Raw genomic sequence first — 57,671 nt, 5'->3', positions numbered from 1 at the left:
CTGAAAGAGCTAACCCGTGGAAAACGTGTTGATGCGGCGGGCATGCAGACGTTTATCGATTCTTTGGAATTACCGGAAGAAGAGAAAGTGCGCCTTAAAGCTATGACGCCGGGTAACTACATTGGACGTGCGACCAAAATGGTTGATGAGCTGAAGTAAGCATTGCCCTTCACAGACGCGCCTCCAAAAGATAGCGCGTCTGTGTACTCTTCACTCAAATGACTAACTCTGCGTCTGGAATTTACTCTGACGCAAATCGCCTATGATGTCGTTCATGCGATCTTCGGTTAAACGATAATATCGGATAGAGAAAGCTGTAATCAGATAGAAAATCGCTGGCAGAACAGTAAACAGAATCAGTACGCCGCGAACCGCTTCGGCTGATTGTTGTTCCACACCAGCCTGATAACCAAACCACGCCAGCCCCCATCCGGTCAGTGCGCCACCAATGGCTACGCCGAGTTTAATCACAAAAATATTCGCTGCTATATTCATGCCCGTAATTCGGCGCTGGGTTTTCCATTCACCATAATTATTGGCATCCGTAATCATCGACCACTGTAGCGGTGCATTAATGCCTTGCAAGAGATTAAGAACAATATGCACGATAAACGCTGGGATCCAATATTCTGTTGGAAGGATAAAGAATAACAGTCCGATCAGCGCACTTAATACGTGACCCATACGGAAGCACGAATTTTACACATCCATGAACCCAGGGACTTGGCGAATAAGCTGCCAATGACGGCGGCTACCGTGGTCGCCAGCATAAAGATGGAAATAATGCCGCTTCCTTGATGCAAAACATATTGCACGAAATAGACCAGCAGACTGCCACGCACCACCACACCACAAAGCATGGCCAGGTTATACACGGACAGAATACGCCACTGATCGTTTTTCATCAGAATTCGGACATCCCGCAGGATGTTCATATTCTCTTCTTTGACCGGAGTAATACGCTCGCGGGTCGTCAGGAAGCAGGTCAGAAACATCAGGCAACCAATCACCCCGAAAATCCCCATCGCCCATTGCATACCAGAGGCCCGGTCGCCCGGTGCGATAAAATCAGCCAGTGGCAGGATTAATGCCGTCCCCATAGCACCACCGATTGGCGCAATGGCAAAGCGCCACGACTGCAACGACAGGTTATCCTGCGGATCGGCCGTAATCGCTGCACCTAAAGAGCAGTAAGGAATATTAATGGCCGTATACATGATGGTCATAAAAATATATGCCAGTACTGCATACACGATTTTTGCCGTTTGCCCGAAATCTGGTGTGGAATACACCAGTACGCAGCTCACGGCAAACGGGACACAAATAATCAGTAACCATGGACGGAAACGACCCCAGCGGCTTTTCGTTTGATCGGCGATCGCCCCCATAATCGGATCAGTAATGGCATCTAAAATTCGTACCACTAAAAATAACGTCCCCATTACCGCAGGAGAAAGACCATAAATATTGGTATAGAAGTAAGCCAGAATGGCAACGGAGGAATCAAAAACGATATGACTTGCTGCATCGCCTAATCCAAAACCCAGTTTTTCTTTGTTGGTGATCCTTTCAGTTAACGCCGACATGTATTCACCTTTATTTTTAAATTTGAACTCCGCTGTCTTTATAATTGTTGACGTGGATACGGGGTATTCTGATTTTTCATTTATGTCTTATGCTTTTAATCAAATGTGACGCAGATACGGCTTATTCCAGCCTCTTGCTAGGTGCGATATGCATATATTCGAACCACATCACATTTATGCAATAAAACAAAAAAACATAAAGTGCGTGGGGAATACGGCAATTGTTGTATTGGCTAATCACTACCAGTATTGAAGATCAGAAAACACGTCCGCGCCCTGACGCGGATGGTCAAACTTAAAAGGGGAAAAAATGTCTGCCATTTATAAGGATGCCCACCGCCCGACGCACGAGCGTGTTACCGATTTACTGGCGCAGATGACGCCGGAAGAAAAATTCGCCCAGATGCACGCTTTCTGGCTTATTTTGTCTGCCGATGGCCATCATCGCGAACGCACCGATCTGAGCGATGAATTCGCCGGAGTCACCGAACAGGCAGCGCTGAGCGAACGAATAAAACTAGGCATCGGGCAGATCACGCGCCCCCTGGGGACACACATTGTCGAAGCGAAAGAAGGCGTCCGCGCGCTTAATCGTCTGCAAAAAACCTTAATGGAAGAGACACGGCTGGGTATTCCGGCACTGTTTCACGAGGAGTGTCTTGTCGGCCTGCTGTGCAAAGACGCCACGCTATTTCCCTCGTCGCTGAACTATGCCTCCACATGGGATCCGGATTTAATGCAGCACATCGCTGCGGCGATTGGCAATGAAGCGCGCAGCACCGGTTGCCGTCAGGGCTTAGCGCCAGTGCTGGATGTCTCGCGCGATGTGCGCTGGGGACGAACAGAAGAAACCTTTGGTGAAGATCCTTATCTGGTGGGCATCATGGCCACCCGGTTCGTGCGGGGTTTACAGGGTGAAAAACGTGATGTTCTGGCGACGTTGAAACACTATGTCGGCCATTCATTTAGCGAAGGCGCCCGTAACCATGCGCCGGTACATCTGGGCTTTAGCGAACTGAACGATACTTTCCTGCTGCCATTCGAAATGGCGGTCAAACTGGCAAACGCCGGTTCCGTGATGCCTGCTTATCACGACATTGATAACCAGCCCGGCCACTCCGATACCTTCCTGATGACTACGCTTTTACGCGAACAATGGGGCTTTGATGGCCTGATTGTGGCTGACTACGGCGGCATCAGCCTGTTACATCAGCATCACGGTGTCAGCCGTAATGCAATGGAATCTGCCGCGCAGGCTTTTAATGCCGGGCTGGATATCGAATTACCCAAGGATGATTGCGCCCGCCATCTGGCAAAAGCCGTTGAACAGGGTTTGATTCCAATGGCAAAAATCGACGAAATCGTCGAGCGTGTCCTACTGGAGAAATTCCGTCTCGGGCTATTTGAACACCCTTATACCGATGAAAACACCATCGCGCTGCAGACTCCGGAAACCCGCGAACTGGCGTATGAGGCGGCTGTTAACTCCATTACGATGCTAGAAAATAACGGCCTGCTGCCGCTACAAGGTCAGCCGCGCCTGGCGGTAATCGGGCCAACGGCAGACGATCCACTCGCCCTGTTGAGCGGCTACAGTTTTCCGGTACATCTGATTATCAGCGATATGCAAGACAGCGCATCTCAGGTGGTCACGCCGTTGCAAGCATTACAACAACGGTTTGGAGCACAATCTCTGCGCTACGCCAAAGGCTGTCACATTATTGAGAAACGCGTCGCAGGCGCGCCGGTCTTCCCAGGGGATGCGGGAAAAGCGATGCAAACCTCACCTGTGTCTTCGGATACCAGCCTGATTGCTGAGGCCGTTGACGTAGCAAAACAAAGTGATGTCGCGTTGGTATTTGTCGGCGATCTCGCCGGACTCTTCCAAAGTGGCACAGTCGGGGAAGGTTCTGACACCGATAGCCTGCAACTCCCCGGCGTCCAACAACAACTGCTGGAGGCAGTAGTAGAAACGGGCAAACCGGTGGTAGTGGTGATGACCGGTGGACGCCCGTATAACCTGGGTGGTCTGGAAGATCGGGTTGCGGCGCTGGTTATGGCATGGGCACCAGGTCAGGAAGGCGGAAATGCTATTGCTGATGTATTGACCGGCGTGCGTGAACCCGCAGGCCGTTTAGTGATCTCCGTCCCCCACAGCGCGGGCGCGATGCCTTATTACTACAATCACAAACTCAAGAGCGGTGGTACGCCCTATGCCTTCCACTTTGGCTCACGTTATCCATTTGGGTACGGCAAAACGTGGACGACTTTCGGTTACGGCGAACTGACCTTTGAGCAGACGAAGGTGCCGTCGCTCAATGGAAACGTGGTGGCAAAAATTACCGTCACCAATACCGGCCGTCGGGAAGGAAGCGAAGTGGTACAGGTTTACATCCGCGATCGCGTAGCCTCACAGGTTCGTCCCGTTCAGGAGCTGAAAGCCTTCCAGCGTGTACATCTGGCAGCTGGTCAAAGCGCTGAACTGACATTCACCATCCCTACTGATATGCTTAACTTCACCCAACGCAGCGGGCAGCGCGTGGTCGAACCCGGCGAGTTTGACATTCGCATTGGCGCGTCCAGCGGCGATATTCGCAGTCAGGGTATGGTCGAAGTCACGGGCGAAGTGCGCGAATTGGAGAAAAAATGGCGTATGGAAAGCCATTGCGACGTCAGATACTAGTCCGGCGGGACGTTTAAGACAGCCTTAAGCGTTTCCCTTTCTGCTCATTGGCGCAGGTTAAACCCTGCGCGTAAATGAAATTCCTCTATCATTCCTTGATGATACCTTTGGCTTTAATCAATGTTCGAACTCACTTTTTGTGCCTCTGACCATAAACGCCGTTTATAATTGGTTTAGGTTTTGTTTAGGTTTGCGGTGATGACGTTGATGTGAGGTTGATTAAAATGTTTCTGAATCATTTACAATTACATTCAGAAAATTTCTGTTGTCTGCCGCGCCATAAGGATAAGGAATTACCATGCGAATTTTAGTCATTGAAGATAACGCTCTGCTGCGCCATCACCTCTCCGTTCAGATGAGAGAAATGGGCCATCAGGTGGATGCCGCTGAAGATGCCAAAGAAGCCGATTATTTTTTGCATGAGCACGCTCCGGATATCGCGATTGTCGATCTCGGCTTACCGGGTGAAGACGGCCTGAGCCTGATCCGTCGCTGGCGCAGTCATCAGGCTAATCTGCCGATTCTGGTTCTGACCGCCCGCGAAAGCTGGCAGGATAAAGTTGCCGTGCTTGAAGCCGGTGCCGATGATTACGTGACCAAACCTTTCCATTTGGAAGAAGTGCTGGCGCGCATGCAGGCACTGATGCGTCGTAACAGCGGTCTGGCATCGCAGGTCATTACCCTGCATCCGTTCCAGATCGATTTATCCCGCCGTGAACTGACCGTAAACGAAAATCCGATCAAACTGACCGCATTTGAATACACCATCATCGAGACACTGATCCGCAACGCCGGAAAAGTGGTCAGTAAAGATTCGCTGATGCTTCAGCTTTATCCTGACGCCGAACTGCGCGAAAGCCATACTGTGGATGTGCTGATGGGGCGTCTGCGCAAGAAGCTGCAAGCCGAGCACCCGGAAGATGTCATCACCACGGTGCGCGGACAGGGATATCGTTTCGACATTCGTGCACAATGACACGCTTTACCCTCGCCTGAAGCCTCAACATCAAAGGACGCGCCATGAAAGGACGCACTAAAAAACCCTTCTCACTTCGCGTCCGCTTTATGATGGCGACCGCCGCCGTTGTTCTCGCGTTGTCGCTGGCCTACGGGCTGGTGGCGGTGGTCGGCTACATGGTGAGTTTCGATAAAACCGCCTATCGCCTGTTACGCGGCGAAAGCAATCTGTTCTTCAGCCTCGCGCAATGGCGTGACGGTAAGCTTTCCATTAACGTTCCGCCGGATCTCGACCTCAATACACCCACGCTGGTGTTTATCTACGATGCCGACGGCAAATTGTTGTGGGCTGAACGCAGGATCCCTGAGCTGGAAGCGCATATCAACAAGGCGTGGATGAATAAACCAGGCTTCTATGAGCTGGATACCGACACCCAGATCAGCAGCGAAGTATTGGGCAATAATCCCCAGGCGCAGGACAAGCTGAAAGATTACGACGACAGCGATGCAAACGCCATGACGCACTCCATCGCGGTGAATACCTACAACGCCACGGCGCGATTACCTGCGCTGAACATTGTGGTGGTCGATACAATTCCGCAGGAACTCCAGCGTTCCGACCTGGTGTGGGAATGGTTCAGTTACGTGCTGCTCGCTAACCTGTTACTGGTCGTGCCGCTGCTGTGGCTGGCGGCTTACTGGAGCCTGCGCCCTATCAAACAACTGATTCATCAGGTCGCTGAGCTTGAAAGCCACGAACGCGAATCGCTGGATGAAAACCCGCCCCGAGAGCTGCGCGGCCTGGTACGTAATCTGAATATTTTGCTGCAAGGCGAGCGTGGGCGTTATGACCGCTATCGCACCACCTTGGCAGACCTGACCCATAGCCTGAAAACGCCGTTGGCGGTGTTACAGTCTACGCTGCGCGCCCTGCGTAACAGTAAGCAGATGACCATCGAAGAAGCAGAACCGGTAATGCTCGAGCAGATCAGCCGTATTTCTCAGCAGATCGGTTATTACCTCCATCGTGCCACACTGCGTTCCGAACAAAATTTACTGATCCGCGAAGTCCATTCTGTCCCCGCCATTCTCGACGGATTATGTTCAGCTCTCAACAAGGTTTATCAGCGCAAAGGCGTGGTGATCACCGTGGATATTTCGCCCGAGCTGACATTTGTCGGAGAGAAAAATGACTTCATGGAAGTAATGGGTAACGTTATCGATAACGCCTGCAAATACTGCCTGGAGTTCGTCGAAATCAGCGCAGTACATACCGAAAATCAGCTGGTGATACTGATTGAAGATGACGGCCCCGGCATTCCTGAAAGCAAACGTGAAGTGATTTTCCAGCGCGGTCAGCGTGCCGATACGTTGCGTCCGGGACAGGGTCTGGGACTTTCTCTGGCCAATGACATCATTGAGCAGTACGACGGTAAAATTATCATCGGTGACAGCCCGCTTGGCGGCGCCAGCATGCGCGTATGCTTTGGTTTGCAGCAGGGAATCGAACTCGAATAACGGCTCAGCGGTGTAAACTCCGGCAAGTTTCGGTGCTTTCTTCACCGGCATTTGAAATTTGCTGGCAATTGCCCAACGCAGCCGCAACACCTTCCGTTATAATCCTTTACAGACCCACCTTCTTTTGGAAAAAAAATGGATTACAAACTAGACCTGGACTGGAACGAGTTCCTGCAGCGTTACTGGCAAAAGCGTCCTGTCGTATTAAAGCGCGGCTTCAAAAATTTCGTCGATCCAATTTCTCCGGATGAGCTTGCCGGTCTGGCAATGGAAAGTGAAGTCGACAGCCGTCTGGTCAGCAATCAGGACGGGCGCTGGAACGTCAGCCACGGTCCGTTTGAAAGCTACGATCATCTGGGGGAAAACGGCTGGTCGGTACTGGTTCAGGCGGTCGATCACTGGCACGAACCCTCCTCGCATCTGATGACTCCTTTCCGCCATATTCCTGACTGGCGCATGGATGACCTGATGATTTCCTTCTCAGTGCCCGGCGGTGGTGTTGGCCCGCACCTGGATCAGTACGACGTATTTATCATTCAGGGCACCGGGCGCCGTCGCTGGCGCGTGGGCGAGAAAATCGCCATGAAGCAACATTGCCCGCACCCGGATTTGCTTCAGGTGGAGCCGTTCGAAGCGATTATCGACGAAGAGCTTGAACCGGGCGATATCGTCTACATTCCACCAGGCTTCCCGCACGACGGTTACTCGCTGGAGAACTCGCTGAACTATTCAGTCGGTTTCCGCGCACCGAACACTCGGGAAATGATCAGCGGCTTCGCAGACTACGTTCTTTCCCGTGAACTGGGCAGCCACCGTTATACCGATCCGGAACTGGTGGAACGTGAACATCCGGCTGAAGTGCAGCCTGCCGAACTGGATAAACTGCGTGGCATGATGCTTGATCTTATCGGCAATCCGGAGCACTTCAACAGCTGGTTTGGCGAATTCATTTCCCAGTCGCGTCATGAACTGGATCTGGCACCGCCGGAGCCACCGTATCAGGCAGGTGAAATCTATGAGCTGATGGAGTCCGGCGAAACGCTGGAACGCGTTGGCGGTTTACGCGTATTGCGCGTGGGTGATCTTTGCTACGTCAACGGTGAAGCAATGACCTCAGAACAGACCGCCGCGGTGGATGCTATGGCCCGCCACAAAACGGTCACCCGTGAAATGCTCGGTGATGCGCTGGACGATCCGTCATTCCTCGCCCTGCTCTCTGCGCTGGTGAACAGCGGTTACTGGTATTTCAACGACTAAAAATTTTACTATTAAAGGCACGTTTGTGCCTTTAATTTTCAACTCTCCGGTTACAATTCCCCCTCTCTAAAAAAAATTAATCATCTCCTTTAACTTTCAAGGTAAATATTTTAACCCCAGATTTATTAGGAAGATTAATATATAAATGATTAGGAATATTAATATTTTTCATGCAGATTTATAGGTAACCATGTATAAAAAAACGACATTAGACGCCTGAAATAATTTCACCTACTCTTACGCCACTTTTTTAGTAAGAGAGATAAAAATGAAATTCGGTAACATATTTTCACGCAGTCATAACACTCCACCATCAAACCCACAACCCCCATACATTCCAGATGACTATACATCTGAGTATAGGTTTGATTTTGATATTTCACCTGGTATGAAAGCCAGATTAATGAGTGCTATTAACAATCAGATCTCTAAACATATTTTACAGTTCAGTCGTTCAGTGATGAGTCCAAGTATGTTTGCCGACTTGCCACGTTTGAATTACTACATAAACGGCAATCTAATAACTGCTCGCGGATCTGAAGAACAATCTGTAATAAATTATTCCAATCACATCATGGAACCTCAAAACCACTGGATACAAGAAAATATTGGTACACTTTCTTCGTTTTTACATCAGGGTATATTTGCCGACTTCTTTATTGTTGCCGACCCGTGGATAACGCTCACAGGGCAACGATGGCCAATAAGACTGGTGTCATTAGATAGTCGTACTAGTGAAGTTGATTTTCATATTTCTAGTGCAGGCATTATTAAAGTAATATGTCAGTCCAAGGTACGAAATGTCGTGCTACATGGAGAAAAGTACGTTATAGCTGATTCCGAAAAAAGTAATTTTTCTTTACAACTTTCTTTTCGTGCCTTTAATTTGGGAGGTGTATGTAAGGTAGGTTCGCTGGGACATGGTGTCGATCATTGCAGACTTCATGTATGTGGTGAAGGTTTAATGTAGTCGGTCATAAATACTAAATAATATGACTGGTCAAGAAGCATTCTACACTTATCCATATGTCTTATTTATAAGATAATACTCAGTTATCCGAAGATCACGGATAACTGCAGTAATTAACGCAACCGAAGCGCTATCTTGAACGGATTTAAATTTCTCTTTTTTGGTGAGAGTCTTATTTTCACCGCCATATTATTATCACGCAGAGTATTACACACGACCGCGATACGTTTTGGCGTGGGAATATAAAAATCGCCATCCATCAATCCGAATAATCTATGTCTCAGCGGTGAATTAACTAAACCCGCTTTCAACACCCTGCTCAAGATATTTGCACAGTTCTTAGATAATGTTCGAAATGAGGGTGTTTCTTTCGAATGACAGATATCATACCACGCTTGTGTCATCGATAATTCATTCAGAGATTTAATACCATAAATTACATCTGGCTCACTTCCCTCTTTCTCGCAGTCGCTTTCATAACCTTCAGAGATTGCAGCCGGGTAACGCCTGAATAAAATTTTGTTATCTTCAAACTGAGGCCACCAACTCACATAAGCACCTTCATGAACAATTTTACCGATGAACATTGATGCATGCCCCACATTATCCGCGGTTGGATACCAGATAAATACCCAGGCATTGATTCTCACATTAAAATCGTCCACAGTCGTCATGCGCTTTACAAACTCTCTGAGCCCGTCTATTTTTTCCAGGTTTGACAAAATATTCACTCCATAATTTTGGTATAAAAATTATTACACTTCTTGAGGAATAAATATAATGTCATAAATCCATAGAGCACTTGAAATATATTCATGAGAATAATAATTGAACATTCATAAAATAAATGAGGTTGTCAGGTGGTAGAACCCCTGATGAACCGCAGGTATTTTCAGGCGTTTCATCAGCCGTTAATTCGCTATGGAAACGGGTAGCCAGTGACAAAGCGTTGACCATCAACCTTTCGGATGCACGTTGTTGACGGCGAGATTACCTGGAACTAGTCCGGGCATCTGCAAGAATAAAGTGCGAAGTACAATTACATTTCAACTATGACTATCTGATTCTTACTAACGTTTTTATAAATGTTTTTTTGCTTTCTCTTCCTGGAATTTTTATTTTTAAGGCGTAATTATTATCCCTTAAAATATTGCAAATTACTGCAATTCTTTTCGGAGTCCAAATGAATTGGTTGCCATCAAAGATGCCGAAAACTTTGTGTCGAAATTGTGATTGTTTCAGCCCAGCCTTTAGCATCCGCGAGACTATATCCGCACAATTCTTTGAAAGAGGAGAAAATGATGCTCCGCCTTTAGAGACGATATTCCGCCAGGCTGTCTCCATCTCCCTTACATCCAACCCACGTAAACCATAAACTACATGAGGAGCACTTTCTTCAGACTTACAATCGCTCTCGTAATTGCTGGTAGTAAATTCATGCTGATGAGTAAACGGATTGAATATCATTTTTCTAGCTGCAGGACTTTTCCTGTAGAAACTTGAAAAATCACCTCTATGCTTACCAGGCCACCAACTAACATAGGTACTTTCCCTACGAAGATCACCAATCATCATTGCCACATGCCCCAAATGATCACCTTCAGGATACCAAACAAATACCCATGCATTTATTTCAGAAGAAAACATACGGCTCTGGGATTGTGTTGTGACAAATCCCTTAAGACTTGTAAAATCCTTGAACATAAAACCTCCTTTTAATCTCAAGAAAAACATTAAGTTATTTAATATAATTAATTTGAATAATAAATATAAAAAATACCTGGTGACTAAAATATAAAATATTTATATTAAAAACCCCACTCATTTATTATAATACTTATTTCATCATATCATTAATAGTTATTTTTATCTGATATATAAAAAACCAGATAATACATTGAATATTATCTGGTTTTTTTGAGGGTATTAAATGTGTTTTATTTACAGCTTTTTAGCCGTCAGCTCTGCTATGCGCATAATCACAGAAACTGCTTTCTCCATCCCTTCGAGCGTCACAAATTCGTGTTTGCCGTGGAAGTTATAGCCGCCGGTGAAAATGTTTGGACAAGGCAAGCCGCGGAATGAAAGCTGCGCCCCATCGGTGCCGCCGCGAATAGGCTTCATAACAGGCTCAATATCGCAGTCCTTCATCGCCTGCTGCGCCAGCGCGATAATGTGCGGGTGCTGAGCCACTTTGTCACGCATGTTGTAATAGTGATCGTCCAGCGTCACTTCGATATAGCAGTCACGATGCAGACCTTTACCGACCAGATGTGCGATATCAATAATCTTTTGCTTGCGGGCTTCGAACTGCACTTTCTCGAAATCACGAATAATGTAATGCATCTCCGCTCGCTCGACGTTGCCTTTGATGGTTGTCAGGTGGTAGAACCCCTGATAACCGTCTGTATGCTCGGGCGTCTCGTCAGCGGGTAATTCACTATGGAAACGGGTCGCAAGTGACAATGCGTTGACCATCACCCCTTTCGCACTGCCAGGATGCACGTTGTTACCGACGATTTTAATGGTCGCTGACGCCGCATTGAAGTTCTCAAACTCCAGCTCTCCTACGCCCCCGCCGTCCACGGTGTACGCCCATTCAGCGCCAAAAGCGGGAATATCAAAACTCTGCGCACCTTTACCGATTTCTTCATCCGGCGTAAACGCGATGCGGATCGAACCGTGCGGCACATTACTGTCTTTCAGCCGCACCATAGCGGTGATGATCTCTGCGATACCCGACTTGTCGTCCGAACCGAGCAACGTTTTACCGTCGGTGGTGATCAGTGTATGACCAAGCAACTGATGCAGAACCGGGAACATCACCGGCGAGAGCACTTCGTCACCGTTGCCCAGCGCAATATCGCCGCCACGGTAGTTCTCAACAATCTGCGGATTGACATGTTTTGCAGTGAAATCAGGGGCAGTATCAAGGTGAGAAATAAAGCCAATGACCGGCACTTTCCAGGCAACGTTGCCTGGTAACGTCGCCATTACGCAGCCTTTGTCACTGAGAGTTACCTGTGAAAAACCCAGCTCAATCAGTTCGTTACGCAGTGCCTGCGCCAGCCTGAGCTGTCCGTCAGTGCTGGGCGTATGTTTAACATTGGGCTTAGATTGGGTATCGAAAGAAACGTAGTGAAGAAAACGGTCAAGCAACTTATCCATTTGGGTATCCTCTGGCGGCTGGGTTTTATTATGCGCAGCATGAATACCGTGAATATTGCGTCAGGTCATTTTTCACCAAGTTTACGCAAAGAACTCTTAGGATCGGGCGCAATTTTTGGGATGTATGGCTAAAAAAGCCCGGTTACGACCAGGCTTCGTCTTTTTTAGTCAGGAACTTATGCACAAACTCAGGGACGACTTCGCTTGCCAGCCCGTAGTGTTTCATATCGAACTCACTTTCCACCTGGCTTGGCTCGAGGTTCAGCTCAACAGCACAGGCTCCGCCGATGCGCGCCTCGTGAACAAATCCGGCAGCCGGATAAACATGCCCGGACGTGCCAATCGCCACGAAGAAATCTGCTTTTGCCAGCGCATCGTAGATGTTATCCATACCCAGCGGCATTTCGCCAAACCAGACAATGTGCGGGCGCAGCGGTGCCGGGAACTGGCAGCAGTGACAACGATCGTCAACGCTCAGATCGCCCGGCCAGTCGAGAATCTGCCCGGACTGGGTGCAGCGTACTTTCAGCAATTCGCCGTGCATATGCAGCACACGCGAACTGCCCGCGCGTTCATGCAAATTGTCGATATTCTGCGTGACCAGCAGGAAGTTATCTCCGAGTGCCTCCTCCAGCGTCGCCAGCGCGTAATGCGCTGCATTCGGTTTGAGATCGTCCTGTAGCAGCTGGCGGCGTCGTTCGTTGTAAAAACGCTGCACCAGCTCGGGATCGCGGCGATACCCTTCCGGGGTCGCCACATCTTCCACGCGGTGCTCTTCCCACAGGCCATCGGCGGCCCGGAAAGTACGGATACCTGATTCTGCGGAAATCCCCGCGCCGGTCAGTACCACCACAAACGGTTTCTTCAAGGACGCGGCGGCCATAGAATCACGGTGGAAAATGTTCGACCGGAACCGCTGGTGGCGAATACGTTTATTTTTGCGAAACCGACACAGACGATGACGTGTGCGCATGACGTGCTCCTTACTCTCTGTGTCTGAATATAAATACTGTTGTTGAAGATTTGATTACTGACCGCCACTGAGAACCCGGGCCGGATCGATGCGGCTTGCACGACGCGCCGGATACCAGCTTGCCAGCAAGCTCAGCACCAGTGCGGTGAATAATACGCCCGCAACGTCAATCCAGTGAACTTCAGATGGCAGGAAGTCGATGAAATAAATGTCACCCGACAGGAACTGATGCCCGGTCAGCTTTTGCAATCCGTTAATGATGTTGGTCAGCTGGAAAGCAGCAATTACACCGATGACCACTCCGGTTACGCTGCCGACCAGCCCCGCCAGTAAACCGTACCAGATGAAGACCGCGCGGATAAGCCCGTCTTTCGCGCCCAGTGTGCGCAGAATCGCAATATCGCTGCTTTTATCTTTCACGGCCATGACCAGCGTCGACACGATGTTGAAACAGGCGACGCCGATCACCAGCACCATCGCCATATACATAATCGCGCGTACCATCTGAATATCGCGGTACATATAGCCGTAAGTGCCAATCCAGCTGCTGATATAGACATAAGCCTGCGTCACTTCACCGGCATCGTGCACCAGTTTCTGCGCGGCAAATACATCGTTCACTTTGATGTCGATACCGGTGACGCTCTTACCCATATCCTGATACTGCTGCGCATCCGCCAGCGGTACCATGCCAAGACTGTGATCAAGCTGACCGCTGAGCTGTAAAATACCGGTAACCTGCAGACGGATCCGCTTCGGCTGTAGCAATTTCATTTCCGGGTCGCTGTTGGGGATCATCACCGTCACCCAGTCGCCCTGCTTCACACCAACGGCGTCCGCTACGCCTTTGCCGAGGATCAACTGTTGCTCACCGGCCTTAAAATTCTGCCATGCGTTATTCTGCACAAACTTCGGTGCGGCGCTGACGCGGGGCTCGCTCTGCGGATCCACACCTTTAAGCTGGATGGCACGCAGTTTCGCGCCGTGCTCAATCAGGCCGTTGAATTGGATGTAAGGCGCAGCGGCCACAATACCTGGCACTTTTTCGACGCGATCCAACACACCCTGCCAGTCGTTGAACGGCTGATTTACCGGGCGAATTTCACCGTGAGGCACCACCGCCAGCACGCGGTCTTTCAGTTCTCGCTCGAAGCCGTTCATGGCGCTCAGGCCGACGATCAGTACCGCCACGCCGAGCGCAATGCCCAGCGTTGAGATCACCGAAATCAGTGACACCATGCCGCTGCGACGGCGGCCACGGCTGAACCGCAGGCCGATCAATAAAGAGAAAGGAATGCCTGACATTACTTCGCTCCCAGCAACATCGAGTCCGGCTGCAATCTGCCGTCACGCATTTCCAGCTGACGGGTCAGGCGGCTTGCCAGTTTGAGGTCATGTGTCACCACCAGAAATGCCGTGCCCTGACGCACATTCAGTTCGCCGAGCAATTCAAAAATGCTGTCGGCATTACGCTGATCCAGGTTACCGGTTGGTTCATCCGCCAGTACCAGCGAAGGATTATTGACCAGTGCGCGCGCAATCGCCACACGCTGGCGCTCACCACCCGAAAGCTCGGAAGGACGGTGATTACTGCGGTGTTGCAGACCTACCGCTTCGAGCATCGCCAGCGCGCGCTCCTGTACTTCGGCAGATTTCTTTTTACCGATCAGCAGTGGCATCGCGACGTTTTCCAGCGCGGTAAAATCAGGCAGCAGGTGGTGGAACTGATAGATGAAGCCCAGCTCACGGTTGCGCAGTTCTGATTTCGCAGAAGAAGACATCGCGTTCAGCGACTGACCTTTAAAAATAACTTCGCCAGAGGTCGGAGAATCCAGACCTCCCAGCAAATGCAGCAACGTACTTTTACCGGAACCTGACGTCCCGACGATCGCCATCATCTCACCCGGCTGCATGTCGAAAGTCACATCCCGCAACACGTCGGTGTGCATCTTCCCTTCCTGATAAGTCTTACAGAGGTTGTCACACTGCAATAATAACGAATTACTCATAACGTAAAGCCTCTGCGGGGTGGGTGGCAGCAGCGCGCCAGGAAGGATACAGTGTTGATAATAAGGCAATGACCATCGCGACCAGCGCGATAACCACTACCTGAACCGGTTCAATATCGACCGGCAGCGACGCGCCATCAAGCATCAGCCCGATAGCCGGCATAATAGTATTAAGTTGAGTGGCGAGCACTACGCCGAGTACGGCACCGAGTAACGCGCCGATGACGCCTGCGCTCGCACCCTGCACCATAAACACCGCCATAATCTGACGGCGGCTAAGTCCCTGGGTTTGCAGGATGGCGACTTCGCCCTGTTTCTCCATCACCAGCAGACCCAGCGACGTAATAATGTTAAACGCGGCTACTGCGACAATCAGACTCAGCAGCAGCCCCATCATATTTTTCTCCATACGCACCGCCTGGAACAGCTCGCCGCGACGCTCGCGCCAGTCTTTCCAGCTGGTACCTTCCGGCAGCTTTTGCGCGCTCAGGCTGTCGACGTCCAGCGGTTGGTCGAGGAACAGACGCCAGCCGGTCACGTTGCCTTTCGGATAGAGCATCAGACGTGACGCATCCTGAATATTCACCAGCATCTGGTAACCATCGACTTCGCTGTTGGCTGAAAAAGTGCCGATCACGTTAAACAGACGCTGGCTCGGTACACGTCCTACAGGCGTGAACTGGCTGACGCTGGTGACCATCAGACGCAGCTGATCGCCACGGCGCACCTTCAGCTGTTGTGCCAGCTGATCGCCAAGAATGACGTTATATTTGCCCGGTTGCAGTTCTTGTTGGGCCACGCCAATCATGTATTTCGCCAGTGGATCGTGGTCTGCGGGATCAACGCCGAGCATCACACCTACCGCCACGCTGCCAGGGCTTTGCAGCACCACGTCACCGGTGGTCACCGGCACGGCGCGGTTCACGCTTTTCAGCGCGGTGATTTGCTCGTGAGTAATTTTTTGAGGGTCCAGCGATCCGGCCGGTGTGGTGATTAACGCCTGAGGCATCAGACCCAGAATGTTACCTTCCAGATCCTTCTCAAAGCCGTTCATGACCGACAGCACAGTAACCAGCGCCATCACCCCGAGGGTGATACCAATGGTGGATAACCAGGAGACAAACCGCCCAAAGCGGTCCGAACCACGCCCGCGCATGTAGCGCAGGCCTATGAATAACGCGACAGGTTGATACATGACTTCCGTTTTAAGTGCTTGGCCGCAAATAAGTGCATGGCGCAGACTAAAGTGATCAAGGATAATAAAGGCTAGCACCGCTTTATGGAACCATTAACCCAAAGTAATCGGTTTAACCCCGGGGCTCTTTTGTCCTTTTTTATTGCAAAGCCGGGTTGACCCCGATTGTCTGCGCATCGCAAGATACGGTCTGCTAATTGGCCACCTGCTGCCGCCAAACGAGAACGCAAAACAGCCTATGTCTCAAGATTATCGTTATTCATTGCCTGAACGCCCCGGCGACACCCGTCTTTTAGGGCAGCTTACCGGCTCCGCCTGTGCACTCGAATGTGCACAAATCAGTGAGCGTCACGCAGGTCCCGTCATGCTGATAGCACCGGATATGCAAAACGCCCTGCGTTTACGCGATGAAATTCAGCAATTTACCGATCACAAAGTGCTGAGCATTTCGGACTGGGAAACACTGCCATACGACAGTTTTTCGCCGCATCAGGAAATCATTTCTTCCCGTCTTTCCAGCCTTTATCAACTTCCCACCCTGGAACGCGGCATCATTATTCTGCCGGTGAATACGTTGATGCAACGTGTCTGCCCGCACGAGTTTTTGCACGGCCACGCGCTGGTGATGAAAAAAGGCCAGCAACTGTCACGCGACAAACTGCGTGCTCAGTTGGAGCAGGCCGGTTACCGCAGCGTCGATCAGGTTATGGAACACGGCGAGTTTGCCACCCGTGGCGCCCTGCTCGACCTGTATCCGATGGGCAGTGATGAGCCTTTCCGTATAGATTTCTTCGACGATGAAATCGACAGCCTGCGCACCTTTGACGTCGATACGCAGCGTACACTGAGCGAAGTCGATCACATCAATTTGCTGCCCGCACACGAATTCCCGACCGACAAAAATGCCATCGAACTTTTCCGCAGCCAGTGGCGTGAGAAGTTTGAAGTTCGCCGCGACGCTGAACACGTTTATCAGCAGGTGAGTAAAGGGACGTTCCCGGCCGGGATCGAATACTGGCAGCCACTGTTTTTCAGTCAGCCGCTGACCACGCTGTTCAGCTATCTGCCGGAAAATACGCTGGTGCTCAACACCGGCGATCTGGAAACCGCCGCCGAGCGTTTCTGGCAGGATGCCACTCAGCGCTACGAAAGCCGCCGTGTGGATCCGATGCGTCCGCTGCTCGAGCCGGAAAATCTGTGGCTGCGGGTTGATACGCTGTTCGCTGAGCTAAAAGCCTGGCCACGCGTTCAGCTGCGCACCGACTCGCTGCCGAAGAAAGCTGCAAACACCAATCTCAGCTACGAAACTTTGCCGGATCTTTCCGTGCAGCCGCAAAACAAAGCGCCAATGGATAACCTGCGCCGCTTTAACGAATCCTTTGCCGGCAGTCTGGTGTTCTCGGTAGAAAGTGAAGGCCGTCGCGAAACGTTGCAGGATTTATTGGCGCGCATCAAGCTGATGCCGACGCTCATCACCCGCATCGAAGAGGCAGAATTTGCCGGACGTTACATCATGATCGGCGCCTGTGAGCGCGGATTCCTTGATGCCGATAAACAGCTGGCTCTGATTTGCGAAAGCGATCTGCTGGGTGAGCGAGTGGCGCGTCGCCGTCAGGACAGTCGCCGCACCATCAATACCGACACGCTGATCCGTAACCTCGCTGAGCTGCGCCCCGGCCAGCCGGTGGTTCACGTCGAACACGGTGTTGGCCGCTATCTGGGGCTGACCACGCTCGAGACCGGGGGTATTAAAGCCGAGTACCTGATCCTCACCTACGCCGGTGAAGACAAACTTTATGTGCCGGTATCATCACTGCATCTTATCAGCCGCTACGCCGGCGGTGCCGATGACAGCGCACCGCTGCACAAACTCGGCGGTGAGGCGTGGTCGAAAGCCCGTCAGAAAGCCGCCGAGAAAGTCCGCGACGTGGCTGCCGAGCTGCTGGATATTTATGCCCAGCGCGAAGCCAAAACCGGTTTTGCGTTTAAGCATGACAAAGAGCAATACCAGCTGTTCTGTCAGGCTTTCCCGTTTGAAACCACGCCGGATCAGGCGCAGGCCATCAATGCGGTGCTGACTGACATGACCCAGCCGCTGGCGATGGACCGGCTGGTCTGTGGAGACGTTGGCTTTGGTAAAACCGAAGTGGCGATGCGCGCTGCATTTCTCGCCGTCGCCAACAACAAACAGGTGGCGGTTCTGGTGCCAACAACTTTGCTGGCACAGCAGCATTTCGACAACTTCCGCGACCGCTTTGCCAGCTGGCCGGTGCGCATCGAAATGATGTCGCGTTTTCGCAGCGCGAAAGAGCAACAGGCGGTCATCGAGGAAGCGGTCGAGGGTAAAGTCGATATTATTATCGGCACACATAAACTGCTGCAAAGTGACCTGCGCTGGAAAGATCTCGGCCTGCTGATAGTCGATGAAGAACACCGTTTCGGTGTGCGTCATAAAGAGCGTATTAAAGCGATGCGCGCTGACGTGGATATTCTGACGCTGACCGCCACGCCGATCCCGCGTACGCTGAATATGGCGATGAGCGGCATGCGCGATCTGTCAATTATCGCCACGCCGCCCGCCCGCCGCATGGCGGTCAAAACCTTTGTCCGCGAGTACGACAGCCTGGTGGTACGCGAAGCAATCCTGCGTGAAATTCTGCGCGGCGGGCAGGTTTATTACTTATTCAACGATGTCGAAAACATCGAGAAAGCCACGCAGCGCCTGGCAGAACTGGTGCCGGAAGCGCGTATTGCCATCGGCCACGGGCAGATGCGCGAACGCGATCTCGAACGGGTGATGAATGATTTCCACCACCAGCGCTTCAACGTGCTGGTGTGTACCACGATCATTGAAACCGGGATCGACATTCCGACGGCCAACACCATTATCATTGAGCGCGCCGATCACTTTGGTCTGGCGCAGTTGCACCAGTTGCGCGGCCGCGTCGGGCGTTCGCATCATCAGGCCTATGCTTATCTGCTTACGCCACCGCCGAAAGCCATGTCCGTAGATGCGCATAAACGCCTCGAAGCTATCGCTTCGCTCGAAGATCTGGGGGCTGGATTTGCGCTGGCAACACACGACCTTGAAATTCGTGGCGCAGGCGAGCTGCTGGGCGAAGGCCAGAGCGGACAAATGACCAGCATTGGCTTCACGCTGTATATGGAACTTCTGGAAAATGCCGTCGAAGCGCTGAAAGAAGGTCGTGAACCGTCGCTGGAGGATCTGACCACCAGTCAGACCGAAGTCGAAATGCGTATGCCCGCCCTGCTGCCGGAAGAATTCATTCCTGACGTCAACACGCGCCTGTCGCTGTATAAACGCATCGCCAGTGCGAAAAGCGAAAATGAGCTGGACGAGCTGCGCGTGGAGCTGATCGACCGTTTCGGATCGTTACCGGACGGTGCGCGCAATCTGATTCAGATAGCCGTGCTGCGACTCAAGGCGAAAGAACTGGGCATCAAACGCATTGAAGGTAATGAGCGCGGCGGCTTTATCGAGTTCGGTGATAAAAACCGCGTTGATCCGGGTCATCTGATTGGTTTGCTGCAAAAACAGCCGCAGGTTTACCGCCTCGATGGCCCAACCAAGCTGAAGTTTATGCTGGATCTGACCGATCGGCCAAAACGCCTGAAGTTTGTCAGCGACATGCTGGCAGATTTTGCCGGGCATTTGATCTGAGGTTGTAAGCGCTAAAAAAACAAAAAACCCGGTGAATACATCCTTCACCGGGTTTTTTTACGTCACGCATTCACGCAACTTTATTTTTTCCGCAGCGCCTTCACCTGTTCAGGTGTGATATCCCCCGGCAGGCCGCCGAAGGTGACACGCAGATAGTTGACCATTTCGGCGATCTGCGCGTCGTTCAAACGATCCGCAAAACCCGGCATGGACTGCATGCTTTCTCCATTGGGAAATGCCTGCGCCGGTAAACCATCGAGCACTGAGACGATGAGATTACGGCCATCGGGCTGGCGCAGCGTGGCGTTATTTTGCATCGCTACGGCGACGTGCGGTTTACCGGAGCCATCGGCCATATGGCAGCCAGAACATTGATCCAGGTAAGTGATCCGCCCCGCATCATTGCCGCCCTGCCCGATTTTCACCGGTACTGCAACTGGCGGTTTATCCCCCAGCAGATAGGTGACGATGGCACGGTGATCGTCGTCGGTCAGATGACGGGTGCTGAGATCGATAACTTTATGCATTTCATCAAACGCCGATCCCTGCGGCGCGATGCCGGTTGCGAGGAAACGGCTGAGATCGGCAGGGTTCCAGCCGCGCTGAGCCAACGCCTGCGGGGAAATGTCCGGCGCGGTGATGCGACCAAGCGTTCCGCCTTTCAGGTTGTTATCGGTATCCATCTGCCCCAGCTTACCGCGCGGCGTATGACATTCGCCGCAGTGGCCGAGGACGTCCGTCAGATACTGCCCGCGCTGCCAGTCGGCAGAATTACCCTGCGAGCTGGCGGGCATCGGGTCGGCAGTGCGGAACAACAGGTTCCAGCCGATCATTGCCATGCGCTGATTGAACGGGAATGGCATCTCGTTTTCCGGCACCGGTTGATTCACCGCCGGGCGGGTCATCAGAAACGCATACATGTCGTCCGAATCCTTACGCGTCACACCTTTATACGAGGTGTAGGGCATCGCCGGATACAAATGGCGTCCGCCCGGTGCCACGCCTTTTGTCAGCGCCAGATAGAAATCATCCGACGTCCAGCGGCCAATGCCTTCGTCGGCAGACGGTGTCAGGTTGCTGCCGAAAATCTTGCCGAACGGCGTTTCCAGCGGATAGCCTCCCGCCAGCGGTGCGCCGCCGGACGCGGTGTGGCACGCGGCGCAGTCAGATGCCTGAACCAGATAACGGCCCCGTTCTGTCTGCGCGGTGTCCGCCGTGACTTTTTGCACCGGAGCGTCCAGCGTGCGGTTTTCCCGCCACCACAGCACCGCGATAATGATCACGATCACCACCAGCAGCGCGAGGAAAAGACGTTTTTTCATCACGCGTGCTCCCTGATAAGACCCGGCGTTTTCATCACTACGTCACGCACCGCTTCGTAATAACGGACGTAACCGGTACAGCGGCAGATATGATTCTCCAGCGCACCTTCGATGGCACTTTCCAGATCGGCAAGCGCGATCGGCTGTTTTTCCAGCCGCTCCAGCAACAGCGTCGCGGCATTCACAAATCCCGGTGTGCAGTAACCGCACTGGAAGCTGTAATGCTCCATAAATGCCTGCTGCACCGGCGACAGCTGGACTTCACCTTTATCATCGGTTTTGGCGTGACCTTCGACGGTACGGACTTTTTTACCATTGAAAAAATGTGCGCCAGTGATGCAGGTACGCACTTCTTCGCTGGTGCCGCTGTCGTGATCGACAATTGCCACGCAAGCGTGACAGATGCCCTGCCCGCAACCGAGCCGAGAACCGGTCAGCGCAACGTATTCGTGCAGGAAGTCGATCATCATCAGGCCTTCAGGAACCTCCAGCGGACCGTAATGTTGATTATTGATAGTCAGCTCTAACGGCTGTGTTTTGATGCTCATTGTAAAACCTCACGAATATTTTCAGCACGGACGGGCAAATCACGGAAACGGTGGCCGGTGGCGTGGGCGATGGCGTTCACCAGCGCAGCGACGACCGGGATCATCACCACTTCGGCCATGCCTTTCGGCGGATCAGTTTCCGACAGCGCAGGCAGGATCTCGCTGGTCTGTTTCCAGACCGCCACATCGCTGGCGCGCGGCAGGTGGTAACGGTTGAAGTTCCAGGTGCCATTACCCGGCCCGTCTTCGTACAGCGGCAAATATTCATGCAATGCGTGACCGATCCCCATCGCCAGCCCGCCCTGTAACTGGCCGGAGACCAGCTCGGGCACGATCAGATTTCCGCACTCCATAATCGAATGGTGCGTGAGTAATTCGACGCTGCCGGTGGCGATATCCACCGCGATTTCAGCCAGCGTGCCAACCGCACTGTAATATGTCACAGAGGCGTTATTACGCTGCGTTGGCGGGTAATAGACCGCGTCACGCGCCAGCGTCTGGTACTCGCCCGCGCCGTTACGCACTGACATGCCGTCAACCGGTACGCGCTGACGCGCATTGTTCAATGTGAAATCGGCTTCAGCCCACTGCCAGCGGTTGAAAACGTGAACCGCCGCGCCGGTCAGTCCCTGCATCTCGTAGGCTTTTTTTGCCAGCGTCTCAAGACTGAGAATTTGCATCCCGTTGGCCGTCAGGCCGCCTTCTACCCAGCGGGCATCCTCTTTGCGCACGATGTAGGGCGCAGCCTGTCCGCCGCCAATACCCGTTTGCCAGATAGCCATTGCCGCCGGCCACAGGCCGTGATCGAAGACCAGACGCGCCGCTTCACGTGTGCTGTGAGAAAAGTAATAGGCCGAGTTACTGGCACTCGACGGCGAGCAGTATGACGGCGACCAGCGCGGATTTTTTTGCAGCTTGTCCTGTTCTTCCTGCGACATAATGTACGGATCGCCGCTGGTTTCCACCGGCAGCACTGACCAGTCGGTCACCGAGAAATGCGCCTGCTCAGCCGGTTTGCCCAGCCATTCAGCGCACAGCACGGACTGTGACGTGGACATGCCCGTCCCCATTTCCGCACCGCTGTGCCACAGGCTTATCTGCCCGTTTTCACTGATTTCGACGCGGGCGAACGACGTTTCCGCGCCAGTACCGAAATCTTTCTGCACGCAGCCAAACCCGACGCCGTAACGTTTACCCGGATTCTGGCTTTCATAGGCGGTTTTACGTTTTTCACGCTCCGTCCACAACGGATGGATGGCGGCTTTTCCCAGCACTTCATCAGCACGAATCGCTCCGGCCGGAATAGCCCCTTGGGTATTTTTCATACCTGATTTCAATACGTTGCGCATCCGGAAGGCAATCGGATCCAACTTCAGTTCGGCGGCCAGTTCATCCATCATCATTTCGGTGGCGGCCATGCTTTGCAGCGTGCCGTAACCACGAGCGGAACCGGCATCCAGCGCACGGGATGCCAGCCCGACGGCTGATAAATCACTTTTCGGGAAATAGTAGATCGACTGCGCAGCGGTTGCGCCAACCATCACCACAGACGGTGTGAAGTTGCTGCGTCCGCCGCCGTCTGCGGTCATCGCCGCATGGAACGATTGCAACATCCCGGTTTCACGGTTCACCGCAATGTCGTAATTCATATCAAACGCATGGCGCTTGAGGGAGGACTGGAACTGCTCGAAGCGGTCATTCGCCAGACGCACCGGAGTACCGTCACCGTACATCGCTGCCACCGCGCCGTAATACGGGAAGTTATAATGATCTTTCGACCCGTAACCGACGGTGTAGCAAGGATGCATGATCAGTGTTTTCACCGTGCGATGGGCTTTAGCCATCATGCGCGGCATTTCATCTGCGACTTCCTGCGGTGACTGCGTCGGCACCACCATATGCAGCGTTTGCGTGGCGGCGTCATACCAGCCGTTGGCGTTGTCGGGTTCAAGCGCGGAGGTATCGACAGATTGCGTGGTGAAACGGCGAGACATCACCAGCCAGTCCTGCGGTGGTGATTTCAGTTCGTCTGCCATTTCACCGGCGTAGAACATACCCTGCTCATCAAGCTTGCCGCCTTCACGCCCTTCCGGCCAGACCGGCAGATGTTTGCGCATACCAGTCGGGAACACCGGCATATCTTTCAGGCTGGAGAAACGATCGTCTTCAAACGCGGTTTCTCCCCCGACGCGCACAAAGCGGAAAGTGCCCCAGGGATCGCGCTCCAGCGGGCCGGTTTTCTCACCGTAGCGCACCACATCGTCTTTGAATTTCAGTGCGTTTTTCGCAAAGCGAAATTTGGCGAAATCCTGATATACCAGAATGGCCACCGCCTGACCGAGATAGGCCGGAGTTTTGCCTTCCGGCAGCAGCATGTCTTCGCCGTAAAATGCCGGGAATGCCAGACCGTCGCGCGCCAGTACGTCGGCGGTGACTAATTGATCGGGTTGCAGATCCTCACCGAGCAGCGATAAATCCAGCCCTGCATAGGTTCTGTCTGCCTGCGTGACGCGCAGGATAAAGGCGTGCGCCTGTTTCTGCGGCCAGTGCGGCATATCTTTGGCGCGGATATCGCGGGCAAACACTTTCTGCCCCATGACTTTGGCTTTTCCGTCAATACGGAAACGGACGCGTTTATTTTGTGCGTCCCACTGCGGCGATTGCAGGATTTTTTCTTCGAAGAGTGCCGCATAAGCACGGCTGTGCAGCGGCGCGAGATAAACGGAGACACCAGCGATTACAGCGCCTTTCACAAAGCGCCGCCTGGACGGGTTGAAGTTGCTCATAAATTTCCTTGCTTCTTATTGTCTTTCTTATAGTCCGGCATATTTACAATTTGTCATAAATTCTGCAAATACCGTTTAACGCGGGCGATTATAGGTAGATGAGGTGCGAAAAGTCATGACAGAAAACACATTTTTAATATTTCGTTCACAAATTTGCGCAAAATAGTGGGATAATTAATTCTGTTGCGCAAACAATGTACAAAAGGGATCAGAGCAAGATGGCAGGTATTATTCTTCTCGCCGCAGGGCTGGGGAGCCGGTTTATCGCCGCAGGTGGCCAAGGAAACAAGCTGAATGCCGCACTGTCAGAAACAGCAGAAAATGCTGCCAGCGTTTTTGACATGACACTCGGTCATGCACTGGAAAGTGGACTGCCGGTACATGTCGTGACGCGTGCCGGCAACCTGCAGGTGCAGGCCAGCTGCCGTCGAGAAGGTGTGCCGTTTACGCTGACGGAAAGCACGGGCACCGGTGGTTCCATTGCCGCAGGCGTGCGCAATACGCCGGAGTGGGACGGCTGGCTTGTCCATCTCGCCGATATGCCGTTCGTTACGCCAGACATTTTTGCCACCGTGGCCGATACCCTGCATCTCAAACCGGTGGTGCGCCCTTTTTGGCAAAATGAGCCGGGGCATCCGGTCGGTTTTGCCCGTGAAATGGGCGACAAACTTTTGCAACTGCGTGGCGATCATGATGCACGCGAGCTTATCCGCAGCCATGACCTGCTGCGCATTGATTTCACTACTTCGGATGTGATCACAGACATTGACTTGCCCGATGACCTTTCCCTTTCCCCGGCGCTTTTGAACGGAAATCTGCATGCAGCATCTTGATAATCAGGTTATTTCTCAGGCGCGCGAATGGCTGGTCCATCAGCCGGTGTGGTTGTGTACCGTACTGACAACCTACGGCTCTTCCCCGCGCGCACCGGGCGCACTGATGGTGGCGACCGATGATGGCCGCTATTGCGGATCGCTTTCCGGCGGCTGTGTCGAAGAAGATTTTTTACAACGGATAGCCGCTGGTGATTATCAGCAATCCAGCCAGATTGTGCGTTATGGCGACGGCGGTTTAACGCCAAACATTGCGCTGCCCTGTGGCGGCTCGCTCGATGTGCTGATCGAATATCTGCCCGCCACGGCCGGCAATCTGGATTATCTGCAACGTATGGGAATGGCGCTGGCCGGGCATTATGCGCTGGAAAAATCGCTCACCCTGCCCGCGGCCTGTGACCATCTTGCGCTGACGGAGTATCACAGCGCCACACAGGTAGTGCGTAACGGCGACTGTGTGCACCTGCATCTGGCTGCTCCTCCGCGCTTACTGATTGCCGGACTCTCGAGCGTCGCGCTGTATTGCGCCGACTTTGCCTGTGCACTGGGTTTTGAAGTGGTAGTGTGCGAATGTCGCGAAGACGTGCTGGAAAACTTCCTGCCGCTGCTGAAAGCGGAAATACGGCTGGAGAAGGCGTTTCCTGCGATGTATCTCGAACGGGAAAGTTGTCACGCCAACACGGCGATTGTGGCGCTGACCCACGATCCGCGTATGGATGACCTGACGCTGATGGAGGCGGTGAATACGCCTGCCTTTTATATCGGCGCAATGGGCTCGCAGCGCAACAGCGCACGGCGTCGCGAACGCTTGCAAACTATCGCTGATTTCTCAGCCGATGATTTCGCCCGTCTTCATGCCCCGGTCGGTTTATCGATCGGCAGCAAAACCCCGGCAGAAATTGCGCTGGCGGTGATGGCCGACATCGTTAAGCATAAAAACGGGGTGAAAACCCACAGCGTCGCCGCCTGACGCAGTAGAAATATGAACAAAAAAAGCCTGAGGTTTGCACCTCAGGCTTTTCGTTTGCGACTTACCGGTTGGTTATGAACGGGTAAGCTGCAACTGGCCGCTTTTATCGAGCGGGATTTGCGTACCTGGATCATGGTCCATACGCACTTTGCCCTGCTGATCGCCTATTTTGTAGGTCACATCATACCCGAGCATTTTGTCTTCTTTGTCATACACGGTTTTACAGCGTTGCTGCTGTGTGGTGTAAGTGTCGTTATCCTGCATGCTGCTCTGTACGCGGTTACCGGCATAGCCGCCACCCAGCGCACCGGCAACTGTCGCCACATCGCGACCGCGTCCGCCACCGAACTGATGACCCAGCACACCACCCGCTACGGCACCCAGAACGGAACCGGCGATCTGATGCTCATCCTGTACAGGACGGCGGTGAGTCACAGTGACGTTACGGCATTCCTGACGTGGCGTTTTCGTGGTCTCTTTGATTGGCGTTGCGCTGACAACCTGCGCGTATTGCGGCTCAGATGAAAAGACATTCATGCTCGCCACACCGGCAATGCCCAATGCCGCAGCCACACCAATACCGACCCCAGCTAACATTGACTTGTTCACAGGACTTCCTCCGAAAATGTTACCACGCATATTGCGCCTTACTCAGGGCACATACCTCAGTGGAAAACTTTATATCCTGAGGTTCGGCGTGCGTGAATCGCCGGCTATGAACTTGTTAAAGTTTGTACTCTGAAGCGTTAAGGAACAATAAGACGAAGTCTGTAAATGCGGGAATTGCGGGTGTAACGAGGTGTTTCAGAGCATTCTTAGCGGACAAAACCGGGCTTTAAGTGTCTGCCTCCGCCTGAATAAAAAAAGCCTGTAGTAAACAGGCTTTTAGAATAGAAATGAGTGTGAAACGATTCAGCCGACAGTAAAAAAAGTCGGCCGGTTCGTATCAGTGCAGCTTCAGACGCGGGCGGATCACGCGGTTGATTCCACCGACCAGCATCATCAGGCCGGTTTTGGTGTAGCCGTGCAGCGCAATCTGATGCATGCGGTACAGGGAAACATAAACCAGTCGCGCCAGACGCCCTTCTACCATCATCGAACCGCGCATCAGGTTACCCATCAGACTGCCGACGGTGCTAAAGCGGGAGAGAGAGACCAGTGAACCGTGGTCTTTATAGACGTAAGGTTTCAGGCTCTGCCCTTTGCGCTGCGCCATGATGTTGGCGAAACAGCGTGACGCCATCTGGTGTGCAGACTGCGCGCGTGGCGGTACGAAACCACCGGACGGCTGCGGGCAGGATGCACAGTCACCGATCGCGTAGATGTTCGGGTCACGTGTGGTTTGCAGCGTCGGCTCGACCACCAGCTGATTGATACGGTTGGTTTCCAGACCGGCAATCTCTTTCATAAAGTCAGGCGCTTTGATACCCGCGGCCCAAACCATCAGATCAGCATCAATAAATTCGCCAGACTTGGTGTTGAGACCATTTTTATCAGCACTGGTCACCATGGTTTGCGTCAGAACGCGCACACCCAGCTTGGTCAGTTCCTGATGGGCAGCCGCAGAAATACGCGGTGGCAGCGCAGGCAGAATGCGTTCACCGGCTTCCACCAGCGTGACGTTCAGCGCTTCACTGTCCAGCCCTTCAAAACCGTAGCTGTGCAGCTGCTTTACCGCGTTGTGCAGTTCAGCGGACAGCTCAACGCCGGTCGCGCCGCCGCCAACAATGGCGATATTCACTTTTTTCTGTTTATCTGCGCTGGCGGAGAATTTCAGGAACAGATTGAGCATTTCGTTATGGAAACGGTGCGCCTGATGCGGATTATCGAGGAAGATACAGTTGTCTTTCACGCCCGGTGTGCCGAAGTCGTTGGAGGTGCTGCCCAGCGCCATCACCAGCTGGTCATAGGCAATATCGCGCACCGGCACCAGCATTTCGCCGTTTTCATCACGAATTTCAGCCAGTTTGATGGTCTGATTTTCACGATCAATATCGGTCAGGGAACCGATTTGGAAAGTAAAGCCGTGATTGCGGGCGTGCGCCAGATAGCTCAGCGCATCCACGCCATCATCCAGGCTGCCGGTCGCCACTTCGTGCAACAGCGGTTTCCATAAATGGCTGTGATTACGATCGACCAGAATGATCTCCGCTTTCTTTTTACGGCCAAGCTTATGCCCGAGGCTGGTTGCCAGCTCCAGTCCGCCCGCGCCGCCGCCAATTATCACAATTTTCTTGATTGGTGATGTCAAAATGACCCCCTAAATGTGAACCAATTGTTATATAAGAGTTAAAAAATAATCCTTATATTACATGGGGTTGCTTAAGTTAAATCGGTATCTAAGAGGGAGGATATCATGCGTGGTGATTTGGTCATACCAAAATTGATGCAGGTCAATTTAAATTGATTTGTCTGATTTCAGTTTATGATTTGGCATAGATTTTGACGATTTCAAATCAGCGAGTTAGCACAAAGGGAGGGATAAAAGTGAAGCACCGGTGTATGTCGGCCATAAAAAAACCACTGCGCAAGGCAGTGGTTTGGTGTTCGATTATTGCCGTCAGACGATATTTTTGAAGGCTTTGATGCGCTGCAAATGCGTCGAAATATCTTTGAATTTATGGCTCTGCTTGTCGTCCCATTCAACCGGATAATAATGATGCAGGTTCTCAGCGGTTTTACTGCTGTCGAGTACGCCATCTTCACGGGATAAAATCACCAGGCAGCGGTCACGGTTTTTCTCCCGGAAATCACTGATGCATTTGGTAGCGATATCTTCGTACTCTTCAGGGCGGTCGATTTTTCCCGCCATATTGTCCTGCGGCGACAAATTCGGATTGAACATTACCTGACGAATACCGCACAGGAAACCGATGCGCTCGGCCCAGAAACCGCCGAGGCCAACGCCACAAATCAGCGGATGCGGATCGCTGGTTTCTTGCAGCACTTTATCGACTTCTTTCAGCAAGTGCTGCATGTCGTGGCGCGGATGTAGCGTGCTGTAACTGATAAAGCGCACGTCCGGGTCAATGAACTGTAACTGCAAGACTTTCTCGTGGTTACCGGGACTGGTTGAATCGAAACCATGCAAATAGATAATCATCGTTTACCTCATCCTGAATGTGCGAGACACCCTCATGCGGTTCAAAAACCGTTACCGGGCAGCCTGTTTGTGTTCCTGCCAGCGGGCATCCAGCGCCGTTAAATCACGGTTTGCCTGCTGCCAGCGGGTTGAATTGAGCAGGTCCTGACGGGCCTCTTTTCCCGTGTAGCGTCCGCGATGATACAACTGCGCCACACGCTCTGCTTTGACCGGAGACAGGTTATCCAGCACGCTCACCGCGCCTTCACGATGGTTACACACCAGAATCATGTCGCATCCGGCATCCAGAGAAGCCTGACCGCGCTCGGCGTAACTGCCCATGATCGCCGCGCCCTCCATCGATAAATCGTCTGAGAAAATCACACCGTCAAAGCCCAGCTCTTTGCGAAGAATTTGTTGCAGCCAGTAAGGTGAACCGCTGGCCGGACGCGGGTCGACCTGAGTGTAAATAACGTGCGCAGGCATGACAGCATCGAGTAATTTGCGCTCATTGAGCTGGCGGAATATGGCCATGTCATGCTCGCGGATAACTTCAAGCGGACGATCGTCACGCGGCGTCTCTTTGTGAGAATCCGCACTGACCGCGCCGTGCCCCGGAAAATGCTTGCCGGTAGTTTTCATGCCCGCCGCATGCATGCCGCGAATATAGTGTTCGGCCATCTCCAGCGCTTTTTGCGGTTCAGAGTGGAATGAACGCTCACCGATAGCTGCGCTGATATGGCCGATATCCAGCACCGGCGCGAAGCTGATGTCGATATCCATTGCAATCATTTCAGAGGCCATCAGCCAGCCGCTTTCCTGCGCCAGCCGCCCCGCTTCGTGCGGTTCATTCAGGGCCGCAAAAGACTGTGCGGCAGGCAGACGGGTAAATCCGTCGCGAAAACGCTGCACGCGTCCACCTTCCTGATCGACGGCCAGTACCAGCCTGTCGTGTGACGCTGCACGGATCTGACGGATCAGTTCATGTAACTGCTCCACGTCATGATAGTTACGGGTAAATAAAATTAGCCCGCCGACCAGCGGGTGCTGCAAAATTTCACGTTCTTCGGCATCCAGCTCATAGCCAGCCACATCCAGCATTACAGGTCCCAACAAGATGAGCACTCCTTTCAATCAGTTCAGCATTCAGTTCAGATTTCACTATGGGCGCAGCGGTTGCGCCCATTCACAATATTTCAGCGCGCCGGTTTGCTGCCAGCGAACTTCAAACCACATCAGCATCAGGTAATCGACCCAGGGTAACCAGCAATTCACCTGCTGCTGTAAAAGATGGAAATCACGATAACCTCCCGCATCAACGTAGCGCTGCACCAGTGCATGCTGCTGCGCTGCGTTCCAGCCATTACCGCGAACCATTGCCGCCAGTTCCAGCGCGATATCGCCATCCGCCGCATATTCCCAGTCAATCAGACGCAGGCCGTACGGCGTATTCAGCACGTTGCCTGCGTGAATATCCATATGTACTAAGGATAATCGCAGCGGCGCGGGCTGCCTCAGGCTCATCATCTTTTTATGCAGCCGCAGCCAGCGCGGCGTCAGACGACGGCGGTCAATGTGCTGCCAGTAACGTGCGTACTGCTGATGCAAATCCAGCCGGTAACCTGTCAGCGGCAGATTATGCAACTTCACTAAAGACTGAGTCAGCACATCCTGAGCCGCACCTGCAAAGACATCATCCGCCAGCGGCGCGCCGTCGAGCCAGTCAACTAAGAGCCATGGCGAAGAATAAAGTCTGACACAAGGGCCAAGATTATGCCGAGCAATATGCCGCAAAATCGAATGCTCGCGTCGCCGGTCAGCCCCCGAAACCTGTCGGTCAGGTGAGTGAAAACGCGCCAGCATTTCACCGGAAGACATGCTGATTTTCCAGCTCTCGCCGGTCAGCCCGGCAACCGGCGACAAATGAAAACCGGCGGTTTTCACCGCCGGATAATGTTGCTCAATCAGTTGCGTAAGCTGAGGATTAATTCTGAACGGCACCGCGGCCTGACCAGACAATTTCGCCACTCGGCGCGGTAAGAAGACGCATCGACATCGTCGGCGCTTTCACATCTCCGCTCACCGTGCTGTAAAGAACGTATTGCGCTTTGACAATGTTCGCCAGACCAATGGCTTTGCTGACAGACGCCAGGCTGTCGTCAGGGGATAATCCTAAAGACTGTTTGGCAGACGCCAACTGTTCGGCTGGAACAACCTGGAAAGTGGTGTTGTTGGCCAGTGCGTTACGTAACGTCTCCGTCGCTTTGGCGGTTTGCAGCGAACCGTTGGTGCTGTTTTTCACGCCATCTACCAACAGAACGCTGCCGGACTGCACGCCTTCGGCCTTGAGCATTTTTGTCAGCAGCGGCGAAACGGTCGCCGTCCAGTCAATATTGGTAAATTTCGGCGGCTGAGGAACAGGCTGAACCGGTGGTTGCTCCGGCACTGGCGGATTCACTGGCGGCAGCGGCTCTTGCGGTTGCTGCGGTTGTTCCGGCTGTTGTGGCTGCTGCTGGTTTGGTAACGTACAACCACCGAGGATCAGTGCGGCCATTGCCACAATGAGGAAATACTTTTTCATCAACCTGCTCCGTTTTGGAAATTAGAGATAAAGGTAAAGGCGCACACTGTACGCATCAAGATTGCCGTTCAGCGAGTTGATTTCCACGCTGCTATTGGCAGGCACGATGACCGTGCGCGCCTCGGCGACGGGCAGTAAATCCAGCCCCTGTTTGTCATACCAGAAGAAACGGTAATGCAGCGTCACAGCATGTGACTGGTTGTTATTGAGCGTGCTGGTGGCTTGTTTTTGTCCACCGGATTCACCCACGGTGGGCGAACTGGGAATGATTCCCGCGGTAAGAACAGGCGATTCCATCACAATCCTCTGCTGATTATTGAGCGCAATACCCGGACGGCTGCTGCATCCCATCAACAAAAGCACTGGCAATAATGCCATCAAAAATCGCATATTTTATCCTTACTGGCGCGACAGCAATGGGCCCAGCGCGCGGCCACCGACGAGGTGCATATGAATATGATAAACCTCCTGCCCGCCATCACGGTTGCAGTTAACGATCAGGCGATAGCCGCTTTCGGCGATCCCTTCCTGTTCCGCAATTTTCGCCGCTACCGTCATCATGCGCCCAAGTGCAGCTTCGTGCGTAGCATCCACATCGTTCATGGTTGGGATCAGAACGTTGGGAATAATCAGAATATGGCTGGGTGCCTGAGGAGAAATATCGCGAAACGCGGTGACGAGTTCGTCCTGATAAACCACATCGGCCGGAATTTCGCGGCGTATGATTTTGCTGAAAATTGTCTCTTCGGCCATTTTAACTGTCCTTAACATAGTAAAAAGCGATGTACGCAGTATGGGTTAGAATTTCCATTCCTTTCAACCTGATTACGCTTTTAGCTGGTTAATTGACGCAGAAAACGCCAGCGAGTGCGAAATAGCAAATCGCAGGCATGAAAAAAGGAGGCCGAAGCCTCCTCTCTCAGAACTCATACTGCTCAGCATTAATGGCTGCGCATGTACTCGTCCATATCGGTTTTCAGGTTATCCGACTTGGTGCCGAAAATTGCCTGAACACCAGAGCCTGCCACAACCACACCGGCTGCACCCAGTTTTTTCAGGCCAGCCTGATCAACTTTGGAGATATCAGCCACGCTGACGCGCAGACGGGTGATACAGGCATCCAGGTTAGTGATGTTGTCTTTACCACCGAAAGCCTGAACCAGAGACGCAGACATTTCTGAACCGCCCTGAGTAGTCGTTTCGCTGGCAGAGTCTTCACGACCCGGCGTTTTCAGATCCAGTTTGGCAATCAGGAAACGGAAGATGCTGTAGTAAACCACTGCATATACCGCACCAACCAGAGGGAACAGCCAGATACGGCTGCTGTTGCCACTCAGCACAATGAAGTCAATCAGACCGTGTGAGAAGCTGGTGCCATCACGCATACCCAACAGGATACAAATTGGGAACGCCAGACCTGCCAGAATTGCGTGGATCACGTACAGGATCGGCGCAACGAACATGAAGGAGAATTCGATTGGCTCGGTGATACCGGTCAGGAACGCGGTCAGCGCAGCGGAGATCATGATGCCGCCGACCTTCGCACGGTTCTCAGGTTTCGCTGAATGCCAGATAGCAACTGCAGCAGCTGGCAGACCGTACATTTTGAACAGGAAGCCACCGGACAGTTTACCCGCAGTCGGGTCACCGGCCATATAACGAGGAATGTCGCCGTGGAAGACCTGACCTGCGGAGTTCACGTACTCACCGATTTGCATCTGGAATGGAACGTTCCAGATATGATGCAGACCAAAGGGTACCAGCGCACGCTCAACCACACCGTAGATACCAAATGCCACAACCGGGTTCTGGTAAGCAGCCCATTGGGAGAAGGTTTGGATTGCGCTGCCGATTGGCGGCCAGATGAAGGACAGAACCACACCCAGGATGATAGCGGCCATACCGGAGATGATAGGCACAAAACGTTTACCGGCGAAGAAGCCCAGATATTCTGGCAACTTGATGCGGTAGAAACGGTTGAACATGTATGCCGCAATCGCACCGGAGATAATACCGCCGAGTACGCCGGTATCCGCCAGATGGCTGGATGCGATTTCTTCAGCCGGCAAATGCAGAACCAGAGGGGCCACAACTGCCATGGTTTTCACCATGATGCCGTAGGCCACAACTGCCGCCAGTGCAGAAACACCGTCGTTGTTGGTGAAGCCTAATGCAACGCCGATAGCGAAGATCAGAGGCATGTTAGCGAAGACTGAACCACCGGCTTCGGCCATAACATGGGAAACGATCAGTGGCAGCCAGCTAAAGTTTGCGGAACCGACGCCAAGCAGGATACCTGCGATTGGCAGTACGGAAACGGGCAACATTAGCGATTTACCGACCTTCTGAAGGTTTGCAAACGCGTTCTTAAACATAATTGAGTGTGCTCCTGAGTAATGATGCTTTTTGATACTTCATGCGGTTCGTCTGATAACTGACCGCTTTGTAAAAAGCTCGTTGAGCCTTTTACAGTCGGGTGTCTGAGCACCCCTTTTAATTTTTACGCAGGGTAAAATAATTCCCTTTGTTAATGTTTGATGGCAGTCACGTTTTTCTGAAAAATGCCGAAAAACCGGATTAAAAACCGTCACTTTGCCGCATAAAATCCGAATGAGGCTCTCCTGACAACCGAAAAACGGTGCCAAGATACCTCATTCAGATGATTAATTACGAGGTGAAAAATAAATCCAGCGAATATGACTAAGCTACAGCCTAGATCAAGGAGGAAGTATCGATGTGAAATAATCGTGAAAAGTTTGCGGTGGTGGCTTCTGCGAGCTGTTCAACGCTGACACCTTTGAGTACAGCCATGTAATCGGCCACATCGCGTACATACGCAGGCTGATTCTCTTTCCCACGGTGAGGCACCGGCGCCAGATACGGCGAATCCGTTTCCACCAGCAGGCGATCGAGCGGTACATAACGTGCCACTTCGCGTAAGGCTTCAGCATTTCGGAACGTCACAATGCCGGAGAACGAAATGTAGAAACCGAGATCCAACAGGAATTCCGCCGTCGGCAGATCTTCGGTAAAACAGTGCAGAACGCCACCGCACTCCCCTGCATTTTCCTCTTTGAGGATATCCAGCGTATCCTGACGCGCATCGCGTGTATGCACGATCACCGGTTTATTTAGCGCACGGCCAATGCGGATATGCTCGCGGAAAGAATCCTGTTGCAGCTTCAGCTGATGTGCTTCTTTCTGATAGAAATAATCCAGACCGGTTTCACCCAGCGCCACAACCTTCGGGCTGGCTGCCAGACGGCGCAGTTCGGCAAATTCATAACCATCGTCAATGTTCAGCGGATGAACACCGCAGGAAAATGCCACGTCCGGGCGATCGCCAATCAGTTGCGTCATCGCCTCATAGCCCGGCAACGTGGTCGCCACCGCCAGCATATATTTCACGTCACGCTCGCGCGCCTTTTCCAGCACGTTATCCACGCCTGAATGCAGTTCGTTGTAATCCAGGCTGTCAAGGTGACAGTGGGAATCGACTAAAAACATAGTAGTTAACTCATTACGATTAAAAGTGGGGATCAGCGCATCATGCCTGAGCTGAAGTGGGAAGGAGACACTGCGCCCTGCAACATTTGCTCCCATTCCAACAGCTGTTCGGTGAGCAGAAGTTCGCGGTTCACACCCACGATAGACAGCAACTGCCGACGGCACTGCATCCAGGCTGAGACAGACTGTTGCAGCGAAGCGTTGGACTGCGCACTGGCCAGCAGCGCGATAAGCGGCTGCTGGTCATGATTGAGAATAAACTGCGCTGCGTGTTGCTGCCATTTGATGGCATCAAGCAGCAGCGAGGCCAGCCAGTAGATGCGATCGGCGGCATCGTCATGGTTTAGCTGCGGTAGCAGCGACAACATATCCTGTTGCTGACTCTGGATGTAAAGCTGCTGGCAAAGCGCCACGCGCTGTTTCCAGCGTTCCGGCTGCAACAGTTCTAGCGCAGAAAGCGGTGCGCCGTTGGTCAGGCGTAACGCGGTTTTAACTGAAACGGGCTCGGCGCTCATCTGGCGGTTGATCCACTGCACCGATAATGCTTCTTCAGGCACCGGCAGATGCCAGTAGAAACAGCGACTGCGGATAGTCGCCAGCAAAGACGAGGGTTCCCGGCAACCCAGCAGGAAATAGGTCCCGGCAGGCGGTTCTTCCAGTGTTTTGAGCAAGGCATTGGCGGCAGCTTCCGTCAGCAATTCTGTCTGCGGGATCCACACCACTTTCGCACCACCCTGCTGCGAATAGTTGTACAACGTTTCGATCAGCTGACGCACGGGATCGATGCCCAGTGAGTTTTTACCTTTTTCCGGTTGTAACACATGCCAGTCCGGGTGATTTCCGGCAATCATCAGCTGGCAGCTGTGGCATTTTCCGCAGCTCTTCTCGCCGTCTTTATGCTGACAAAGTAACCAGCGGCTCAGACCATACACCAGCGCTTCATCACCCATGCCCGCAGCAACGTGCATCAGCACGGCGTGATGTCCGCGACCGGCCTGATATTGCCCGATCAGTTGACGATAGGGGGCACTAAGCCACGGATACCAGCTCATAACGTCTGGCCTTGTGCAGAGGCCTGCTGCTCATCGAACCACTTTTTCAATGTCTGTTCGATGGATGCGGTCACCTGCTCAATGGTTTGCGAAGCATCGATAGTTTTGATGCGACTGTCTTCGGCGGCCAGTTCCAGATAACGGGCGCGTGTACGTTCAAAGAACGGCAAAGCTTCCTGCTCGATACGATCCAACTCACCGCGCGCACGGGCGCGTTGCAGACCAATAGCCGGCGGCAAGTCGAGATACAGCGTCAGGTCCGGGCGGAAATCACCGAGCACGGTATCGCGCAGCGAACTCATGAGTTTAGCGTCAATACCGCGACCGCCGCCCTGATAGGCCTGTGAAGAGAGATCGTGACGATCGCCAACCACCCATGCACCTCGCGCCAGCGCAGGCAGGATAACGGTTTCAACCAGTTGAACGCGCGCGGCATACAGCATCAGTACTTCGGCTTTAACGGTCGGTTTTTCACCTTCCACGCCGCGCTTAAATAAATCCCGCAGCTTTTCTGCCAGCGGCGTACCGCCGGGCTCACGGGTGAAAATGATTTCTTCGACGCCATGCTGGCGCAATGCATTCACAACCACTTCATGAGCGGTCGTTTTGCCCGCCCCTTCAAGGCCTTCAATTACAATGAAGTTACTTTTCATTCTTATTCTTCAGAGCCTCTAAATACACGCGAACCGCCTTGTTGTGATTCTCAAGGTTAGTGCTGAAAGTATGCCCGCCTTTGCCGTCAGCAACAAAATAAAGATACGGCGTTTTTGCAGGATGCGCCGCAGCCTCTAGCGAAGCTTCGCTCGGCATCGCTATTGGCGACGGTGGCAGACCGGATATCACGTAGGTATTGTACGGCGTTGGCGTCTCAAGATCTTTCTTGCGGATATTACCGGTGTAACTCTCACCCATGCCATAAATGACCGTCGGATCGGTTTGCAGACGCATACCAATTCTCAACCGGTTAATGAAAACGGAAGCCACTTCTGCTCGTTCGCCTTTCACTGCGGTTTCTTTTTCAATGATAGACGCCATGGTCACCATATCGGCCGGGGTTTTGTACGGCAGAGAATCTGCTCGTCCTTTCCAGATATCGGCAACGGTTTTTTCCATCCGCACGTGAGCACGTTTGAGCAACGATAAATCCGTCATGCCGGCGGTGTAATGATAGGTATCAGGATACAGCCAGCCTTCAGCATTTTTAGTATCGGTCATGCCCAGCGCTGCGGCGATCTCTTCGCCGCTCTTATCTTTCAGTTCGTGTTTGAGAAATTCCGAGTTATCCAGCACTTTCATCCAGTCACTCAGTTTAAAGCCTTCCACGAAGCGGATGCTGAACTGCGCCTCTTTGCCACTTTTCAGCAGCTCAAGCATCTGGCGGATTGTCATACCTTTTTCAAAGCGATATGTGCCCGCTTTGAATTCACTTAATTCTGGTTCAAGACGCAGGAGCCACGGAAACCACGGGTTGGGTTTCATGAGCTTTTTATCGATCAGCAAAGTTTCCAGCACCACACGCCCGGTGCCTGCTGGCAGGGTAAAGAGGGTTTCACTGCTGACGTTAATTGGCCGGTCAGCAAACTGTTTCACTTTGTGATAGGCAAACGCCACCGCCCCGAGCAGGATCAGGACTATCAGGGCGAAGATTTTGGTCTTTTTGTTTGTCATTGTTTGTTCACTTATTAACAGCTATGGCGCAGAAAATCGTACAAATGACGCGAGGAAAAATGGCGCTTATCCACTTGTGTCACCGGTAATAATGGCATTAATGCATTACAAATCAGAACCTCATCAGCATCGCTCAGCGTCCCGGGTGTTTCGCTGACGATATCTATCGTCCATTCAGTACTGGCACCCAGTTCGCGGATTATGTGCTGACGCATAATGCCGTCAACGCCGGACTGCGATAAATCCGGGGTATAAACGCGGGTACCCTTGCGCCAGAATAAATTGGCCGCACAGCATTCCACCAGGCAACCGGAAGTGTCAACCACCAGCGCTTCATTGGCGTCCGTCTGGTCAAGATGCATGCGGATCATGACCTGTTCAAGCCGGTTAAGATGCTTGATACCTGCCAGCAGCGGATTTTTACTCAGTGCTACCGGGCTTGAGCCGAGCGTCACGCCCTGCTTTCGCCACTGATGATAATGCGCAGGATAATCTGACACAGTGACGATGCGCGTTGGCTGTGTACAACCAGCGGCGCTGTAGCCACGCCCGCCCTGCCCGCGAGAGAGGATCGCTTTGACCACGCCTTCCTCACATCCGGCAGCTGCCAGAATCATTTCAGCTTCCAGCGCCTGCCAGTCTGCGTTGTCAATCATGAGGACGCTGGCGGCGCGTTGCATCCGGATGATGTGCTGCGGCAGAAACTGAATATTGCCGTGAATCACCCGCGCGGTGGTAAAACACCCGTCGCCGAATTGCACAGCGCGGTCGCCTGCCAGCAACGTCTTTGTTGCCACACCGTTAATCCACATGGGTATACCCTCCGGGCGCACTATTCTGACAGCAGAGCCTGCGTGAGCAGACACCACGCAACAAGTGGAGCATTCCTACTTTATCGAACCCAAACGCTCAACGGGCATGAACACGCCTTCTGTTGAGCTGTCGTTTGAGACTTCAGTACTTTTATGCAGACAGCAAAAAGGCCCGATTAACGGGCCTTTCATTTCAGCATCACTGACTGACTCAGACTTTACGGAACACCAGAGAACCATTGGTGCCACCAAATCCGAACGAGTTGCACAGTGTATACTCCATCCCCTTGACCTGCCGCGCCTCGTGAGCCACGAAATCAAGATCGCAACCTTCATCTGGATTGTCCAGATTGATGGTCGGTGGAACTGCCTGATCGCGCAAAGAGAGAACGGTAAAGATAGATTCCACTGCACCCGCTGCACCTAGCAGGTGGCCAGTCATCGACTTAGTGGAACTCACCAGAACTTTGTGCGCGTCGGCACCAAATACTGACTTCACAGCCTGAGCTTCGGCTTTATCGCCTGCAGCGGTAGATGTACCGTGTGCGTTAATATAACCAATGGCAGAAGCAGAAATGCCAGCGTCGTTTAATGCATTTTCCATCGCCAGAGCGGCACCAGCACCGTCTTCCGGCGGCGAGGTCATGTGGTACGCGTCACTGCTCATCCCAAAACCGACGATCTCAGCATAAATCTTTGCACCACGTTTGCGGGCGTGTTCGTACTCTTCCAGCACCATGATACCAGCGCCGTCACCAAGAACGAATCCGTCTCTGTCTTTATCCCAAGGACGGCTCGCCGCCTGAGGGTTGTCATTACGCGTTGATAACGCACGGGCCGCGCCAAAACCACCGACACCCAGCGGGGTACTGGCTTTTTCCGCGCCGCCTGCCAGCATCACGTCTGCGTCATTATACGCAATGATACGTGCCGCATGGCCAATGTTGTGTACGCCAGAAGTACAGGCTGTTGCAATAGAAATACTCGGTCCACGTAATCCAAACATAATGCTCAAATGACCGGCAATCATGTTTACGATAGTTGATGGAACGAAGAAAGGACTGATTTTGCGTGGTCCGCCGTTAACCAATGAGGTGTGGTTTTCTTCTATCAGACCAAGCCCGCCGATGCCGGAACCGATCGCCGCACCAATGCGTGTCGCGTTCTCAGCGGTCACTTCAAGCCCTGAGTCTTGCATCGCTTGAATACCGGCAGTAATACCATACTGAATAAAGGCATCCATCTTGCGGGCATCTTTGCGCGGGATGAACTCTTCACAGTTAAAATCTTTTACTAAGCCAGCAAAACGTGTTGCATAGGCGCTAGTATCAAAATGGTCGATCAGGCTAATGCCACTCTGACCGGCAAGGAGAGCGTTCCAAGTGGACTCTACAGTATTGCCGACAGGAGACAGCATGCCCAGTCCAGTCACTACAACTCGACGCTTAGACACGGGTGTCCTCCAGGGAGGGAAAAAAGTAGTAATACCGTGGGATAAAAAAAACTTAGGCGGTCAAATGACCGCCTAACTATCTAAACTTAAAGCATGTACGCTTACTGTTGGCTAGCGTTGATAAAATCAATTGCTGCCTGAACAGTAGTGATTTTTTCAGCTTCTTCGTCAGGGATCTCGGTATCAAACTCTTCTTCCAGAGCCATAACCAGCTCAACGGTGTCGAGAGAATCAGCGCCAAGGTCGTCTACGAAAGATGCAGCATTCACTACTTCTTCCTGTTTAACACCCAGCTGTTCAACGATGATTTTCTTAACGCGTTCTTCGATAGTGCTCATACTCTTAAATTTCCTATCAAAACTCGCTTTCGCGATGGTTTTCGTAGTGTATAAAATGTTGAAAAAGATGCAACTAAATCCAGGCTATTCAAACCACGAATTTGCTCTATTTTGCGGTTTTTACCGCAAAAAACGCAAATAGTTTCGTAATTTTTAAATCATGTACATGCCGCCATTGACATGTAATGTTTCGCCCGTGATATAGCTGGCCTCGTCAGAGGCTAAAAAAGCAACGGCGCTGGCAATTTCTTTGGCATCGCCCAACCGGTTGGCTGGAACTGATGACAAAATGCCTGCGCGTTGATCATCTGTCAACGCCCTTGTCATATCCGTCTCAATAAAGCCGGGAGCCACGACGTTGACAGTAATGCCACGTGAAGCAACTTCACGCGCCAAAGACTTACTAAAACCAATCAAGCCAGCTTTAGCCGCCGCGTAGTTCGCCTGCCCTGCGTTACCCATGGTGCCAACAACGGAACCAATTGTAATAATCCGTCCACACCGTTTCTTCATCATAGCTCGCATGACAGCTTTTGACAGCCGAAACACCGAAGTCAGATTCGTATCCAGGATATCCTGCCACTCATCATCCTTCATACGCATGAGAAGGTTATCACGGGTGATGCCGGCATTATTAACTAAAATGTCAATTTCGCCAAATTCAGCTCGAATCGTCGCCAATACTTGCTCAATAGATGCAGAATCAACCACATTGAGCATGATCCCTTTGCCATTTTCGCCTAAATATTCGCCGATCGCTTCCGCGCCTTTATCGCTGGTCGCGGTGCCGATCACTTTCGCGCCGCCAGCAACCAGTTTTTCTGCGATAGCGCGGCCAATACCACGGCTGGCACCGGTAACCAGTGCAATTTTGCCTTCGAAGCTCATATTATCCTCTTTTATTGCTCAAGCGCCGCTGCCAGACTTGCCGTGTCATTCACTGCGGCAGCTGTCAGGGTGTCAACAATACGTTTAGTCAGACCGGTCAGTACTTTGCCTGGTCCTACTTCTAATAACTGCTCTACACCCTGTGCGGCCATGAATTCGACAGACTCAGTCCAGCGCACCGGGCTGTATAACTGACGAACCAACGCGCTACGGATGGCTTCCGGAGAGGATTCTACTTTAACATCAACGTTGTTTACCACAGAGAACTGCGGTGCACTGAAGGTAATGTTTTCAAGCGCAACGGCCATTTTGTCTGCCGCTGGCTTCATCAAAGCACAGTGGGAAGGCACGCTGACAGGCAGCGGTAGCGCACGTTTTGCACCCGCCGCCTTACAGGCAGCACCGGCGCGCTCAACGGCTTCTTTGTTGCCCGCAATCACCACCTGACCCGGTGAATTGAAGTTCACCGGAGAAACAACCTGACCTTGCGCGGATTCTTCACACGCTTTAGCGATCGCGTCGTTATCCAGACCGATGATGGCATACATAGCACCTGTTCCAGCAGGGACTGCTTCCTGCATCAGTTTGCCACGCAGTTCAACCAGCGAAATAGCCTGTTTGAAATCCAGTACACCGGCACAGACCAGCGCAGAATATTCACCCAGGCTGTGGCCAGCCATCAGAATAGGCTGAGTGCCGTTCTGCTGCTGCCAAACGCGCCAGATAGCCACGGAGGCCGCCAGCAATGCAGGCTGTGTCTGCCAGGTCTTATTCAGTTCTTCAGCGGGCCCTTCTTGCACCAGCTGCCATAAATCGTACCCCAGCACCGAAGAAGCCTCGGTAAATGTTTCTTCAACAATCGGATGCGCAGCGGCTAAATCAGCCAGCATACCGAGCGTCTGAGAACCCTGACCAGGGAAAACAACTGCAATTTTTGTCATTTTATATGATCCTGTTAAATCAAAAACGTACCAGCGCCGAGCCCCAGGTAAAGCCACCGCCAAATGCTTCGAGCAACACTAATTGCCCGCGCTGAATTCTGCCATCACGCACTGCTTCGTCAAATGCCGCAGGCACCGAGGCCGCAGAGGTATTACCATGACGATCCAGCGTGACCACGACTTTTTCCATTCCCATGCCCAGCTTTTTCGCTGTGGCACTGATGATGCGCAGGTTCGCCTGATGCGGAACCAGCCAGTCGAGTTCGGAACGATCGAGATTATTCGCCGTCAGCGTTTCATCAACAATATGTGCCAGTTCAGTCACCGCGACTTTGAAAACTTCGTTACCGGCCATAGTTACATAAGCAGGTTTTTCCGGCTCAGTCTGGCTTGGGTACGGTAACGTCAGCAGATTGCCATAATGGCCGTCTGCGTGCATGTGAGTGGAAATAATGCCCTGCTCTTCAGATGCGCCAAGCAAAACTGCGCCCGCACCGTCGCCAAAGAGAATCACCGTACCGCGATCCTGAGGATCGAGTTTACGGGAAAGCACATCAGAACCGATCACCAGCGCATGTTTTACTGCACCGTTCTTGATGTATTGATCCGCCACGCTCAGCGCATAAGTAAATCCTGCGCAGGCCGCAGCAAGATCGAACGCTGCGCAATCCTTGATACCCAGCATATTCTGCAACTGGCAGGCTGAGCTCGGGAATGCGTGTGAAGATGAGGTTGTTGCAACAATGATTAAACCTACGTCGCTTGCGCTGACGCCGGCCATTTCAAGTGCTTTTTCTGCTGCGTGCAGGCCCATTGTGGCCACAGTCTCATCCGGAGCAGCGATACGACGTTCACGAATACCTGTACGGGTGACAATCCACTCGTCGGAGGTATCCACCATTTTTTCTAAGTCGGCGTTGGACCGGACTTGCACGGGCAAATAGCTCCCCGTACCGAGAATCTTTGTATACATGTACGATCAGTCACTCTTGGGTAATACAGCTTCAAGGCGCGCGGCGATCCGCTGAGGGACCTGCCGCTGCACCGCCTGCACGGCCTGTTCGATAGCAACAGCAAACGCACGCTGATTTGCTCCACCGTGGCTTTTAATAACGATGCCGCGTAATCCTAACAAACATGCGCCATTATACTGGTCGGGGTTGAGATGGCTAAAACGCTTTAGCAATTTCTTCTGTAAAATCCGACCCAACCACTTCAACCACCAGGCCTTCTTGCCACCCTCTCCAGAGGATTTTAACAGTGACAAAAACATCCTTATTACACCTTCCATGGTTTTAAGCGTAACATTTCCGACGAAACCATCACACACCATCACATCGGTCTTGCCAGTCAGAAGGTCATTGCCTTCAAGATAGCCGATATAGTTGATAGACGTGGTTTTTTTTAAAATAGCTGCGGCTTCGCGGATGTTATCCAGCCCTTTGCTTTCTTCTTCGCCGATGTTCAGCAAGGCGACGCGGGGATTACTGATACCCACAACTTCCTCCGCCATCACTGCACCCATCACGGCAAACTGAACCAGCATCGTGCTGTCACACTCAACGTTCGCCCCCAGATCGAGCACCACCGTTTTACTTCGCTGCTGATTGGGCAATACGCTCATCAGCGCCGGGCGCTCAATACCATCCAGAGGTTTTACAACCAGTTTAGCTAATCCCATCAACGCGCCGGTATTTCCCGCGCTGACACATGCCTGTGCATCACCACTTTTGATCAGTTCCAACGCCACACGCATTGAGCTTCCTTTACTGGCACGTATAGCTTGTGACGCTCTCATGTCGCTGGCTATAACGGATTCAGCAGGAATTATCCGAATTCGTTCTGATAAAGAAGGATCGGCTTTGGCTAAGAAAGGTGTGATTTCGTCGGGAATGCCGACCAGAAGAAGGTCTAATTCAGAATTAGAGATAAGTGCCTGCAATGAAGCAGGCACTGTGACGGATGGACCGAAATCCCCGCCCATTACATCTAACGCGAGGGTTAGACGAGTCAAGGTATCGCCTTGCTAGCACTTATCACTTGAATAAGTAGCTGGCAAATATCAGCCGATAACCTTGCGACCGCGGTAGAAACCGTCGGCAGTGATGTGGTGACGCAGGTGAGTTTCACCAGAAGTCTTGTCCACAGACAGAGTGGAAGTGGTCAGAGCATCGTGTGAACGACGCATGCCACGTTTAGAACGGGTTGGTTTATTCTGTTGTACGGCCATGGACCTTACTCCTTAAGTACTTTTCTTTAAACTCGCTAATACGGCAAATGGATTAGGTTTCTCCACCTCTGCAGGCAGTTTACCGAATACCATGTCCGCGTCGGACACTTCACAGTGTTCAGATTCATGTACCGGAACGACAGGCAGTGAAAGAATGATTTCATCTTCAATCATCGCCAGCAGATCAACTTCGCCAAACTCATCGACTTCGATCGGCTCGTACGCTTCCGGTAATGCTTCAGCCTGTTCATCATTGCGAACAGGACTAAAACAATATGTTGCGTGAACCTGGTGCTCAAACGTCTTACCGCATCTCTGGCATTCCAGAGTCACAGTAACATCAGACTGACCATTAATAACGGCCAGACGCAGATTGTCGATATCAAACGACAAAGAAGTTTGGACATCAGAATCAACGCTCACCACTGATGCCGCTAATCGTGTCACCTGACCAGGCGAATAGATACCGGAGTAATCTAAACGCTTTTGGGCTGTACGAATCGCATCAACGGCTAAGGGTAATTTTACTTTTTGCATAGGGCGCGCATATTAACTTTGTAACGACATAGAGTCAAAGAAAAAGGCCTCAAAACCGCACCTTTCACCAATATTCGCTTCCACAGCGGCCAACAGTTTAAAATGTACGATTGAATAACGCTACGCTTTGTGAAAAAAATTATGACAACACTTCCTGCAAAACTGCTTTTGGCCTCTACGTCAGTCTACAGAAAGGCACTGCTTGATAAGACCGGCCTCAGCTTTACCTGTGCTGCGCCCGATATTGATGAAACGCCGCTGGAAGCTGAAAAACCAGAGGTTCTGGTGCAGCGACTGGCACAATCTAAAGCTCGCGCACTGAGCAACTCGTACCCCGAATATCTGATTATCGGGTCTGATCAGGTCTGTGTCATCGACGGCCATATCACCGGTAAACCCTATACATTCGAAAATGCTTTTCGTCAGCTGCGCGCTGCCAGTGGTCGAACCGTAACCTTTTATACCGGCCTCAGCCTGCTCGATGCGCGAACTTCACAAGCGCAGACATTGTGCGAAACCTTTGATGTCACGTTCAGGGCATTAAACGATGAGGAAATTTCCGGCTATCTGCACCGTGAGAAACCCTACGACTGCGCGGGCAGTTTTAAATGTGAAGGGTTAGGGATCACATTATTTGAGAGCCTGACCGGGCGTGACCCAAACACATTGATTGGTTTACCGCTGATTGCCCTTTTGGGCCTGCTGCGCGGGCACAGTATTAATCCGCTTCTTTAGTCAGAGGCACAAAAAAGGGCGCAATGCGCGCGCCCTTTTTACTCTAAATATTGCTCTAAGCATTCACTTATCGAGACGAGTTTTTTCCACGCAATACCTTGAGGCAGTTACGCAGTTTGGCGTCCATCGGGGCCTCAATGCGCATCGTCTCGCCGGTATTTGGATGCTCAAAACGCAGCGCTGCCGCGTGCAGGAACAGACGGTTCAGGCCGGTTCCAGATAATTTGGCATCGAATTCGCGCTCACCGTAGCGATCGTCGAATGCGATAGGATGACCCGCGTGTAGCGCATGAACGCGGATTTGGTGCGTTCTGCCGGTCACCGGACTGGCTTTCACCAGCGTTGCAAACTCGTAGCGCTCTTCTATTTTGAATCGCGTTTCAGAAGGCTTACCTTCGGCATTCACACGGACAATCCGCTCGCCGCTTTGCAAAATATTTTTCAGCAAAGGTGCCTGCACGACTTTGCAATGGGAAGGCCATTCGCCCTGAACCAGTGCCAGATAGTCTTTCTGCATACTCTTTATACGTAGCTGTTCGTGTAATGAACGCAGCGCAGAGCGCTTCTTGGCGACCAGCAGAACACCGGAAGTATCCCTATCCAGGCGGTGAACCAGCTCAAGGAAACGGGCTTCCGGGCGCAATGCCCGTAATCCTTCGATAACCCCAAAGCTCAGCCCGCTGCCACCGTGAACCGCAGTACCGGAAGGCTTGTTGAGGATCAGCAGATGATCGTCTTCATAAAGGATGCAATCCGTGAGTGCCGCAACTTTATCAAGTTTGGCCGAAACAGGTGCTTCATCTTTTTCCGCGATTCTTACCGGCGGAACACGAACGACATCACCGTCTAGTAATTTGTATTCTGGTTTAATACGTTTTTTATTAACCCTGACTTCACCCTTACGCACGATGCGATAAATCATGCTTTTCGGCACGCCTTTCAGGATTTTAAGTAAGAAGTTGTCAATACGCTGACCGGCTTCATCTTCAGAAATGGGGATTAATTGTACAGCTGGATTCTCAGTTTTCATGGCTCGGGATTCTAAATATCAGGCACGATTCGCGCCACAGATTTTTATGTGCTTAACTCATAGCTTACCAGCAACTACCGTGGAAAACCTGCAAGAAAACCAGATAAAAAGCACGAGCAATGTGCATTACCTCGCAGATGAATAAGATTCTTGGTCATAACGGGAAAAGTCACCTTGCTATCACAGTGCCTGCAATGGAATAATGAAGTCACTTTCCGCGTTGTTTCTCTTAAGTTAGGGAAAACGCAGGAATTATAGATTTGCCTGATCGCACAAAAACGCAGCAATGGCGTAAGACGTAATGTGAAATCAAGCAATTAGCGGGCTGCGGGTTGCAGCTTGGCCGGCAAACGGAATGAGATCTGTAAACTAAAATTCAGAAGCTATTCCCCTAATAAAAGTGCTGCTTTCACAACGCTGGTGTCTTTAATACAGCAAAAGCAGACTTACCGAAATAATGCGCCCCTATGCAAGCGACAGCCGTGAGGTTGACGATTTGCGAGAAGACTCGGGGCCAACGGTTTATCCGGCCATGACGTCATTTTGCCCGCAGCTCTGTCAATAATGGAAAAATAACGAGTAAGTTAAGATGAAAAGAATGTTGATTAACGCAACTCAGCAAGAAGAGTTGCGCGTTGCCCTTGTAGATGGACAGCGTCTGTATGATTTGGATATTGAAAGTCCGGGCCATGAGCAGAAAAAAGCGAATATTTACAAAGGTAAAATCACCCGCATTGAACCTAGTCTGGAAGCGGCATTCGTAGATTACGGCGCAGAACGACACGGTTTCCTTCCTCTGAAAGAAATTTCCCGCGAATATTTCCCTAGCAATTATTCCTCACATGGCCGCCCGAACATCAAAGATGTTTTACGCGAAGGTCAGGAAGTGATCGTTCAGGTTGATAAAGAAGAACGCGGAAATAAAGGTGCAGCGCTGACGACGTTTATCAGCCTGGCCGGTAGCTATCTAGTACTGATGCCAAACAATCCACGCGCTGGGGGTATTTCCCGCCGGATTGAAGGTGATGACCGCACTGAATTAAAAGAAGCGTTGTCTTCTCTGCAGCTGCCTGATGGCATGGGCCTTATTGTGCGTACTGCCGGAGTCGGTAAATCCGCAGAAGCCCTGCAGTGGGACCTGACCTTCCGCCTTAAGCATTGGGATGCCATCAAGAAAGCCGCTGAAGGCCGCCCGGCCCCCTTCCTGATTCATCAGGAAAGTAACGTTATCGTTCGTGCGTTTCGTGATTACCTGCGCCCGGACATCGGTGAAATCCTCATCGATAACCCAAAAGTTCTCGAACTGGCGAAAGAGCACATTGCCGCGCTGGGCCGCCCGGACTTCAGCAGCAAAATTAAGCCGTACGTTGGCGAAATTCCGCTGTTTAGCCATTATCAGATTGAATCCCAGATTGAATCTGCATTCCAGCGTGAAGTGCGTCTGCCTTCCGGCGGCTCGATTGTTATCGACAGTACCGAAGCCCTGACCGCTATCGACATCAACTCCGCGCGTGCAACACGCGGTGGCGATATCGAAGAAACCGCTTTTAACACCAACCTTGAAGCCGCAGACGAAATTGCCCGTCAGTTACGCCTGCGTGACCTGGGTGGCCTGATTGTCATCGACTTCATCGACATGACGCCAGTGCGTCACCAGCGCGAAGTGGAAAATCGTCTGCGTGATGCTGTCCGTCAGGACCGTGCACGTATTCAAATCGGTCGCATCTCCCGCTTTGGTCTGCTTGAAATGTCCCGTCAACGCCTCAGCCCGTCACTGGGTGAATCAACGCATCATATCTGCCCACGCTGTGCCGGTACCGGTACTGTGCGCGATAACGAATCGCTTTCCCTGTCGATTCTGCGTCTGATTGAAGAAGAAGCGCTGAAAGAAAATACCAAAGAAGTGCATGCAATCGTGCCTGTGCCCATTGCTTCTTATCTGCTGAATGAAAAGCGTGAATCGGTGAATGCCATCGAAAAACGTCAGGGTGGCGTCCGCGCGGTGATCGTGCCAAACGATCAGATGCAAACTCCGCACTATCACGTTCTGCGTGTACGTAAAGGTGAAGAAATTTCTGCACTGAGCTACCTGCTTCCGCAGATTCACGAAGCCGAAATGCTGCAACCTTCTGAGGAAGTGCCGTCTGAGCGCCGTCGTCCTGAGCAACCGGCCCTCGCCGCGTTTGCCCTGCAAGGCGAAGCGCCGCCGTCAAGCTTCGAGCAACCTTCAGCGCCTGAAGAGCCGGTCCAGACACGCACCACAACAGTCAATGCACCTGCTGCGCCTGTTGCTGAGAAATCAGGGTTTGTCAGCCGTCTGTTGAGTGGTCTGAAAAGCTTGTTCGCACCGGAACCTCAGCAGGAAGTCAAACCTGTTGAAGCGCCTAAAGCTGAACCAGAAACTACTGAAGCCGCTGAAACCCGTCGCAACAACGATCGCCGCAATCAGCGTCGTCAGGGCGGACGTCGTGAACGCAATGGCGAACGTGGTGAGCGCACTGACCGTGGTAATCGTGGCGAAGGCCGTGATAACAATCGTGATAGCCGTGGCGAAAGCCGCGACACTCGCGAAAACAACCGCGAACCGCGTGAAGACCAGCGTCGTAACCGTCGTAATCCGGAACCGGTTGTCGCTGAAACGCGCACCGAAGAAGTTGAAACTGTTGCCCGTGATGAGCAGCAACAACAACCTCGCCGTGAGCGCTCCCGTCGCCGTTCTGATGATAAACGCAGAACACAGCCGGAAGAGAAGGTTCAGGATGTTGTGGTTCAGGAAATTGCCGAGCCGGTTGTCTCCGCCCCGGTTGTTCAAGACGATGCAGAGCAGGAAGATCGCCAGCCAGCTCAACGCCGTCAGCGTCGCCAGTTAACGCAAAAAGTTCGCTTCGAATCAGAAGAAGTGGATCACGAAGCGGAAGCTGCTGCGCAATTGCTGATTACCGGTAGTCGCCCTGCTGAACCTGCATTTACTTCACATGAAGAAGCAGGTGCTGAAACCAATTACTCAGCAGATAACGATGACAACCAGAATGACAACGCCCGTGAAAACGGTATGCCACGTCGTTCACGTCGTTCGCCGCGTCATCTGCGCGTCAGCGGCCAACGTCGTCGTCGCTACCGCGATGAGCGTTACCCAACCCAATCTCCAATGCCAATGGCTGGTGCTTTCGTTTCTCCTGAAATGGCATCCGGTAAAGTCTGGATCACCTACCCGGTTGCTCAGGCTTATGAACAGCATGTGAATGAAACCGAAGCGCCAGAAGTACTTGCTCAGCAGGTTGAAATCGCCCAGGAAAATACTCCTGTGCTGAATGAAACGACTGAAGCTTCACCTCAGCCCGTTGTGGTAACTCCGGTTACTGAACCAGCGAAAGTTGAGCCAGAAGCGGTGGTGGCAGCAGTTGCGCCAGAAGAAGCGGTAGCTGAAGTTGCCGAACAGCCTGTTGCCGATGAGCCTGTTCTGGTTGAACCAGAAACAGCTGAACCGGTAGAGGAAACCCTAGTGGTTGCTGTTGCACCTGAAGCGCAAGAGCCAATTGTTGTGGAACCTGTCGCTGTTATGGCTGAAACAGAAATTCAGATTCAGGCACCGGTAGCGGCTCCAGAGCCTGAAGTGAAGGCTGAACCTGTTGCACCAGTAAAACCGGTTGTGGAAACTGCCTCGGTTGCGGAAATGACAACAAGCACTGAAGTGGCAGCACCGCGCTTCAAACTTCACGCTACAGCACCGATGACCAAAGCACCGGCGCCCGCTTACGTGCAAGAGCCGACTCGTCATAGCGACTGGGTTCGACCTGAGTTTGCCTTTGATGGTAAAGGTTCTGCAGGTGGTCATGCCGCAGTCAGCACGGCTACCGCACCGGCAACAAAACCTGAAATGCCATCAGAGTAATACTCTGACAGACTGGTAACAGGTATAAAAAACCCGCTTCGGCGGGTTTTTTTATTGCCTGAAACCTCTGGCGCATAAGCCCATTAAGGGCTGCGGATAATCAAGCCAGTGTTTTAAGGCGGCGGATAGTCAGCTCATCAAGCTTACCTTCCAGACTTGCGGCGAAACGCTGGAAGTGTTCTGTTTTATTATGTTGGTTCAGCGCGTCTTCCGATTTCCAGCGTTCGTAAAAGACAAAAGTTCCTTCTTTGTCGAGGTCCCGATGAAGCTCATACTGCAAGCACCCCACTTCCTGCCGGCTGGGTTCAATCACCTCAAGTAAAGCTTCCGTTACCTGTGCCTTAAACTCCGGTTTAGCAGCAATAGTGGCAACAACTCTGATTTCCATAGTAGTTCTCCTGTTATTTTTGTCTTGCTTGCGGGTACCCCGGCAAGCCCGGCGACTCACATCTGCACCTACTATGACCCCTTCCCTGCATTGATTTCAATACGAAGTTTATTTAACAGATGCAACCCGACGGTTTTGCGCTTATTCTTGTTCCCCGCCGTTAATGCTCCCATTACCGCACCTGATCCCAATATCTTGTCTCTCAATGCCGGAGTTTTGCCTGATGACCGCAACACCGCAAGTTTTGAAAATCCGCCGCCCAGATGACTGGCATATTCACCTTCGTGACGATGATATGCTCAGTACGGTGCTACCGTTCACCAGCGAAGTTTTTGGCCGTGCGATAGTTATGCCAAACCTGACGCCGCCGGTGACTACTGTGGAAGCGGCCCTGGCATATCGCTCGCGCATCATGGCGGCTGTGCCTGCTGGCCATCACTTCACGCCGCTGCTGACCTGCTATCTGACCGATTCTCTGGATCCGGATGAAATCGCACGCGGTTTTGAGCAAGGTGTATTCACCGCCGCAAAACTTTACCCGGCCAATGCCACGACCAACTCCCAGCATGGTGTTTCTGACGTCAAAACCATTTATCCGGTATTGGAACGTATGCAAAAAATCGGCATGCCACTGCTGATCCACGGCGAAGTAACGCACAGCCATGTAGATATTTTCGATCGTGAAGCGTATTTCATTGATGAAGTGATGGAGCCGGTTCGTCGCCAGTTCCCTGAACTGAAAATTGTATTCGAACACATCACGACTAAAGATGCTGCTCAGTATGTTCTTGAGGGCAATCAGTATCTCGGAGCTACCATTACGCCTCAGCACCTGATGTTTAACCGCAATCACATGCTGGTGGGCGGCGTGCGACCACACCTATTCTGCCTGCCTATCCTGAAACGTAATATTCATCAGGAAGCCTTGCGGAACGTGATCGCCAGCGGCGCTGATCGCTTCTTCCTCGGTACCGATTCCGCCCCTCACACCAAAGGCCGCAAGGAGTCGAGCTGCGGCTGTGCAGGTTGTTTCAATGCACCTCTGGCAATGCCTGCGTATGCCACAGTATTCGAAGAGATGAATGCGCTGCATCACCTGGAAGCATTCTGTTCACTGAACGGCCCGCGTTTTTACGGTTTACCGGTCAATGAAGATTTTATCGAGCTGACACGTACGACGGTTACTCAGCCGGAAGAAATCGCGCTGGGCGAGGAAAGCGTTGTTCCATTCCTCGCAGGGCAGACACTGAACTGGAAAGTGACGGCCTGCTAAACACAGGTCAGGGATGAACGGCAGTAATCCGCAGCGCGATTTTCTCTTCATCTCCTTGTTGCGTAAACAGCAGATTGACTGTATAAATATACAGTCAATCTATTCAGGAGGTCCTATGCGTGTTGAAATCACTATCGATAAAACGAAACCTCTGCCTGTCGGTGCGCTCGACGCGTTATCAGGTGAATTGAGTAAAAGAATTAACAAACAGTTTTCAGACCGCGAAAATAATATTCAGGTCCGCTATGCCGGAGCAAATAGCCTATCGGTATTGGGTGGAGCAAAAACTGACCGTGATCTGATCGAAGAAATTCTGCAGGAAACCTGGGAAAGTGCCGATGACTGGTTTTCAAATCAAAACGATGAGTAACGCGTTGAAACGCCTGAAAATCAACCTGGCTGCCCTACCTTATTTATAATAATCAGGTTTATTAAAACCACGCCGAAAGGCTATTTCAGTATTTTACCGGGCGTCGCAGTCCGGTTTTTTATTCCTGACGCCTGTATAAAAAACACTCACCGTGAAAATAAAATTTCCGTTAATTCCCAGATAATTCTGACTCCTCATATATCAACACAGTTTTTTTACAATTAAATTCATTCAAACTCTCCTCAAAACGATTTAACTGTTTATACTGAAATAGCTCACCTGATAATGAGCCGCATTGATCCTCAGATAGTCACTCACGTTAGTCACTACAAGATAAGGGGTCTATATGGACAGAAATGATGAAGTTATTCAGACACACCCGCTTGTTGGTTGGGATATCAGTACGGTCGACTCGTATGACGCCATGATGATACGTCTCCATTACCTGTCTTCAAAAGACCAGACTCCAGAAAATGCTCAGGTAGACAGAACCCTTTGGTTGACTACCGACGTTGCACGGCAATTGATTAACATTCTCGAAGCCGGCATAGAAAAGATCGAATCGAATGAGTACGAATACAGTGATCACCGAAAACACTAATCTTTACCTGCCAGTCTGAGGCACCAGCGATTTACATCCTGGTGCCTTTTTCTTTGTTCCCGCCCTGCTTGCCTTCGCTGTCGTAAACTCTCTATCATGACGATTGCCAGATTGTTAAAAATTTTCGTCAGAGGAGTCTGAGTAATATGGATTATGATCTCATCGTCGTCGGCAGTGGCTCAGTTGGCTCTGCGGCAGGTTATTACGCCACCCGCGCCGGGTTGAAAGTCCTGATGATCGACAGTGCAATGCCACCGCACAATGCGGGCAGCCATCATGGAGAAACCCGTCTAATCCGTCACGCCTATGGCGAAGGCGCACGTTACGTACCGATGCTGTTAAGGGCGCAAACACTTTGGGATGAACTTGCCGAGGTCAGCGAAGAGAAAGTTTTTCATCGCAGCGGTGTGCTGAATGTGGGGCCGGAAAACTCGGATTTTATCGCTAATGTGAAAAACAGCGCTGAAACTTACAACCTGACGACTCAGAACATGGATGCCGAAGAGATCCGCACAAAGTGGCCGTTGTTCACCCTGCCAGACGGTTACTGCGGCGTTTTTGAACCCAATTCCGGTTACCTGCAAAGTGAAATCGCCATCTCCGCTTATATCCGTCTGGCACGGGAAGCGGGCTGCGCGCAATTATTTAACTGTCCGGTAGACAGTATAGAATGGCTGGAAGATGGCGTTGCAGTCTCTACCGCCGATGGCGTGTACCGTGGCGCCAAACTGGCCGTTACCGCTGGAACCTGGGTAACTAAAATCCTTCCCGAACTGCCGGTGAGACCCCTGCGAAAAGTATTTGCCTGGTTCCATGCCGATGGCCGCTACAGCGAAGAGAATCATTTCCCGGCGTTCACGCTGGAGACTCTGCAAGGCGACCAATATTACGGTTTTCCGTCGGTGAAAGACGCACTTAAACTCGGTAAGCACAACGGTGGCCAGTGGATCACTGAACCGCAAGAGCGGAAACCCTATGGTGGCTTCAGTCAGGACGGAACGGAATCGTTTAACTTTTTCCGCCACTTCCTGCCGGGTGTGGGCGTCAATCTTCGCGGCGCGTCATGCACTTACGACATGACCGAAGATGAAGATTTCATCATTGATACGTTACCTGGTCGGGATAACACGCTGGTGATTTCCGGACTTAGCGGACATGGTTTCAAGTTTGCCAGTGTTTTAGGCGAAATTGTTACTCAATTCGCTAACAATCTTCCTATCTCCTTTAATCTGCAGCCCTTTTCGCTTTCCCGCTTCAAATAATGTAAATAAGTCCACCGTTGTCTATATTCTGCCGGCGGTGTTTCTTTTCGTAAGTGGTAATGGGTTAATTTAGCTTTGAACCAGATCAATAGACTGGTATTTCCGAATTGACAACATTATAGAAAAAAACATAAGCTGGTCTAAGAAATCACAGGAGTGCTTTCTGTCGCGTAACGATACGCACAACAAGGATGTAATATGAAACTGTCAATTATAGAACCCTGTGGATTCACACGCTTAGGCATCTACTCTTATCTTGTTGAGAATAATAATCTCGATATTATAGATTCCGTGAATATATCCAACGCACTAAACCCTCTTGATGAATTCCAACCTGATGTGATTCTGGTTAACATGACGCAATATTGCCATAGCGCAGAATTATCAGAGGAATTGAAAGCTTTCTTTGAATACCGCCACACCGCCCGCATTTACTGTTACATCGATGCAAACTATCCCGATTGCGAAGAACCGATTTCGATTACCCGCGATGTCTTTATCCTCAATAAACAATCACTGACGTCATTGTTACAGAAAATTGCTTTGACACCTGACTCATACATGCCTGGAAATAATGCCGGGCTGCCGCGAATGTTGTTCAGCGATCAGGAAATTCTGGTGATGAACTACTGGATGTCTGAGATGCCCAACTATCGTATCGCCAGAAAATTAAATATCAGCAGCCGTACGGTGTATGTTCATAAACGACATCTGGCGCAGAAAATAAAAGTACGTAACCGCCTGGAGTTTTGTTTCATTTATAATCTGATCAAGTATCTTTTCTGGCCCATTGATGACATTTCTGCCACACCAATGAGTCGCCAAATAAAAGATGACCTTTTGATGATTTATAAGGCCCACATCTGAAAAATGCCCTGATTGATCAGGAATTTTTTTGGCTCGCAAACCCTTCAGTACTACTTAGCAAAGGCTCTTCCGCCTCCTGCGGTTGCACTCTCAATCCAGAAGCCTACAATGTTTTCAGGATTACCGGCCTCATTTTGAGGAGCCTCATAAAAATGAATACTATCGATAGAAGCGAAGTGTCCCCCACAGAAATCACGGAAACATTGTTGTCTGTGATTCGCCTGATGCGTAAGCAGGTCGATGCAGCGATGTCCGCTCAGGGACTTTCCCTTGCCCGTGGTAAGTTATTGACCGCCATCGCACACGAGGGAACCTGCCGACCGGGTGAACTTGCACATGTACTCCAGCAATCACCAAGAACCATTACTGATGCCATTGATGCAATGGATCGGGACGGTCTGCTTATCCGTAAACGCCATCCCACTGATCGCCGCTCGCAGCTACTGGAGCTTACCGAAGCCGGTAAACAGGCGCTTGAGCAAGTAAAAATACCCAAACAGGTCGCAATCGACCGGTTATTTGACGGCTTAGACTCTCTCGCCCGCCAGCAGTTAATGGCCTCACTTCGCAGCATCGAAGCACTGGCGCAGGATATCGAAGAGCAGAACAAACCCTAACGTTCAGGCGTTCCATCGCCGAGCAGAACAGCAATTTTGTGCCCTGCTGCTGTCGGTTCGAGGGCGATTTTGAGCACAATCGTCAGCGGAACCGACAGTAACATACCCACCGGCCCCATTAGCCAGCCCCAGAATATCAGCGAAATGAACACCACCAGCGTCGATAACCCCAGCCCTTTCCCGAGAATTTTTGGGTCAATAATGCTGCCGAAAATCACGTTGATCAGAATATAACCGCCGGTCACCATCAACCCGTCACTTACGCTGTTAAACAGGAAGGTCTGAATAATCGGGGGAATGGCGGCAATGAATGAACCTATGTTAGGAATATAGTTCAGCGCGAAAGCCAGCATGCCCCAAAGGAAAGCAAAACGGACGCCGATACCTGCCAGCAACGCCCATACCGCCAGCCCGGTGACGACGCTTATCAGCGTTTTGATCACCAGATATCGCGTGACGCTATCCAGCGCGCGCTGAACGTTCGCCATGCCTTTTCCCGGATCGTCGGAGAGTTGCTCGATTTTGTAAGGCAGTTGCGGGACCTCCAGCAGCATGAAAGCGACAGTCATCAGCAACAAGAACAGCCCGGCCATGGCATTGGAAAGATAACTTATCAGCTTGCTCACCAGATTCAGGGTCGCGGCCGGGTCGATGTACCCGGCCAACTGTTCCGGCGTAAAGGTCAGTTCACCTTGTGGAAAATAGGCGTCGTACTGCCGTAATTTCTCAATGATGATGCCGCGATACTGCGGTAATGTACGGGCAAATTCATTGAGCGTCACCAGCAACGTTGACGTGAGAAATACCATCACGCAAATCACCACCGTCGCCACCAGCATCACCGCGAGCGCACGCGGCACCCGCACTTTCTCCAGTAACACAATTAACGGATTGAGGACGAAAGCCAGAAAAAGCGCCAGAATGAACGGGACAATAATGTCTGCGGCTGACTTTATACCTGCGAAAATAACGACCAGCATTGCCATCATCACCGCGATTTTCAGTCCCTGATTAGTCACTATGGTCTTTCGCATAATTCTCTCCTGATGATGATCGCTGGCAGCAAATTAACGTGATTTCACCCATTCAC

At 51.8% G+C, this 57,671-nt stretch carries 53 protein-coding genes and 2 pseudogenes (2 of these 55 running past the window's edge); 17 read left to right on the top strand and 38 right to left on the bottom strand.

The window, feature by feature from the left end:
- On the top strand, positions 1 to 159 hold the end of the coding sequence (purB, locus tag ACMHLI_RS11155; protein ID WP_413529505.1) for an adenylosuccinate lyase. It extends 1,212 nt beyond the left edge of the window; 159 of the gene's 1,371 nt are visible here — the last part of the coding sequence; its start codon lies off the left edge, out of view; its stop codon occupies positions 157 to 159.
- Between the two features lie 63 nt (positions 160 to 222).
- Here purB and ACMHLI_RS11150 read toward each other — a convergent pair.
- Positions 223 to 1,586 (bottom strand): annotated as a pseudogene (locus tag ACMHLI_RS11150) (glycoside-pentoside-hexuronide (GPH):cation symporter).
- Positions 1,587 to 1,896: 310 nt separating this feature from the next.
- Here ACMHLI_RS11150 and ACMHLI_RS11145 point away from each other — a divergent pair.
- The 5 genes from ACMHLI_RS11145 to ACMHLI_RS11125 all read left to right on the top strand — a co-directional run bounded on the left by ACMHLI_RS11145 (position 1,897) and on the right by ACMHLI_RS11125 (position 8,971).
- Positions 1,897 to 4,269, top strand: coding sequence for a glycoside hydrolase family 3 N-terminal domain-containing protein (locus ACMHLI_RS11145; protein WP_413529504.1), 2,373 nt, complete (start codon positions 1,897 to 1,899; stop codon positions 4,267 to 4,269).
- A 298-nt stretch (positions 4,270 to 4,567) separates the two neighbouring features.
- The gene (gene phoP, locus ACMHLI_RS11140; RefSeq protein ID WP_112168741.1) at positions 4,568 to 5,245 is read left to right on the top strand and encodes a two-component system response regulator PhoP; all 678 of its coding nucleotides are present in this window, start codon (positions 4,568 to 4,570) and stop codon (positions 5,243 to 5,245) included.
- 44 nt (positions 5,246 to 5,289) lie between these two features.
- Positions 5,290 to 6,744: a two-component system sensor histidine kinase PhoQ gene (gene phoQ / locus ACMHLI_RS11135; RefSeq protein ID WP_413529503.1), complete on the top strand. Its 1,455-nt coding sequence runs from the start codon at positions 5,290 to 5,292 to the stop codon at positions 6,742 to 6,744.
- A gap of 135 nt (positions 6,745 to 6,879) precedes the next feature.
- Positions 6,880 to 8,001 (top strand): JmjC domain-containing protein, encoded by a 1,122-nt coding sequence (locus tag ACMHLI_RS11130; protein WP_413529502.1) that lies wholly within the window; start codon positions 6,880 to 6,882, stop codon positions 7,999 to 8,001.
- Positions 8,002 to 8,269: 268 nt separating this feature from the next.
- On the top strand, positions 8,270 to 8,971 hold the full coding sequence (locus ACMHLI_RS11125; RefSeq protein WP_413529501.1) for a hypothetical protein: 702 nt from the start codon (positions 8,270 to 8,272) through the stop codon (positions 8,969 to 8,971).
- A gap of 113 nt (positions 8,972 to 9,084) precedes the next feature.
- Here ACMHLI_RS11125 and ACMHLI_RS11120 read toward each other — a convergent pair whose 3' ends face one another.
- The 8 genes and pseudogenes from ACMHLI_RS11120 to lolC form a co-directional block, all read right to left on the bottom strand.
- Entirely contained in the window at positions 9,085 to 9,693 is a 609-nt protein-coding gene (locus ACMHLI_RS11120; protein ID WP_413529500.1) for a hypothetical protein, read from the bottom strand.
- Between the two features lie 135 nt (positions 9,694 to 9,828).
- Positions 9,829 to 9,951, bottom strand: a pseudogene (locus ACMHLI_RS11115) (peptidase T); the annotation flags it as partial.
- A gap of 76 nt (positions 9,952 to 10,027) precedes the next feature.
- Positions 10,028 to 10,675 carry a hypothetical protein gene (locus ACMHLI_RS11110; RefSeq protein WP_413529499.1) on the bottom strand — a complete coding sequence of 216 codons (648 nt, stop codon included), beginning with the start codon at positions 10,673 to 10,675 and terminating at the stop codon, positions 10,028 to 10,030.
- 237 nt (positions 10,676 to 10,912) lie between these two features.
- A complete protein-coding gene (pepT, locus tag ACMHLI_RS11105) occupies positions 10,913 to 12,139 on the bottom strand; it encodes a peptidase T (protein WP_413529498.1) in 1,227 nt (408 codons plus the stop codon).
- 142 nt (positions 12,140 to 12,281) lie between these two features.
- On the bottom strand, positions 12,282 to 13,112 hold the full coding sequence (cobB, locus tag ACMHLI_RS11100; RefSeq protein ID WP_413529497.1) for a Sir2 family NAD+-dependent deacetylase: 831 nt from the start codon (positions 13,110 to 13,112) through the stop codon (positions 12,282 to 12,284).
- Between the two features lie 54 nt (positions 13,113 to 13,166).
- On the bottom strand, positions 13,167 to 14,417 hold the full coding sequence (gene lolE / locus ACMHLI_RS11095; protein ID WP_413529496.1) for a lipoprotein-releasing ABC transporter permease subunit LolE: 1,251 nt from the start codon (positions 14,415 to 14,417) through the stop codon (positions 13,167 to 13,169).
- Positions 14,417 to 15,121, bottom strand: coding sequence for a lipoprotein-releasing ABC transporter ATP-binding protein LolD (gene lolD / locus ACMHLI_RS11090; protein WP_112167366.1), 705 nt, complete (start codon positions 15,119 to 15,121; stop codon positions 14,417 to 14,419). The genes lolE and lolD overlap by 1 nt, the downstream gene beginning before the upstream one ends.
- Positions 15,114 to 16,316, bottom strand: coding sequence for a lipoprotein-releasing ABC transporter permease subunit LolC (gene lolC, locus ACMHLI_RS11085; protein WP_413529495.1), 1,203 nt, complete (start codon positions 16,314 to 16,316; stop codon positions 15,114 to 15,116). Before lolC ends, lolD begins: the two co-directional genes overlap by 8 nt.
- Before the next feature lie 238 nt (positions 16,317 to 16,554).
- Here lolC and mfd point away from each other — a divergent pair, with 238 nt between their 5' ends.
- Positions 16,555 to 19,998, top strand: a complete 3,444-nt coding sequence (gene mfd, locus ACMHLI_RS11080) for a transcription-repair coupling factor (RefSeq protein WP_413529494.1) — start codon at positions 16,555 to 16,557, stop codon at positions 19,996 to 19,998.
- A gap of 80 nt (positions 19,999 to 20,078) precedes the next feature.
- Here the strand turns inward: mfd and ACMHLI_RS11075 are convergent, their stop codons facing one another.
- The 3 genes from ACMHLI_RS11075 to ACMHLI_RS11065 are packed head-to-tail and all read right to left on the bottom strand — an operon-like array spanning position 20,079 to position 24,654.
- On the bottom strand, positions 20,079 to 21,320 hold the full coding sequence (locus ACMHLI_RS11075; RefSeq protein ID WP_413529493.1) for a cytochrome c: 1,242 nt from the start codon (positions 21,318 to 21,320) through the stop codon (positions 20,079 to 20,081).
- Complete coding sequence (locus ACMHLI_RS11070; RefSeq protein WP_413529492.1) at positions 21,320 to 21,868, bottom strand: (2Fe-2S)-binding protein; 549 nt, start codon at positions 21,866 to 21,868, stop codon at positions 21,320 to 21,322. The genes ACMHLI_RS11075 and ACMHLI_RS11070 overlap by 1 nt, the downstream gene beginning before the upstream one ends.
- Positions 21,865 to 24,654: a xanthine dehydrogenase family protein molybdopterin-binding subunit gene (locus ACMHLI_RS11065; RefSeq protein WP_413529491.1), complete on the bottom strand. Its 2,790-nt coding sequence runs from the start codon at positions 24,652 to 24,654 to the stop codon at positions 21,865 to 21,867. The genes ACMHLI_RS11070 and ACMHLI_RS11065 overlap by 4 nt, the downstream gene beginning before the upstream one ends.
- A gap of 218 nt (positions 24,655 to 24,872) precedes the next feature.
- On the opposite strand from ACMHLI_RS11065, the gene ACMHLI_RS11060 reads away from it, so the two are divergent.
- Both ACMHLI_RS11060 and ACMHLI_RS11055 read left to right on the top strand, forming a co-directional pair.
- A complete protein-coding gene (locus ACMHLI_RS11060) occupies positions 24,873 to 25,487 on the top strand; it encodes a nucleotidyltransferase family protein (RefSeq protein WP_413529490.1) in 615 nt (204 codons plus the stop codon).
- Positions 25,474 to 26,457: an XdhC family protein gene (locus tag ACMHLI_RS11055; RefSeq protein WP_413529489.1), complete on the top strand. Its 984-nt coding sequence runs from the start codon at positions 25,474 to 25,476 to the stop codon at positions 26,455 to 26,457. Before ACMHLI_RS11060 ends, ACMHLI_RS11055 begins: the two co-directional genes overlap by 14 nt.
- A gap of 72 nt (positions 26,458 to 26,529) precedes the next feature.
- Here the strand turns inward: ACMHLI_RS11055 and ACMHLI_RS11050 are convergent, their stop codons facing one another.
- The 22 genes from ACMHLI_RS11050 to yceD form a co-directional block, all read right to left on the bottom strand.
- On the bottom strand, positions 26,530 to 27,066 hold the full coding sequence (locus tag ACMHLI_RS11050; RefSeq protein ID WP_413529488.1) for a glycine zipper 2TM domain-containing protein: 537 nt from the start codon (positions 27,064 to 27,066) through the stop codon (positions 26,530 to 26,532).
- A 337-nt stretch (positions 27,067 to 27,403) separates the two neighbouring features.
- Positions 27,404 to 28,708 carry an NAD(P)/FAD-dependent oxidoreductase gene (locus ACMHLI_RS11045; RefSeq protein ID WP_413529487.1) on the bottom strand — a complete coding sequence of 435 codons (1,305 nt, stop codon included), beginning with the start codon at positions 28,706 to 28,708 and terminating at the stop codon, positions 27,404 to 27,406.
- A gap of 309 nt (positions 28,709 to 29,017) precedes the next feature.
- Positions 29,018 to 29,560, bottom strand: a complete 543-nt coding sequence (gene ycfP, locus ACMHLI_RS11040; RefSeq protein ID WP_413529486.1) for an alpha/beta hydrolase YcfP — start codon at positions 29,558 to 29,560, stop codon at positions 29,018 to 29,020.
- 51 nt (positions 29,561 to 29,611) lie between these two features.
- Positions 29,612 to 30,652: a beta-N-acetylhexosaminidase gene (gene nagZ / locus ACMHLI_RS11035; RefSeq protein ID WP_413529543.1), complete on the bottom strand. Its 1,041-nt coding sequence runs from the start codon at positions 30,650 to 30,652 to the stop codon at positions 29,612 to 29,614.
- A gap of 48 nt (positions 30,653 to 30,700) precedes the next feature.
- Positions 30,701 to 31,540 carry a phosphotransferase gene (locus ACMHLI_RS11030; RefSeq protein WP_413529485.1) on the bottom strand — a complete coding sequence of 280 codons (840 nt, stop codon included), beginning with the start codon at positions 31,538 to 31,540 and terminating at the stop codon, positions 30,701 to 30,703.
- Positions 31,524 to 32,120 (bottom strand): penicillin-binding protein activator LpoB, encoded by a 597-nt coding sequence (gene lpoB / locus ACMHLI_RS11025; protein ID WP_413529484.1) that lies wholly within the window; start codon positions 32,118 to 32,120, stop codon positions 31,524 to 31,526. Before lpoB ends, ACMHLI_RS11030 begins: the two co-directional genes overlap by 17 nt.
- Before the next feature lie 21 nt (positions 32,121 to 32,141).
- Positions 32,142 to 32,510, bottom strand: coding sequence for a YcfL family protein (locus ACMHLI_RS11020; RefSeq protein ID WP_413529483.1), 369 nt, complete (start codon positions 32,508 to 32,510; stop codon positions 32,142 to 32,144).
- Between the two features lie 9 nt (positions 32,511 to 32,519).
- Positions 32,520 to 32,873, bottom strand: a complete 354-nt coding sequence (gene hinT, locus ACMHLI_RS11015) for a purine nucleoside phosphoramidase (protein ID WP_056778776.1) — start codon at positions 32,871 to 32,873, stop codon at positions 32,520 to 32,522.
- A gap of 188 nt (positions 32,874 to 33,061) precedes the next feature.
- Positions 33,062 to 34,495, bottom strand: coding sequence for a PTS glucose transporter subunit IIBC (ptsG, locus tag ACMHLI_RS11010; protein WP_413529482.1), 1,434 nt, complete (start codon positions 34,493 to 34,495; stop codon positions 33,062 to 33,064).
- A gap of 337 nt (positions 34,496 to 34,832) precedes the next feature.
- Positions 34,833 to 35,627 carry a metal-dependent hydrolase gene (locus tag ACMHLI_RS11005; RefSeq protein WP_413529481.1) on the bottom strand — a complete coding sequence of 265 codons (795 nt, stop codon included), beginning with the start codon at positions 35,625 to 35,627 and terminating at the stop codon, positions 34,833 to 34,835.
- 32 nt (positions 35,628 to 35,659) lie between these two features.
- Positions 35,660 to 36,679: a DNA polymerase III subunit delta' gene (gene holB / locus ACMHLI_RS11000; protein ID WP_413529480.1), complete on the bottom strand. Its 1,020-nt coding sequence runs from the start codon at positions 36,677 to 36,679 to the stop codon at positions 35,660 to 35,662.
- A complete protein-coding gene (gene tmk, locus ACMHLI_RS10995; protein ID WP_413529479.1) occupies positions 36,676 to 37,332 on the bottom strand; it encodes a dTMP kinase in 657 nt (218 codons plus the stop codon). Before tmk ends, holB begins: the two co-directional genes overlap by 4 nt.
- On the bottom strand, positions 37,322 to 38,347 hold the full coding sequence (mltG, locus tag ACMHLI_RS10990) for an endolytic transglycosylase MltG (protein WP_413529478.1): 1,026 nt from the start codon (positions 38,345 to 38,347) through the stop codon (positions 37,322 to 37,324). The genes tmk and mltG overlap by 11 nt, the downstream gene beginning before the upstream one ends.
- 14 nt (positions 38,348 to 38,361) lie before the next feature.
- Entirely contained in the window at positions 38,362 to 39,159 is a 798-nt protein-coding gene (gene pabC / locus ACMHLI_RS10985; protein WP_413529477.1) for an aminodeoxychorismate lyase, read from the bottom strand.
- Positions 39,160 to 39,370: 211 nt separating this feature from the next.
- Positions 39,371 to 40,612, bottom strand: a complete 1,242-nt coding sequence (gene fabF / locus ACMHLI_RS10980) for a beta-ketoacyl-ACP synthase II (protein ID WP_413529476.1) — start codon at positions 40,610 to 40,612, stop codon at positions 39,371 to 39,373.
- A gap of 101 nt (positions 40,613 to 40,713) precedes the next feature.
- Positions 40,714 to 40,950 (bottom strand): acyl carrier protein, encoded by a 237-nt coding sequence (gene acpP, locus ACMHLI_RS10975; RefSeq protein WP_015690190.1) that lies wholly within the window; start codon positions 40,948 to 40,950, stop codon positions 40,714 to 40,716.
- 153 nt (positions 40,951 to 41,103) lie between these two features.
- Positions 41,104 to 41,838 carry a 3-oxoacyl-ACP reductase FabG gene (fabG, locus tag ACMHLI_RS10970; RefSeq protein ID WP_413529475.1) on the bottom strand — a complete coding sequence of 245 codons (735 nt, stop codon included), beginning with the start codon at positions 41,836 to 41,838 and terminating at the stop codon, positions 41,104 to 41,106.
- Positions 41,839 to 41,849: 11 nt separating this feature from the next.
- Complete coding sequence (gene fabD, locus ACMHLI_RS10965; RefSeq protein WP_413529474.1) at positions 41,850 to 42,779, bottom strand: ACP S-malonyltransferase; 930 nt, start codon at positions 42,777 to 42,779, stop codon at positions 41,850 to 41,852.
- A gap of 19 nt (positions 42,780 to 42,798) precedes the next feature.
- Positions 42,799 to 43,752: a beta-ketoacyl-ACP synthase III gene (locus ACMHLI_RS10960; RefSeq protein WP_112167305.1), complete on the bottom strand. Its 954-nt coding sequence runs from the start codon at positions 43,750 to 43,752 to the stop codon at positions 42,799 to 42,801.
- Positions 43,753 to 43,758: 6 nt separating this feature from the next.
- Positions 43,759 to 44,793: a phosphate acyltransferase PlsX gene (plsX, locus tag ACMHLI_RS10955; protein WP_413529473.1), complete on the bottom strand. Its 1,035-nt coding sequence runs from the start codon at positions 44,791 to 44,793 to the stop codon at positions 43,759 to 43,761.
- A gap of 48 nt (positions 44,794 to 44,841) precedes the next feature.
- Entirely contained in the window at positions 44,842 to 45,009 is a 168-nt protein-coding gene (gene rpmF, locus ACMHLI_RS10950; protein WP_013576249.1) for a 50S ribosomal protein L32, read from the bottom strand.
- 12 nt (positions 45,010 to 45,021) lie between these two features.
- Positions 45,022 to 45,546, bottom strand: a complete 525-nt coding sequence (yceD, locus tag ACMHLI_RS10945; RefSeq protein WP_413529472.1) for a 23S rRNA accumulation protein YceD — start codon at positions 45,544 to 45,546, stop codon at positions 45,022 to 45,024.
- A 141-nt stretch (positions 45,547 to 45,687) separates the two neighbouring features.
- Here yceD and ACMHLI_RS10940 point away from each other — a divergent pair, with 141 nt between their 5' ends.
- A complete protein-coding gene (locus ACMHLI_RS10940; protein ID WP_413529471.1) occupies positions 45,688 to 46,281 on the top strand; it encodes a Maf family protein in 594 nt (197 codons plus the stop codon).
- A 67-nt stretch (positions 46,282 to 46,348) separates the two neighbouring features.
- Here the strand turns inward: ACMHLI_RS10940 and rluC are convergent, their stop codons facing one another.
- Positions 46,349 to 47,311 (bottom strand): 23S rRNA pseudouridine(955/2504/2580) synthase RluC, encoded by a 963-nt coding sequence (rluC, locus tag ACMHLI_RS10935; RefSeq protein WP_413529470.1) that lies wholly within the window; start codon positions 47,309 to 47,311, stop codon positions 46,349 to 46,351.
- A 589-nt stretch (positions 47,312 to 47,900) separates the two neighbouring features.
- Between rluC and rne the strand changes: the two genes are divergently transcribed.
- Positions 47,901 to 51,203: a ribonuclease E gene (gene rne / locus ACMHLI_RS10930; protein ID WP_413529469.1), complete on the top strand. Its 3,303-nt coding sequence runs from the start codon at positions 47,901 to 47,903 to the stop codon at positions 51,201 to 51,203.
- 100 nt (positions 51,204 to 51,303) lie between these two features.
- Here rne and ACMHLI_RS10925 read toward each other — a convergent pair whose 3' ends face one another.
- The gene (locus ACMHLI_RS10925; RefSeq protein WP_213052285.1) at positions 51,304 to 51,591 is read right to left on the bottom strand and encodes a putative quinol monooxygenase; all 288 of its coding nucleotides are present in this window, start codon (positions 51,589 to 51,591) and stop codon (positions 51,304 to 51,306) included.
- 223 nt (positions 51,592 to 51,814) lie between these two features.
- Between ACMHLI_RS10925 and pyrC the strand changes: the two genes are divergently transcribed.
- From pyrC to ACMHLI_RS10895, 6 genes are all read left to right on the top strand, one after another.
- Entirely contained in the window at positions 51,815 to 52,864 is a 1,050-nt protein-coding gene (gene pyrC, locus ACMHLI_RS10920) for a dihydroorotase (protein WP_413529468.1), read from the top strand.
- 115 nt (positions 52,865 to 52,979) lie between these two features.
- Complete coding sequence (gene dinI / locus ACMHLI_RS10915; protein ID WP_056778732.1) at positions 52,980 to 53,234, top strand: DNA damage-inducible protein I; 255 nt, start codon at positions 52,980 to 52,982, stop codon at positions 53,232 to 53,234.
- Positions 53,235 to 53,580: 346 nt separating this feature from the next.
- Positions 53,581 to 53,835 carry a biofilm formation regulator BssS gene (gene bssS, locus ACMHLI_RS10910; protein WP_413529467.1) on the top strand — a complete coding sequence of 85 codons (255 nt, stop codon included), beginning with the start codon at positions 53,581 to 53,583 and terminating at the stop codon, positions 53,833 to 53,835.
- Between the two features lie 146 nt (positions 53,836 to 53,981).
- The gene (solA, locus tag ACMHLI_RS10905) at positions 53,982 to 55,097 is read left to right on the top strand and encodes an N-methyl-L-tryptophan oxidase (protein ID WP_413529466.1); all 1,116 of its coding nucleotides are present in this window, start codon (positions 53,982 to 53,984) and stop codon (positions 55,095 to 55,097) included.
- 198 nt (positions 55,098 to 55,295) lie between these two features.
- Entirely contained in the window at positions 55,296 to 55,964 is a 669-nt protein-coding gene (locus tag ACMHLI_RS10900) for a LuxR C-terminal-related transcriptional regulator (RefSeq protein WP_413529465.1), read from the top strand.
- Between the two features lie 212 nt (positions 55,965 to 56,176).
- Positions 56,177 to 56,581 carry a MarR family winged helix-turn-helix transcriptional regulator gene (locus ACMHLI_RS10895; protein WP_413529542.1) on the top strand — a complete coding sequence of 135 codons (405 nt, stop codon included), beginning with the start codon at positions 56,177 to 56,179 and terminating at the stop codon, positions 56,579 to 56,581.
- Here the strand turns inward: ACMHLI_RS10895 and ACMHLI_RS10890 are convergent.
- Both ACMHLI_RS10890 and ACMHLI_RS10885 read right to left on the bottom strand, forming a co-directional pair.
- On the bottom strand, positions 56,578 to 57,615 hold the full coding sequence (locus ACMHLI_RS10890; RefSeq protein ID WP_413529464.1) for an AI-2E family transporter: 1,038 nt from the start codon (positions 57,613 to 57,615) through the stop codon (positions 56,578 to 56,580). The genes ACMHLI_RS10895 and ACMHLI_RS10890 overlap by 4 nt on opposite strands.
- Positions 57,616 to 57,648: 33 nt before the next feature.
- Positions 57,649 to 57,671: the end of an efflux RND transporter permease subunit gene (locus ACMHLI_RS10885; protein ID WP_413529463.1), read on the bottom strand. Its footprint extends 3,073 nt past the window's final position; the window shows 23 of its 3,096 coding nt (coding positions 3,074–3,096); its start codon lies off the right edge, out of view — the gene reads right to left on this strand; the stop codon is at positions 57,649 to 57,651.

It is taken from the genome of Rahnella inusitata (assembly GCF_965118895.1).
Taxonomy (GTDB): domain Bacteria; phylum Pseudomonadota; class Gammaproteobacteria; order Enterobacterales; family Enterobacteriaceae; genus Rahnella; species Rahnella inusitata_A.
The sequence above is the reverse complement of the archived record's forward strand: the minus strand, read 5'-3'. Positions and strand labels throughout refer to the sequence as shown.

What these genes read in the sequence shown, in the direction of transcription:
- pepT (WP_413529498.1), bottom strand. Translation starts at nt 12,139, where the DNA reads ATGGATAAGTTGCTTGACCGTTTTCTTCACTACGTTTCTTTCGATACC.
- phoP (WP_112168741.1), top strand. Translation starts at nt 4,568, where the DNA reads ATGCGAATTTTAGTCATTGAAGATAACGCTCTGCTGCGCCATCACCTC.
- ACMHLI_RS10900 (WP_413529465.1), top strand. Translation starts at nt 55,296, where the DNA reads ATGAAACTGTCAATTATAGAACCCTGTGGATTCACACGCTTAGGCATC.
- lolE (WP_413529496.1), bottom strand. Translation starts at nt 14,417, where the DNA reads ATGTCAGGCATTCCTTTCTCTTTATTGATCGGCCTGCGGTTCAGCCGT.
- bssS (WP_413529467.1), top strand. Translation starts at nt 53,581, where the DNA reads ATGGACAGAAATGATGAAGTTATTCAGACACACCCGCTTGTTGGTTGG.
- ACMHLI_RS11065 (WP_413529491.1), bottom strand. Translation starts at nt 24,654, where the DNA reads ATGAGCAACTTCAACCCGTCCAGGCGGCGCTTTGTGAAAGGCGCTGTA.
- ACMHLI_RS11005 (WP_413529481.1), bottom strand. Translation starts at nt 35,627, where the DNA reads ATGTTTTTAGTCGATTCCCACTGTCACCTTGACAGCCTGGATTACAAC.
- rpmF (WP_013576249.1), bottom strand. Translation starts at nt 45,009, where the DNA reads ATGGCCGTACAACAGAATAAACCAACCCGTTCTAAACGTGGCATGCGT.
- ACMHLI_RS11125 (WP_413529501.1), top strand. Translation starts at nt 8,270, where the DNA reads ATGAAATTCGGTAACATATTTTCACGCAGTCATAACACTCCACCATCA.
- ACMHLI_RS11075 (WP_413529493.1), bottom strand. Translation starts at nt 21,320, where the DNA reads ATGAAAAAACGTCTTTTCCTCGCGCTGCTGGTGGTGATCGTGATCATT.
- ptsG (WP_413529482.1), bottom strand. Translation starts at nt 34,495, where the DNA reads ATGTTTAAGAACGCGTTTGCAAACCTTCAGAAGGTCGGTAAATCGCTA.
- lolD (WP_112167366.1), bottom strand. Translation starts at nt 15,121, where the DNA reads ATGAGTAATTCGTTATTATTGCAGTGTGACAACCTCTGTAAGACTTAT.
- acpP (WP_015690190.1), bottom strand. Translation starts at nt 40,950, where the DNA reads ATGAGCACTATCGAAGAACGCGTTAAGAAAATCATCGTTGAACAGCTG.
- tmk (WP_413529479.1), bottom strand. Translation starts at nt 37,332, where the DNA reads ATGAAAAGTAACTTCATTGTAATTGAAGGCCTTGAAGGGGCGGGCAAA.
- lpoB (WP_413529484.1), bottom strand. Translation starts at nt 32,120, where the DNA reads ATGAAAAAGTATTTCCTCATTGTGGCAATGGCCGCACTGATCCTCGGT.
- rne (WP_413529469.1), top strand. Translation starts at nt 47,901, where the DNA reads ATGAAAAGAATGTTGATTAACGCAACTCAGCAAGAAGAGTTGCGCGTT.
- ACMHLI_RS10925 (WP_213052285.1), bottom strand. Translation starts at nt 51,591, where the DNA reads ATGGAAATCAGAGTTGTTGCCACTATTGCTGCTAAACCGGAGTTTAAG.
- ycfP (WP_413529486.1), bottom strand. Translation starts at nt 29,560, where the DNA reads ATGATTATCTATTTGCATGGTTTCGATTCAACCAGTCCCGGTAACCAC.
- cobB (WP_413529497.1), bottom strand. Translation starts at nt 13,112, where the DNA reads ATGCGCACACGTCATCGTCTGTGTCGGTTTCGCAAAAATAAACGTATT.
- lolC (WP_413529495.1), bottom strand. Translation starts at nt 16,316, where the DNA reads ATGTATCAACCTGTCGCGTTATTCATAGGCCTGCGCTACATGCGCGGG.
- mltG (WP_413529478.1), bottom strand. Translation starts at nt 38,347, where the DNA reads ATGACAAACAAAAAGACCAAAATCTTCGCCCTGATAGTCCTGATCCTG.
- solA (WP_413529466.1), top strand. Translation starts at nt 53,982, where the DNA reads ATGGATTATGATCTCATCGTCGTCGGCAGTGGCTCAGTTGGCTCTGCG.
- rluC (WP_413529470.1), bottom strand. Translation starts at nt 47,311, where the DNA reads ATGAAAACTGAGAATCCAGCTGTACAATTAATCCCCATTTCTGAAGAT.
- ACMHLI_RS11145 (WP_413529504.1), top strand. Translation starts at nt 1,897, where the DNA reads ATGTCTGCCATTTATAAGGATGCCCACCGCCCGACGCACGAGCGTGTT.
- ACMHLI_RS11110 (WP_413529499.1), bottom strand. Translation starts at nt 10,675, where the DNA reads ATGTTCAAGGATTTTACAAGTCTTAAGGGATTTGTCACAACACAATCC.
- ACMHLI_RS11130 (WP_413529502.1), top strand. Translation starts at nt 6,880, where the DNA reads ATGGATTACAAACTAGACCTGGACTGGAACGAGTTCCTGCAGCGTTAC.
- yceD (WP_413529472.1), bottom strand. Translation starts at nt 45,546, where the DNA reads ATGCAAAAAGTAAAATTACCCTTAGCCGTTGATGCGATTCGTACAGCC.
- ACMHLI_RS10890 (WP_413529464.1), bottom strand. Translation starts at nt 57,615, where the DNA reads ATGCGAAAGACCATAGTGACTAATCAGGGACTGAAAATCGCGGTGATG.
- holB (WP_413529480.1), bottom strand. Translation starts at nt 36,679, where the DNA reads ATGAGCTGGTATCCGTGGCTTAGTGCCCCCTATCGTCAACTGATCGGG.
- phoQ (WP_413529503.1), top strand. Translation starts at nt 5,290, where the DNA reads ATGAAAGGACGCACTAAAAAACCCTTCTCACTTCGCGTCCGCTTTATG.
- hinT (WP_056778776.1), bottom strand. Translation starts at nt 32,873, where the DNA reads ATGGCCGAAGAGACAATTTTCAGCAAAATCATACGCCGCGAAATTCCG.
- ACMHLI_RS11070 (WP_413529492.1), bottom strand. Translation starts at nt 21,868, where the DNA reads ATGAGCATCAAAACACAGCCGTTAGAGCTGACTATCAATAATCAACAT.
- ACMHLI_RS10960 (WP_112167305.1), bottom strand. Translation starts at nt 43,752, where the DNA reads ATGTATACAAAGATTCTCGGTACGGGGAGCTATTTGCCCGTGCAAGTC.
- dinI (WP_056778732.1), top strand. Translation starts at nt 52,980, where the DNA reads ATGCGTGTTGAAATCACTATCGATAAAACGAAACCTCTGCCTGTCGGT.
- pabC (WP_413529477.1), bottom strand. Translation starts at nt 39,159, where the DNA reads ATGTGGATTAACGGTGTGGCAACAAAGACGTTGCTGGCAGGCGACCGC.
- ACMHLI_RS11020 (WP_413529483.1), bottom strand. Translation starts at nt 32,510, where the DNA reads ATGCGATTTTTGATGGCATTATTGCCAGTGCTTTTGTTGATGGGATGC.
- pyrC (WP_413529468.1), top strand. Translation starts at nt 51,815, where the DNA reads ATGACCGCAACACCGCAAGTTTTGAAAATCCGCCGCCCAGATGACTGG.
- fabD (WP_413529474.1), bottom strand. Translation starts at nt 42,779, where the DNA reads ATGACAAAAATTGCAGTTGTTTTCCCTGGTCAGGGTTCTCAGACGCTC.
- ACMHLI_RS11055 (WP_413529489.1), top strand. Translation starts at nt 25,474, where the DNA reads ATGCAGCATCTTGATAATCAGGTTATTTCTCAGGCGCGCGAATGGCTG.
- fabG (WP_413529475.1), bottom strand. Translation starts at nt 41,838, where the DNA reads ATGAGCTTCGAAGGCAAAATTGCACTGGTTACCGGTGCCAGCCGTGGT.
- ACMHLI_RS11060 (WP_413529490.1), top strand. Translation starts at nt 24,873, where the DNA reads ATGGCAGGTATTATTCTTCTCGCCGCAGGGCTGGGGAGCCGGTTTATC.
- ACMHLI_RS10940 (WP_413529471.1), top strand. Translation starts at nt 45,688, where the DNA reads ATGACAACACTTCCTGCAAAACTGCTTTTGGCCTCTACGTCAGTCTAC.
- mfd (WP_413529494.1), top strand. Translation starts at nt 16,555, where the DNA reads ATGTCTCAAGATTATCGTTATTCATTGCCTGAACGCCCCGGCGACACC.